This is a genomic window from Paralcaligenes ginsengisoli (genome assembly GCF_054781135.1).
Map to the genome: position 1 here is coordinate 1 of NZ_BAAGUZ010000023.1, position 45,821 is coordinate 45,821.

The 45,821-nt window shown below is 59.6% G+C and carries 40 protein-coding genes and 1 tRNA gene; 15 read left to right on the plus strand and 26 right to left on the minus strand.

Annotated features, from left to right (window positions below):
* Nucleotides 1–396 precede the first annotated feature (396 nt).
* The 4 genes from ACYVIS_RS11865 to ftsB all read left to right on the plus strand — a co-directional run bounded on the left by ACYVIS_RS11865 (nucleotide 397) and on the right by ftsB (nucleotide 4,467).
* Complete coding sequence (locus tag ACYVIS_RS11865; protein ID WP_232743843.1) at nucleotides 397–1,971, plus strand: MDR family MFS transporter; 1,575 nt, start codon at nucleotides 397–399, stop codon at nucleotides 1,969–1,971.
* A 1-nt stretch (nucleotide 1,972) separates the two neighbouring features.
* Nucleotides 1,973–2,428, plus strand: coding sequence for a MarR family winged helix-turn-helix transcriptional regulator (locus ACYVIS_RS11870; RefSeq protein WP_232743842.1), 456 nt, complete (start codon nucleotides 1,973–1,975; stop codon nucleotides 2,426–2,428).
* A 305-nt stretch (nucleotides 2,429–2,733) separates the two neighbouring features.
* Nucleotides 2,734–4,020, plus strand: coding sequence for a phosphopyruvate hydratase (gene eno / locus ACYVIS_RS11875; RefSeq protein WP_232743841.1), 1,287 nt, complete (start codon nucleotides 2,734–2,736; stop codon nucleotides 4,018–4,020).
* A gap of 111 nt (nucleotides 4,021–4,131) precedes the next feature.
* Complete coding sequence (gene ftsB, locus ACYVIS_RS11880; protein ID WP_232743840.1) at nucleotides 4,132–4,467, plus strand: cell division protein FtsB; 336 nt, start codon at nucleotides 4,132–4,134, stop codon at nucleotides 4,465–4,467.
* 57 nt (nucleotides 4,468–4,524) lie between these two features.
* Here ftsB and ACYVIS_RS11885 read toward each other — a convergent pair whose 3' ends face one another.
* From ACYVIS_RS11885 to ACYVIS_RS11895, 3 genes are read right to left on the minus strand one after another with little or no spacing between them, the layout of a single operon-like run.
* On the minus strand, nucleotides 4,525–6,219 hold the full coding sequence (locus ACYVIS_RS11885; protein WP_460874047.1) for a GMC oxidoreductase: 1,695 nt from the start codon (nucleotides 6,217–6,219) through the stop codon (nucleotides 4,525–4,527).
* Nucleotides 6,212–7,915, minus strand: coding sequence for a sugar porter family MFS transporter (locus ACYVIS_RS11890; RefSeq protein ID WP_460874048.1), 1,704 nt, complete (start codon nucleotides 7,913–7,915; stop codon nucleotides 6,212–6,214). Before ACYVIS_RS11890 ends, ACYVIS_RS11885 begins: the two co-directional genes overlap by 8 nt.
* A 34-nt stretch (nucleotides 7,916–7,949) precedes the next feature.
* Nucleotides 7,950–9,287 (minus strand): DegT/DnrJ/EryC1/StrS family aminotransferase, encoded by a 1,338-nt coding sequence (locus tag ACYVIS_RS11895; protein WP_460874049.1) that lies wholly within the window; start codon nucleotides 9,285–9,287, stop codon nucleotides 7,950–7,952.
* 205 nt (nucleotides 9,288–9,492) lie between these two features.
* On the opposite strand from ACYVIS_RS11895, the gene ACYVIS_RS11900 reads away from it, so the two are divergent.
* Nucleotides 9,493–10,974, plus strand: a complete 1,482-nt coding sequence (locus ACYVIS_RS11900) for a sugar porter family MFS transporter (protein ID WP_460874050.1) — start codon at nucleotides 9,493–9,495, stop codon at nucleotides 10,972–10,974.
* Nucleotides 10,975–11,079: 105 nt separating this feature from the next.
* The gene (locus tag ACYVIS_RS11905; protein WP_232743835.1) at nucleotides 11,080–12,270 is read left to right on the plus strand and encodes an AraC family transcriptional regulator; all 1,191 of its coding nucleotides are present in this window, start codon (nucleotides 11,080–11,082) and stop codon (nucleotides 12,268–12,270) included.
* Here the strand turns inward: ACYVIS_RS11905 and ACYVIS_RS11910 are convergent.
* From ACYVIS_RS11910 to ACYVIS_RS11980, 15 genes are all read right to left on the minus strand, one after another.
* The gene (locus ACYVIS_RS11910; protein WP_460874052.1) at nucleotides 12,175–13,233 is read right to left on the minus strand and encodes a TadE/TadG family type IV pilus assembly protein; all 1,059 of its coding nucleotides are present in this window, start codon (nucleotides 13,231–13,233) and stop codon (nucleotides 12,175–12,177) included. The genes ACYVIS_RS11905 and ACYVIS_RS11910 overlap by 96 nt on opposite strands.
* Nucleotides 13,234–14,117: 884 nt before the next feature.
* Nucleotides 14,118–15,041, minus strand: coding sequence for an Hsp33 family molecular chaperone HslO (gene hslO, locus ACYVIS_RS11915; RefSeq protein WP_460874053.1), 924 nt, complete (start codon nucleotides 15,039–15,041; stop codon nucleotides 14,118–14,120).
* Nucleotides 15,042–15,181: 140 nt separating this feature from the next.
* Entirely contained in the window at nucleotides 15,182–15,703 is a 522-nt protein-coding gene (locus ACYVIS_RS11920) for a gamma carbonic anhydrase family protein (RefSeq protein ID WP_460874055.1), read from the minus strand.
* Between the two features lie 83 nt (nucleotides 15,704–15,786).
* Nucleotides 15,787–17,463, minus strand: coding sequence for an acyl-CoA synthetase (locus ACYVIS_RS11925; RefSeq protein WP_232743831.1), 1,677 nt, complete (start codon nucleotides 17,461–17,463; stop codon nucleotides 15,787–15,789).
* A gap of 109 nt (nucleotides 17,464–17,572) precedes the next feature.
* Nucleotides 17,573–18,076, minus strand: a complete 504-nt coding sequence (locus ACYVIS_RS11930) for an RDD family protein (protein ID WP_460874057.1) — start codon at nucleotides 18,074–18,076, stop codon at nucleotides 17,573–17,575.
* Between the two features lie 175 nt (nucleotides 18,077–18,251).
* Nucleotides 18,252–18,431, minus strand: coding sequence for a hypothetical protein (locus ACYVIS_RS11935; protein ID WP_232743829.1), 180 nt, complete (start codon nucleotides 18,429–18,431; stop codon nucleotides 18,252–18,254).
* Between the two features lie 126 nt (nucleotides 18,432–18,557).
* Nucleotides 18,558–20,033, minus strand: coding sequence for a THUMP domain-containing class I SAM-dependent RNA methyltransferase (locus ACYVIS_RS11940; RefSeq protein ID WP_460874058.1), 1,476 nt, complete (start codon nucleotides 20,031–20,033; stop codon nucleotides 18,558–18,560).
* Nucleotides 20,034–20,045: 12 nt separating this feature from the next.
* Nucleotides 20,046–20,462, minus strand: coding sequence for a CopD family protein (locus ACYVIS_RS11945; protein WP_460874059.1), 417 nt, complete (start codon nucleotides 20,460–20,462; stop codon nucleotides 20,046–20,048).
* Between the two features lie 75 nt (nucleotides 20,463–20,537).
* Complete coding sequence (locus tag ACYVIS_RS11950) at nucleotides 20,538–21,830, minus strand: glutamate-5-semialdehyde dehydrogenase (protein WP_460874060.1); 1,293 nt, start codon at nucleotides 21,828–21,830, stop codon at nucleotides 20,538–20,540.
* Nucleotides 21,831–21,901: 71 nt separating this feature from the next.
* The gene (holA, locus tag ACYVIS_RS11955; protein ID WP_232743826.1) at nucleotides 21,902–22,963 is read right to left on the minus strand and encodes a DNA polymerase III subunit delta; all 1,062 of its coding nucleotides are present in this window, start codon (nucleotides 22,961–22,963) and stop codon (nucleotides 21,902–21,904) included.
* 7 nt (nucleotides 22,964–22,970) lie between these two features.
* On the minus strand, nucleotides 22,971–23,630 hold the full coding sequence (locus ACYVIS_RS11960) for an LPS-assembly lipoprotein LptE (protein ID WP_232743825.1): 660 nt from the start codon (nucleotides 23,628–23,630) through the stop codon (nucleotides 22,971–22,973).
* Nucleotides 23,631–23,638: 8 nt separating this feature from the next.
* The gene (gene leuS, locus ACYVIS_RS11965; RefSeq protein ID WP_232743824.1) at nucleotides 23,639–26,296 is read right to left on the minus strand and encodes a leucine--tRNA ligase; all 2,658 of its coding nucleotides are present in this window, start codon (nucleotides 26,294–26,296) and stop codon (nucleotides 23,639–23,641) included.
* A 161-nt stretch (nucleotides 26,297–26,457) separates the two neighbouring features.
* Entirely contained in the window at nucleotides 26,458–26,625 is a 168-nt protein-coding gene (gene rpmG, locus ACYVIS_RS11970) for a 50S ribosomal protein L33 (protein ID WP_232743823.1), read from the minus strand.
* A 34-nt stretch (nucleotides 26,626–26,659) separates the two neighbouring features.
* Entirely contained in the window at nucleotides 26,660–26,896 is a 237-nt protein-coding gene (gene rpmB, locus ACYVIS_RS11975; RefSeq protein ID WP_232743822.1) for a 50S ribosomal protein L28, read from the minus strand.
* 198 nt (nucleotides 26,897–27,094) lie between these two features.
* On the minus strand, nucleotides 27,095–28,288 hold the full coding sequence (locus ACYVIS_RS11980; protein ID WP_255696645.1) for a Bcr/CflA family multidrug efflux MFS transporter: 1,194 nt from the start codon (nucleotides 28,286–28,288) through the stop codon (nucleotides 27,095–27,097).
* A 327-nt stretch (nucleotides 28,289–28,615) separates the two neighbouring features.
* Between ACYVIS_RS11980 and ACYVIS_RS11985 the strand changes: the two genes are divergently transcribed.
* Nucleotides 28,616–29,803, plus strand: coding sequence for a class I SAM-dependent methyltransferase (locus ACYVIS_RS11985; protein WP_370635994.1), 1,188 nt, complete (start codon nucleotides 28,616–28,618; stop codon nucleotides 29,801–29,803).
* Nucleotides 29,804–29,854: 51 nt separating this feature from the next.
* Here ACYVIS_RS11985 and ACYVIS_RS11990 read toward each other — a convergent pair whose 3' ends face one another.
* From ACYVIS_RS11990 to radC, 5 genes are all read right to left on the minus strand, one after another.
* Entirely contained in the window at nucleotides 29,855–31,276 is a 1,422-nt protein-coding gene (locus ACYVIS_RS11990; RefSeq protein WP_460874061.1) for an MATE family efflux transporter, read from the minus strand.
* Nucleotides 31,273–33,042, minus strand: a complete 1,770-nt coding sequence (locus ACYVIS_RS11995) for an ArnT family glycosyltransferase (RefSeq protein ID WP_460874062.1) — start codon at nucleotides 33,040–33,042, stop codon at nucleotides 31,273–31,275. The genes ACYVIS_RS11990 and ACYVIS_RS11995 overlap by 4 nt, the downstream gene beginning before the upstream one ends.
* Nucleotides 33,043–33,139: 97 nt before the next feature.
* Nucleotides 33,140–33,406, minus strand: a complete 267-nt coding sequence (locus ACYVIS_RS12000; RefSeq protein ID WP_232743818.1) for a type B 50S ribosomal protein L31 — start codon at nucleotides 33,404–33,406, stop codon at nucleotides 33,140–33,142.
* A gap of 592 nt (nucleotides 33,407–33,998) precedes the next feature.
* Entirely contained in the window at nucleotides 33,999–34,628 is a 630-nt protein-coding gene (kynB, locus tag ACYVIS_RS12005; RefSeq protein ID WP_232743817.1) for an arylformamidase, read from the minus strand.
* A gap of 275 nt (nucleotides 34,629–34,903) precedes the next feature.
* Entirely contained in the window at nucleotides 34,904–35,581 is a 678-nt protein-coding gene (radC, locus tag ACYVIS_RS12010; RefSeq protein WP_232743816.1) for a RadC family protein, read from the minus strand.
* A gap of 49 nt (nucleotides 35,582–35,630) precedes the next feature.
* Here radC and ACYVIS_RS12015 point away from each other — a divergent pair, with 49 nt between their 5' ends.
* Genes ACYVIS_RS12015 through maiA form a run of 3 tightly spaced genes read left to right on the plus strand, consistent with a single transcriptional unit; the run spans nucleotide 35,631 to nucleotide 37,723 of the window.
* The gene (locus ACYVIS_RS12015) at nucleotides 35,631–36,107 is read left to right on the plus strand and encodes an FKBP-type peptidyl-prolyl cis-trans isomerase (protein ID WP_232743815.1); all 477 of its coding nucleotides are present in this window, start codon (nucleotides 35,631–35,633) and stop codon (nucleotides 36,105–36,107) included.
* Nucleotides 36,107–37,069: a 4-hydroxy-3-methylbut-2-enyl diphosphate reductase gene (gene ispH, locus ACYVIS_RS12020; protein ID WP_232743814.1), complete on the plus strand. Its 963-nt coding sequence runs from the start codon at nucleotides 36,107–36,109 to the stop codon at nucleotides 37,067–37,069. The genes ACYVIS_RS12015 and ispH overlap by 1 nt, the downstream gene beginning before the upstream one ends.
* 9 nt (nucleotides 37,070–37,078) lie before the next feature.
* The gene (gene maiA / locus ACYVIS_RS12025; protein WP_460874063.1) at nucleotides 37,079–37,723 is read left to right on the plus strand and encodes a maleylacetoacetate isomerase; all 645 of its coding nucleotides are present in this window, start codon (nucleotides 37,079–37,081) and stop codon (nucleotides 37,721–37,723) included.
* A 538-nt stretch (nucleotides 37,724–38,261) separates the two neighbouring features.
* On the opposite strand, the gene ACYVIS_RS12030 is transcribed toward maiA, so the two are convergent.
* Nucleotides 38,262–38,879, minus strand: a complete 618-nt coding sequence (locus tag ACYVIS_RS12030) for a 2-hydroxychromene-2-carboxylate isomerase (protein WP_232743812.1) — start codon at nucleotides 38,877–38,879, stop codon at nucleotides 38,262–38,264.
* A gap of 206 nt (nucleotides 38,880–39,085) precedes the next feature.
* On the opposite strand from ACYVIS_RS12030, the gene ACYVIS_RS12035 reads away from it, so the two are divergent.
* Nucleotides 39,086–40,534, plus strand: coding sequence for a YdgA family protein (locus ACYVIS_RS12035; RefSeq protein WP_232743811.1), 1,449 nt, complete (start codon nucleotides 39,086–39,088; stop codon nucleotides 40,532–40,534).
* 51 nt (nucleotides 40,535–40,585) lie between these two features.
* Nucleotides 40,586–40,661: transfer RNA gene (locus ACYVIS_RS12040), tRNA-Thr, on the plus strand.
* Between the two features lie 63 nt (nucleotides 40,662–40,724).
* On the opposite strand, the gene ACYVIS_RS12045 is transcribed toward ACYVIS_RS12040, so the two are convergent.
* Nucleotides 40,725–41,699: a quinone oxidoreductase family protein gene (locus tag ACYVIS_RS12045; protein WP_460874064.1), complete on the minus strand. Its 975-nt coding sequence runs from the start codon at nucleotides 41,697–41,699 to the stop codon at nucleotides 40,725–40,727.
* A gap of 94 nt (nucleotides 41,700–41,793) precedes the next feature.
* Between ACYVIS_RS12045 and ACYVIS_RS12050 the strand changes: the two genes are divergently transcribed.
* Nucleotides 41,794–42,645, plus strand: a complete 852-nt coding sequence (locus ACYVIS_RS12050; RefSeq protein ID WP_460874065.1) for a LysR family transcriptional regulator — start codon at nucleotides 41,794–41,796, stop codon at nucleotides 42,643–42,645.
* A 110-nt stretch (nucleotides 42,646–42,755) separates the two neighbouring features.
* Here the strand turns inward: ACYVIS_RS12050 and ACYVIS_RS12055 are convergent, their stop codons facing one another.
* On the minus strand, nucleotides 42,756–43,316 hold the full coding sequence (locus tag ACYVIS_RS12055; protein ID WP_232743808.1) for a transcriptional regulator: 561 nt from the start codon (nucleotides 43,314–43,316) through the stop codon (nucleotides 42,756–42,758).
* Here ACYVIS_RS12055 and ACYVIS_RS12060 point away from each other — a divergent pair.
* The gene (locus ACYVIS_RS12060; protein WP_460874066.1) at nucleotides 43,295–44,416 is read left to right on the plus strand and encodes an LPS O-antigen chain length determinant protein WzzB; all 1,122 of its coding nucleotides are present in this window, start codon (nucleotides 43,295–43,297) and stop codon (nucleotides 44,414–44,416) included. The genes ACYVIS_RS12055 and ACYVIS_RS12060 overlap by 22 nt on opposite strands.
* A 137-nt stretch (nucleotides 44,417–44,553) precedes the next feature.
* Nucleotides 44,554–45,387 carry an EcsC family protein gene (locus ACYVIS_RS12065; protein WP_460874067.1) on the plus strand — a complete coding sequence of 278 codons (834 nt, stop codon included), beginning with the start codon at nucleotides 44,554–44,556 and terminating at the stop codon, nucleotides 45,385–45,387.
* The last annotated feature ends 434 nt before the right edge of the window (nucleotides 45,388–45,821 follow it).

Here is a 45,821-nt window from a genome sequence, read left to right on the forward strand (position 1 = left end):
GCCGCTCCCTTGCCTCCCGATCCAGGCGCCGGCCGCGGCGGACTCAAGCTCGCTCACCCTGCCTGGGCCGCCACCCCCGCTCGCGTTGAAGTTTTTGTACCGTTGCAGGCCTGTTTTTACGTGCCTATGAGCCAGCGCAAGCCAATGCGACCATGAGATCGCGTGGGCACTTGGTGAGCTTGCCTGGGTTTGTGTGCAAGTGGCAGGTCTTGTTTGTATATGCCTGACATGAAAATATCGAAAACCGCCACGAGGCAACCTTCAGGGCGGGGGCGTTGCAAATTCATCGAATATTAGGGTAATCCCTTGTGTTTGGAGGGCAATCGGCCTAAAATTATTGACTTGTCAATGATTGTGGTATCAAGGTATTTAATGGCGCCGGTAGCTGCTCCTGGTATGACCGAAAGCGGTCGCGTATTGTCGGTGCGTCAGTCGTTCATGGCGATGCTGGGTTTGTGTTTCGTCACTATGATGGTGGCGGTCGATCAGACGGTGGTGGGCACGGCCTTGCCGACCATTGTTGCAGAGCTCAACGGCTTCGAGCTGTACGCCTGGGTTGCCACTTCGTATCTGCTGACCTCGGTGATTACCGTGCCGATATTCGGCCGGCTCGGCGATTACTACGGGCGCAAACGGTTTGTGGTTGCGTCGATCGTGGTGTTCACCGCTGCCTCGGCTTTGTGCGGCATGTCCAATTCCATGCTTCAGCTGGTACTGGCGCGCGCCCTGCAGGGCGTGGGCGGCGGCATGCTGGTGGGCACGGCTTTCGCCTGCATTCCCGATCTTTTTCCCGATTCGTATGTACGCTTGCGCTGGCAGGTGCTGATGAGCGCGGCATTCGGCATTGCCAACGCGGTTGGACCCTCGCTGGGCGGGTTTCTGACCCAGTACGCGGGCTGGCGTTCGGTATTTTATGTGAACCTGCCCATAGGCCTGCTCAGCCTGTGGTTCGTATGGCGTTATTTGCCCTTGATACGCCAGGTTCAGAAGGGCGTCATCCGGCTGGATTGGCCGGGTGCCCTGATGGTGGCTTTAGGGCTGGGCAGCCTGCAGCTGTTTGTTGAGTTGCTGCCCTCGCGTGGCCTGGGCCTGTCGATGATCTTGCTGTGCGTGTTCAGCCTGCTGGTGTTTGTGGCCCTGTTTTATTGGGAGAAGCGCTGTCCCGAACCCTTGCTGCCATTCGAGATGTTCCGCAACAAAAGCCTGGCGGCCCTGTTTTCCCTGTCGCTGCTTGCCGGCTTTTCCATGTTTGCGGTCTTGTTTTATGTTCCCCTGCTGTTGCAGGGCGGGTTTGGGCTGACCCCGCAAGAGGCCGGTGTGCTTATTACGCCACTGGTGGTGTGTATTACCATCGGCAGTATTATCAACGGTCGAATAATTACGCGCCTTCCCAATCCGAATGGCATGCTTTATGCCGGATTCTCGCTGCTCATCCTGTCCTGTCTGGGGATTATCAGCATGGGCCAGGGCACGCCGGGCTGGATCGTCATCATCTATATGATGCTGGGCGGCCTGGGCCTGGGATTTGTCATGCCGAATTTGACTGTCTTCGCTCAGGAAACGGCGGGGCGATCGCATCTGGGGATTGCCACAGCCTTGCTGCAGTCGGTGCGCATGATAGGCGGCATGCTCGGCACCGCCATAGTCGGGACCCTGGTCACTCACTATTATATCAGCGGGGTGCGGCAGGCGGCGCAGGGTCATCAGTCGGCCGTCTGGTTCAAAACCCTGGAAGATCCTCAGATATTGGTGAATATTTCAGTGCAGAACCGTTTTCTGACACAATTGCACCATCTGGGGCTGGACGGAGGCAGTTTCATTGAAGCGGCCCGGCTGTCGTTGGTCGGCGCGGTTCACTCCGGCGTTGCCCTGGCGTTGCTGGTGGCGATTATTGCCTTGGTGTGGGTGCGCCGAGTCCCGTTCATAAGCTTGTCGCGTCGCGCGACCGTCACTGTTCCGGCTGGAGAATAGTATGCCCGATGACGATTTTCCGCAGATCAGGGTGATGCAGAAGCTGGGGCGGACGTATCGCACCCTGCTGGCGGCCTTCAGCGCCAGTATCGGCCAGCCGATGCCCCGCTGGAGGGTAATGCTGATGCTTTATCAGCAGGGGGAAATGTCGCAGAAGCAGTTGTCTGAGTTGCTGCGCATGGACCCTGCCGCCCTGACCCGGCAAATCAAGGTCATCGAGCATCTGGGATGGGTGCGGCGCCATAACGATGCGCTTGACAACCGCCTGACCAATGTCGCGCTGAGTCCGGTGGGAATCCAGGTGGTGGAACAGGCCATGCCCGCACGGAAAGCCTTCATACAAAGGGCGCTTTCCGATTTGTCGGATGCCGATCTCACGGCCCTCAGCGGTACGCTTGATACGCTCGAGCGGCGTCTGCGCGACGAGCTGGCCGCAGGCAATGCGGACAAGCCCTGAGACTTTGAGGGCATTCCATAATTGTGGAAGTGTGCGTTTTGGTAACGCCCGATAACAGGAATTTGACCCTTGGCCTTGGATGTTTCTGGCGGCCATCCCTCGCGCAGTCACGGATTTTGGCCTATCCAGTGGCCTGAGTTGTGGTCAAATTTTAGTGTGGCGCATTAAAATTCATGGCCTGTGAATTCAAACCGGGCCCCATCGGGCCTGGCGCAGGTACAATCGAACCTTTATCCGATTTTTCGCCTGGGCATGGTGCCCGGGTGAATGCCAAACCCATTAATTCAGGCAGGACAGTCAATATCATGAGTGCAATCGTAGATATCATTGGGCGCGAAATTCTGGATTCGCGTGGTAACCCGACCGTTGAATGCGATGTGTTGCTGGAGTCCGGGGCGATGGGCCGCGCGGCTGTGCCTTCGGGGGCTTCCACCGGTTCCCGCGAAGCGATCGAGCTGCGCGACGGCGATGCCGCACGGTATTCGGGCAAGGGCGTTTTGCGCGCCGTTGAAAACCTCAACACCGAAATATCCGAAGCCCTGATGGGGCTCGACGCACAAGAGCAAACCTTTGTCGACCGTACCCTGATCGATCTGGACGGCACTGAATCCAAGGGGCGCCTGGGTGCCAATGCCATTCTGGCGGCCAGCATGGCCGTGGCGCGCGCGGCGGCTGACGAATCCGGCCTGTCCCTGTACCGTTATTTCGGCGGCAGCGGCCCCATGCAAATGCCGGTGCCCATGATGAATGTCATCAATGGCGGCGCTCACGCCAATAACACGCTCGATCTGCAGGAGTTCATGATCCTGCCTCTGGGGGCCGGCAGTTTCCGCGAGGCTCTGCGTATGGGCGCCGAGGTTTTCCACGCTCTCAAGACGCTTATCAATAAACAAGGGATGTCTACGGCGGTTGGCGACGAAGGTGGCTTTGCACCCAGCGTGGCCAATCATGAAGCGGCAATCCAACTGATACTGCAGGCTATTGCCGATGCGGGCTACGAGGCCGGCTCCCAGATTGCGCTGGGCCTGGATTGCGCCAGTTCCGAGTTCTACCGCGACGGCCGCTATCATCTGGCGGGCGAGGGCGGCGTAGTCCTGACTTCGCAAGACTTTGCCAATTTGCTCAGCACCTGGTGCGATAAATATCCCATCATCTCCATCGAAGACGGCATGGCTGAAAACGATTGGGAAGGCTGGAAAATCCTTACCGACCAGCTTGGCAAAAAAATACAATTGGTGGGCGACGATCTGTTCGTGACCAACACCAAGATCCTCAAGCAGGGTATCGATCAAGGTGTTGCCAATTCCATTCTGATCAAAATCAACCAGATCGGCACCCTGACCGAAACCTTTGCAGCCATCGAAATGGCCAAACGTGCCGGCTATACCGCCGTGATTTCCCATCGCTCGGGCGAAACCGAAGACTCCACCATTGCCGATATTGCCGTGGGCACCAACGCCATGCAGATCAAAACGGGCTCATTGTCGCGTTCCGACCGCATGGCTAAATACAATCAGTTGCTGCGTATCGAGGAAGAGCTTGCCGAAGTGGCTACCTATCCCGGACGCGACGCCTTTTATAATCTGCGCTAGGCTTGTGCGCCCGGCCTGGCCGCCGGGCGATCCCGGTTCCAGCAGGCCACGTTTGTTCCGGATTGATATTTCGAGAAACCCGTTATACCGAAGCTCCATTTTCTAAACACAATGCGATTGCTATTTCTCGTTTTGCTGCTGCTGGCGCTTGCCGTCCAATACCCGCTCTGGTGGGGCAAGGGAGGGTGGTTGCGTGTGCACGATCTGCAAAAACAGGTCGCCAGCCAACATGAAACCAACGATGCATTGCTGGCACGCAATAATGCGCTGCAGGCCGAAGTCCAGGATCTGAAATCGGGGACACAGGCCATCGAAGAACGCGCGCGCGGCGAGCTTGGCATGATTAAAGACGGCGAGATCTTTGTGCAGATCCTGGCTCCTCATGAAAAAGAGCCCACTGTCAATACCCCCGTACTCGCCTCTCCCGAGCAAAAGAAGGGCAACTGAGCCTGCATGCCTTCACGGCTTGTTCAAGGCATGCCGCCCGGCCGAACGCCGGAACAGTCAGGGGAAAATGTCGCGAGTTTCAGCCGCTTCCATTTGATCCGCGGCGGATGTGGCCTGGCTGGCCGTCGATACGGTTTGAGTGCTCAGGAAGTTATTGGCGATATGCTTGCCCAGGCGGTGCGATAAGGCCATGATCGTCAAGGTAAGATGTTTGTCGGGGAGCACGGGTATGACACCGCCGTCGCAGACGAACAGATTGTCCATGTCGTGCACTTTGAGATTCGCGTCGACGATGCCTTCGCCTTCGCGGGCAGAGATTGGGGTTGTGCCTGCATAATGTATACCGGTGCCGCTATTGTCGCGCGAGGTGTGCAAGGCGGTCGCCGAGGCTGAGCGCAGCACTTTGCGGCCCCAGGCCATCATGGCGTCCATTCTGGAAACCGCGCCGGGCGGTGTCGAGAAGTCGACATGCACCTGTGGTACGCCATAGCGATCCACGGTGTCGCCAGGGCGCACGCGGTTGCCTGATGTGGCTTCCCCTGCGCAGAACAGGCCAAGCGTCGCATAGCTGTGAAACATCATTCGCGCCAGCCGCTCTTTCAGGAACGGGGGAAATGGCTTCAGGCCTCCCAGATAATGGGGTACGTCGGGCAGCCCGTGGATGGCGTGGCCGATGAATGGAAACGATGAGCCGTCGGGAAGCTTTCCACGCGACAGGAGTATGAGGAGATCTCCGTAGCCGATATCGTAATTGCGCCGCTTGCCCCACAAACGCCACAAGGAAGTCGACAGCACCACTTTGGGATTATCCTGCAGGCCGCGGCCCAGCAGCCCATTGCGGTTGCCCAGGCCAGCCGGATTTTGCTCATCCGCGGAATTGAACAGAATGCGGGGTGTTTCGACGGCGCCTGCGGCCAGTACCACGATTTTGGCCCGCAGCACCCGCCGCTCGCCGGTGGCTGTATCCAGGTATTCCACGCCCGAGATGCGCTGCGTGTCGGGCTGGCGGATCAGCCGTGTCACTTTGGCGTGGGTGCGCAATTCATAATTTGGCAGGTCCGCAATTTCCGGCAGGAGCCTGGACGAGAATTTATAGACGGAACCCACCGGGCAACCTGAAGTGCATATTCCGGTCGATATGCACGATGTTGCCATGCCTGCCCGTGTATTGATTGCCTTGCGGTTCGGGATGGCATGGGAATCGGGGTCGTTCAGTCTGTCGACCGCGGCGACTATCATTTTGTCGACTGGCCGCAAGGGTTTGGGCGGTACAAAAATGCCGTCCGGCAATTCCGCAATGCCTTCAGCGGTCCCGCATACGGTGATGAGCCGCTCGACCGCCGAATAATTCGGGGCAAGCGTGGCGTAGCCTATCGGCCAGTTGCTGAAGTCGCTTTCTCCAAACCGGACGCTGACTCCGTTCCAGAGGTTCTGCAGGCCGTTGACGGCGAGGATCTGGAAGTGCTGGAAGCCGCCTTGCGGACGTTGGGTCGAACCGATTGAACCATCCGCGAACAGGGCGTGCGTGAACAGGCTGTCGTGAGGGTCGTTCGGCCATACCGTATGCGGGTCGATGCCGAAATTCTGCGCGCCGGTGAGCGGCGATATGGCCTTGAACTGGTCGGTGGGCAGCATGCCGCCTTGTTCCAGGGACACTACCCTGAACCCCGCCTGGGCCAGCTCATAGGCAAGAATGCCGCCGCCGGCCCCGGTCCCGACGATACAGACGTCGCAATCCTGGATTTTATCCACGCTTGCCTCCCGCGGGCAGTTCGCCGACCGACTCCAGAAATGCGGGAGAGGCAAAGCGTACGTGCTCCAGAAAAGCTTTGAGGGTGGCGGCTTCCGAACCCAGGTCTGTGGCGCTTAGCCGGCCTGTGTTTTCAAAGTTGGTGCGTATCGAAACCGATTGGAGCGCGCCTCGGACCTGATGGTTTTCGAGTGCGATCCGGGTGACCTGGTCGGCCAGGGGCATGAGCACGGATTGATAGGGGCCAAGAGATATCAGGGCGCGTATCAGCATCCCGGTGTCGTGGCGCGGCGCCAGGCCGCCCGGACTCGCGCCAGTCGTGCCGCCTTGGTCGCCGCGGTCGTGCGGAGCCTGGCCAAGCAGACGCAAGGGCCGGCCTGATTTCAGGTGGCGTTCGATTTCCTCGAGTGAGACGCCGTTGGTTTCAGGAACCAGCTTCAAGGTGAAGAGGATCCCAATAAGGCATGCCAGGGTGTATATCGCGAAGACACCGCCCAGGCCTAGCGAGGAGACCAGGACCGGGAAGGAAAACACCACGATGAAGTTGAAGCCCCAGTTGGCGAGCGAGGCAACGCTCATGCCCAGGCCGCGGGCGTGCAAAGGGAATATTTCCGACATCATGACCCATGGCAAGGGGCCGATACTGGCGGCAAAGGCGGCGATGTAAAGCACGAGGCCCCCCAGTGCCAGCATGTCCAGCGACTTCGCCTCGGTTACCGCTCCGACGGCAATCAGGCCCAGGCTGAGTGCCGTGCCGGCAAAGCCGATGAGAAGCAGGCGCCGGCGTCCGATGCGGTCGATCAGCATCATTCCCACGACCGTCATGGCGACGTTCACGACGCCCACGCCTATGGTTGCGAGGATTTGCGTGGCATGTGAGTCGAATCCGGTTTCCTTGAAAACGGTGGGCGCGTAATAAATGACAGCGTTGATGCCGCTGAGCTGTTGCAGCAGGAACAAGCCCACGCTGACGATCAAGGCGGGGCGGACCGAGGGTGTCAGCAAGTCGGCCCAGGAAGCGGCATGCCTGTCGCTCTGGGCGGTGCGGTTGATGTCGGCCAGCTCGGCGGTGATGGCTGGCGCATCGGGCGAGACGCCATGCAGGCGGGCCATGGCCGCTCTCGCCTCCGGCTGCCTGCCTTTGAGGGCAAGCCACCGTGGCGTATCGTGCAATACATACATGCCGAAAAACAGGGCGATCCCGGGCAGCGCGCCCATCATGAACATCAGGCTCCAGGAGTGATCGAAAGCGAAACTGACCAGATAGGCGCTCAGGATGCCCAGCGTGATTGCCAATTGATAAATGGAGACCAGCATGCCGCGCTTGGCGGGCGGCGCGCTTTCGGAGATATACAGCGGCGCCACCAGGGCGGCAACGCCTACCGCCACGCCCAGCATCAGCCGTGCCAGGCTTAGCATCCATATTGCGGTAATCAATGCGGAAAACACCGCTCCGAGTATGAACAGTATGGCCGCCCAGAGCAAAAGGGCGCGGCGGCCGAAGCGTTCCGATGCCCGTCCGGCAATGAGTGCGCCAAAAAGCGCGCCGAAGGGCACAGCGGCCGTCATCAGCCCCTCGTCCAAAGGGGTGATGCCAAATTCCCCCCGCAGCAGGCTGAGGGCGCCGGCTATGATGCCTTCGTCAAAACCAAACAGAATGCCGGCTATGCCGGCGACAGCCGCAACAAAATAAATCATCTGGAGCCTCCCTCGGGGATCAGGACAGAGCGTTTCATCGCAGAATGCTGTTGGCGACTTTGCGGGCGGCGGTGATGATATCGTCGACATCCTGATCGGTGAGTGTCGACGCAATGGCGAGCAGGGCGCCGCGGGCATGGAATTCATCGCATTTGGCCAGCGCCCCGTGCCGGTAGTCGTAGCCGGCCGCAAAGGCATTCTGCGGATGCGTCCAGGGATAGCCGTCCCGGCTATTGGAGCGGCGGTGAACCAGGCTTGGAATATTTGAATACCAGTGCATGCCCCATTCGCGCATGGTGATGCATGCCAGGCTGCCTTCAGGCCCTGCAATGCCCTCGGCTTTCAGCGCATCGATAAACCGCCGGGCGGTGGCTTCGTCGGGCAGCGTCATCAGCAAGGCGGGCCCGGTGTCGCCGGCGGGATCCGGGACGTGGCGCCAACCCAGGCCCGGGATGTCTTTGAGTGCATTGCGGATTTTCCATTTCGCGCTGCGCATTGCATGGGTGATTTTGGGCAATTTGCGCATCTGGGCAAGCACCATGGCGCCTGTAAGTTCCGACATCCGGGCTCCGATGCCCCAGAGCTGGCAGTCCTCGACAGTGGTATCCAGGCGGCCTGCCTCGTTTCGCGGGTAGCCGAGGTCATGCAGGGCGACGATACGGCGAAAGAGGGCGTCGTTTTCGCAGACGATGAGTCCGCCATCGCCCGACGTCATGTTTTTGTTGAGCTGGAAGCTGAAGATGCCGATATCGCCGAATCGGCCCACCGCACGCCCATTTTGGCTGGCCCCCGCAGCCTGTGCGCAGTCTTCGACGAGAAATAGCTTGTGCTCGCGGCAGATGGCGGCGATTTCGGCAATATTGCCGGGAGCGCCGCTCATGTGGACACACAAGACAGCACGGCTTTGCGGCCCGATCTTGCGTTTCAAGTCTTCCGGGTCGATGCAGAATGTATCATCAATGTCGATCAGTTTCGGTATGGCTCCTGTCCGTACGACGGCTGACACGCAACTCACCCAAAGATATCCGGGAACCAGGACTTCGTCTCCCGGTCCGATATTCAGCGCCGACATGGCGATAGTCAGGGCCGCGGTGCCCGACGACACCCCCAGCGCATGGCGATGGCCGTAAACCTGGCACCATTCGTTTTCGAACGTATCCACCATTTTTTGCGGATCCAGTCCGTAATAGCGAAATGGGCTGCGGGCGCTTATGACGCGATTGACCAGTTCACGCTCTTCTTCGCCGATCCAGTAGGCGCCGGGCAGTTCCCAGGGCAGGGGCGTGGTGCGCACCGGCTGACCGCCATCAATGGCGAGCCGAGTGTCGATTTCCGAATTTATCGGCTGATCGGCGGTCATTGAAATAGCCATGGCTTGTCTCCTGGACGGTTGTTGGTGTTGCTGCGACAGTCAGCGCGAACCCGCACCGGGATCGGCTTCCGGATGATAGTCACAAATTGTAAATTCAGCGTAGGCGCCGCGTTAGGTAAAGCGTCTCAAGGTTTAGTCTATTTGTTGCATCGTGCGCTCTTTTCCGCCCCCCTGCGCGAAGCTATCGTCATGATGCGTTTGTAATGTGGCAAGATGCCCAATTCGGCCGTTTCCCGACTGTGCGTGTTCAGCGAGGTATCCCGAGTTGTCATTTTCAGGCCCGATCTTACGCAGCCCAACCTTACGCATATCGCTTCTTGTGGTTTGCTTCGGGATGCATTTTGGATTCAGCATCACCTCCATTACCGGGGTTCTGGATGCCCTTGCCCGAAATTTCCAGCTCACGCTGCAGAGTGAGCAGATTCTAGTTGCGTCCCTTGTTATTTCGTGTTTTTTTGGAGCCGCCCTGGCCGGGCCGGTGTCGCTCAGGGCAGGGCGCCGATTTACGATATTCCTTACTGTGGCGCTTGCCCTGGCCGGCTACGCCATCAAGCTCGCCGTACCCGATTATGGCTGGCTTATAGTCTCGCGCATGCTGGTCGGACTGGCCACGGGGCTTTCGTCGATGGTCATTCCCATGTATGCCGCCGAGACGGCACCCGCTCGCCATCGCGGTGCGATCGTTGCGCTGTTCCAGCTTGCGATCACCGCCGGAATACTGGCCGCTTACGGTATCGCGCTGGCCTTTGCGTCAACCGTCCCCTGGTCCCGGATTCTTGCCGCCGGAGCCGTACCCATGCTGCTGGGCCTGGTGGCCATTCTGCTGTTGCCGGAGAGCCCGCGCTGGCTGGCCGCGCGGGGCGATTTCAAGCGGGCGCGGAGCGCGGCGGCTAATCTGGACTTGTTGGGCGACTGGGCCGAAATTTCCGCCACGGCCACGCATGGCCGCAAAGAAACAGCATGGGCGTGTTTGAGGCACGGCAGCACGGCAGCCGTGCTCGCGCTGTGCAGCCTGTTGTTCATATTGCAGAATTTGAGCGGCATCGACGGCATTCTCTACTATGCGCCCCGTATATTTCATACGCTGGGTTTTTCTCCCGGCACGGCGGCGCTTTCCGCGACCTTTGGTCTCGGGTTCGCCAATTTCGTGGCGACGCTGGTGGCGCTTGCCGTTGTTGACCGAGCCGGACGGCGGCCACTGCTGATTTGGGGATCGGCCGTAATGATCCTCGGGCTGGCAGCCGTCGTGGCGGCGGCGACTTTCGATTGGCCGTGGGTGGGGCTTGGCGGCCTGTGTCTGTACATTACGGCTTTTGCCGTCAGCCTCGGGCCTTTACCTTATGTCTTGATGTCGGAACTCTTCCCCACGCCTATCCGTGAGCAGGGGATCGCCGTGGCTTCCGCCGTCAGCTGGCTTTTTAACGCACTGATCGCTTTTACATTCCTGTCCATTGTCGAGAGTATCGGGCTTGCCGCGGCCATTGCGCTGTTTCTGGCGGTATGCGTGTTGTCCCTGGTGGTCTGCGTCCTGTTCGTGCCCGAGACACGGGCGAAACCCCTGGAACTGATCGAAGCCGATGTATTGGCCGGCCTGCCCTTGCGTCAGTTGGGTTCTACCCAGCAAGAAACCGGTTTCGACACGATTCCCGGCATGGCTCGCGAGTGCAGAACAGGCCCCGCACAATAATTTGATTCGGTATTTTTTTGGGGTAATCGGTGTCGAAAAAGAATAGAATGGGCCACTGCCAGTAATTTCGGCAGGCGGGCTGGCTGTTTGCCAAGGATCGACACAATGTCTATACACGACCATTCTTCTCCGGACAGCCATAGTCCGGACGGGTTTGAAGAAGGGCATATGCCGGCTTTTGTTGCGTGCCCGAAACCCGCAAACGAGAATTACCGGTACTACAGTGCCGACATATCCGATTTCAGTCCTCGAGATCGTTTTGAAGCATGGCGCCAGACCGCCTTTCAAACCGTCGACCTCCTGCGGCCCGTAGAAAAAGGCAAGGAGTTTCAGGGAAAAACAAGCTGGGTAAATGGCGTGTCGGGAAGTTTTCGCAGTTATGCCGGATCGGCGCATCAAACACATGCCAAGCGTCATTACGACTGGCATGACGGGGTGATGGTATTAATGCTGCTTGAAGAAGGGGCGGTGGATTTTCAAAGCCGGACGGGCGGCTGGCTGCACATGGAGGCGGGCTCGCTGGGTTTGTTCGATTGCATGCGGCTCGAGCGTTTCCGCTGGAGCGATTCGCGGGAAATTCATCTTATGCTGCCGCGGGCGCTCGTTGCCACGGCATTTGGCCGGGATCCAGGGCATTTCAGCGATGCCATTTCCTTGAACTCGGCGGCGCTGTCGCCTTTTCTGCAGGCGCAAATGATCGCCCTGCATCAATGCGCGGGCACTCTGGACAAGGAAAGCCTGGCCAGCATGCTGAACCTTACCATCGACATGGCCTTGATGCTGCTCGGCACCATGTCGGCGCACGGCCATCTGGATCGGGATAAATCGCCTTCCATTTGCTATGCCAGTGCAATCCGTTTCATCGAGGCAAATTACCATCAGCCCGGTCTGGATGCGGATGTCATTGCTCAGGCTTTGGGGGTTTCGCGCGCCAAGCTGTACCGTTTGTTTGCCGGCCAGCAGGCAACGGTCGGCGCCGTGTTGCGCGATATCAGGCTTGATCGGGCACGGCGGCTCATCGAAAATTCGGGGCCAGGCGCGAATATCGGCGCGCTGGCATATGCCTGCGGTTTTGCCGATCACTCAGCCTTCGGAAAATTGTTCAGGAGCCGTTATGGCGTGTCTCCGAGCGAGTGGCGCTCGTCCTGGCTTGCGTCCCGGATGCGGGGAGAACCCTCGTTGACCGCGGCCGGCCGGATATCAACTGCCGACACAGCACAGCGCCACGCCGCAGGCGGGATCGTCTGGCGCAACGGCGGGGCCGTCGGCGAGTCCCTCCGCGGAGGGCGGAGCTGAAGGTGCCGGTGCTACGTCCGAAACGGGCGAGGAAGAATCGAGGCGTGTACCGTCGGGCGGCATTTGGCCCGGCTCGGGCGCCACTGCGCCAGGCAGCGTGAATAGCGGCAGATTCAGGCACCATAGGCCATGGCAAGGGTCGGCCGCAGACATCGATTGGGCCTTTGCGGGGACGTGTTGCCAGACGATTTTCCGATTCGCCGATACCGGCCAGTCCACCGGGTGCGACTGCATGGTAAGTTCGAGTTCCTGGCTGATGGGCAGATAGCCGCCATGCGCCATGGCCTGGCCGGCATAAGACGACTGCGTGCCTAGCTGTTTTATCAATGCCTTCATGCCGGGCAGAATTGGTTCGTGCAGATACGTGACGCGCAAGGCAAGTACATTGGCCTGATAGATCGAAAGGCCGGACCGAGGGCCCTGGCCTTGAGGCCAGCCGAGCGCGCGGTAGCGCTGGTCCTGCTCCGCCTGATAATTGTTGTTGATGGCCGCCAAACCGGTTTTGCGCGCGATGTCCAGGCGCGAATCCGCAAAGTCCTGGAATGACGCTCTGCTGGGAGAGAGGAGTTCGATTTGCCAGGGTGGATTGCCGGTCGTTTGCATCCGCCTGGCGAATGCGATTTTCATCCGGTCGCCGGCAGTTTGATTGGAACCCGATATATACAGCGGCAGCAGGGCTTGCTCGAATGCCGCTTCGATTGCCTGCGGGCTGGCGTGCTGGGTAATGCCGGCGCGGGCCGCCTGCAACAGCGCCACGCTGACGACTTGTTTGACGTAAAACCATTGGGCAAGTTCTATGCTGCCCATGCCGATCAGCAGGATCGGAATGGCACTGACCGAGAATTCAATCAGGCTGGTACCGCGTTGTGCTGTTTTTTCCTTGCATGGCGTACGAGCCGGCAGGCGGGGCCCGCGACGGCTGTCTGGACCGGGAGCACGGCGATAGGGATAGGTGGGCCACATGCCCTCAAGTGTGCCTTGAGCGCGATGCCGCGTCGATTGTGGATTATGCGCAGCGGGATGTGGCTTAGTGTGTTTTTTGAAGTGTTTACGGGATTTGGTGGATTGGTCGCTTTGGTATTTGAAGACGCCGTCTATCGGGGCTTGGGGTCAGGCCCGGCACGGCGTGCTTCATCCGGATTTAGCTCGTCAAGGCGGGCGTCGGTCGAACTCACTACGCCTCGCACACTGCGCGAGGCTCCGTTCAGACAGCGCCCGACGACTTCCCCCGCCTTGCCGAGCTAAATCCGGCGCACGCCTTACGCCGGTCCTGACCCCAAGCCCCGATAGACGGCTCGCGTTAGGGCATGCCTGGAATTCACTTACTCGTATTCGCAGTTATAGGCCTGCACTCATGTCTTTATCGCGTGGCCACTACATCACGATGTGCCAAACCCTGGATTTATTAAGCGCCCGACGCCTCAACGTAGCCTGTGATTGGCTCAACGCGGCTTTCCCAATGTATACCCCGATGCATTACCTCAACGCGAGCCGCAGGGTGGGCGGTGCTGTGCAGTCCGGCGGTAGTCCAGCGCCGGGTGCTGACGAAGGGAAGGCGGGGGCTTTCGGCGGGCGCTGTCTGAGCCCGGCCTCGCGAGGCCGGGCGAGTTCGCCCGACGCCCGCCTGGACGAGGCAGACCCGGGCAGTCGGCTAGCGCAGCTAGCCGACCGCTGGACGTGCCGGACTGCACAGCACCGCCCACCCTGCGGCGTCTTTATAGAAATACTTCCGCCCAGACAGACAACACAGCAACACAGCCCAAAGCCACAGACCAAGCCTAAAAACGGCTCAAAACAAAAGTCACTGAAACGCGCCCACCCCCGCGAACACTTAAACCAAAAATACTCTAGTGCACCGATTTGCGGTCGGGCTGCGCAATGTTCGCGCTTTCCACGAATAGGCCCGCGCAGTCGACCGCGTCGAATTGGTATGGCTTGCCGCAAAAATTGCAGGCAATATCGATATGATCTTGTTCGCTGAGCATGCTTTCGATTTCGCCTCGGCCCAGCATGCGCAGCATATCGGCGACGCGTTCGCGGGTGCATGGGCAATGCCAATGTACCGCCTGCGGTTCGAAGGCGATCAGCGACTCTTCCCAGAACAGGCGGTGTATGAGTGTATCGGTATCCAGGGCCAGCAGTTCGTCGGTTTTCAGTGTGCCGGCCAGATGACCGGCGCGCTCCCACGTGCTTTCATGTGCTTCGGCGCTGGTCGCCGTCGTGCCTCCATGATTGGGCAGGCGCTGCATCAGCAGCCCGGCGCAGTGCTCCGCGTTCGATGCCAGCCACAGGCGCGTGTCCAGTTGCTCGGAATTGCGCATGTAAAGCTCCAGCACTTCGGCGACAGTAGCGCCTTCAAGAGGCACTATGCCTTGATACGGCTGCATATGGGGCGCTTTCTTGCCCGGATCGAGCACGACGATAAAGCGTCCCTGACCGTGGGCGTTGAGCAGGCTTTGCAGCGTTCCGTCCACGGGAATGTCGTGGCCTTCGCGCAGCGTGGCTGTGGCGCGTATTGACAGGTCGGCATTGCATTCGACCACGATGAGCGCAACCGGCCCGTCACCCTGCAACTGCAGAACCAGGGAGCCTTCAAACTTGATATTGGCGGTGAGCAATACCGAAGCTGCAACGAGCTCGCCCAGCAGCTGCCGGACGCATTCGGGGTAGTGCTGATGAGCCAGCCCGGTTTGCCAGGCATGGGTGAGCTTGACGGCCTGGGCCCGTGTACTGTGGTCTTCGAAAAGATATTTTTTCAGTTGATCGGTCATGGAGCCATTTTAGCGTATGGGCATGATATTGCGGTTCAGGGGGCGCTCAACCGGGCGGCCAGCCAGCCCCTATCATGCCTCATCTGTAGAGGGCCTTTTGTCTGGGCCCCGCCGTTGCCATGCCGGCATACGGCGGTATGTCAGGGCAGGCGCTTGAGGCTTTTGCGGTATTGACGGCCCCGCTCTACATAATGGCTGGTATTCTCGTGCATGTTGCGAATTTCGTCGGCCGATAATTCGCGCACGACCTTGCCGATGCCTACAACCAGGGAGTTGTCCGGAATCTGGCGGCCCTCGGGCACGATGGCGCCAGCGCCGATCAGGCAGTTGCGGCCTACATGGGCATTGTTCAGCACGATGGCCTGCATGCCGACCAGAGAGCCTTCGCTGATGGTGCAGCCGTGAAGCATGGCCTGATGCCCGACGGTTACGTTGTCGTGGATCGTCAGCGGGCAGCCGCCATCGACATGCAGCACGCTGCCTTCCTGCACATTGCTGTTGCGTCCTATCCTGATCGGGGCATTATCGCCGCGAATGTTCACATTGGACCAGATGCTGACCCCGGCCGCTATCGTTACATCGCCGATAATGTCGGCGCTTTCGAAAATAAAGGTGTCTTCATCGATGCTGGGGCTTAATGCTTCGAATTGGTAAATCGCCATCGGATATCCAAATAAGTCGGGTTGCTGCGCGTAAAGTCGCCGGCCTGCGCCAGCTGCCTTCTGGATTGTACCGTTTGCACAGCCTATTTTTTGTGCGGCTGGCCGTGCCCGGAACTGAGTTGCTGTTCGCGCGCCCGCAATACATGGCGGCGGATTTTCCCGGTTGTGGTCATGGGCAGCGCGTCGACGAACTCGATTTCCCTGGGACTCTGGTAGGGAGCGAGACGGGACTTGACGTGTTCCTGCAGCGTCTTGACCAGGCCCGCCTTGTCTGTATCGTGAAAGCCGGATCGTAAAACGACGTATGCCTTGACCAGGGCGCCTCGTGTGGCGTCGGGCTTGGGTACGACGGCGGCGTTGGCCACGGCCGGGTGGGTGATGAGGCAGTTTTCGACTTCGCCAGGCCCGATGCGGTATCCTGAGCTCTTGAAAACATCGTCGCTGCGGCCGGCATACCAGAAATAGCCGTCTTTATCGACCTGGGCCAGGTCGCCGGTTAAACACCAGTCGCCGATGAATTTTGCCTGAGTGGCCAGGTCGTTGCGCCAATATCCAAGGAATAATACGGGATCGGGATACCCGTGCATATCGTAGCGGTTAAGCGCGATTTCGCCGATCTGCCCAACGGCGCAGGGCTTGCCTTGCGCATTGAGGACGGCAAGCCGGTGGCCCGGATACGGGCGGCCGATGCTGCCTGGTTTGGCGGGCCATTTATGGCGGCTGTTGCCGATCAGGTAGTTCATTTCGGTTTGGCCGAACATTTCGTTGGGGGTAATGCCCAGTTCGCGCTCGCACCAGTCGAAAACGGCGGTTCCCACGCTTTCCCCGGCGCTCATGATGCAACGCAAGGCAAGTTTGTAGTGCTCGCGCGGCGCCCGGATTTCGTCCATCATGATTTTGATGGCTGTGGGAAACAGGAATGTATTGGTGACCTGATAGCGCTCCATGATTTCGAAGGCGCGCGTGGCGGAGAATCGACCCAGGGTGCCCACGATGGAGTGCCCGAAATACAGAGTGGGCAACAGCGAGTCGACGAGCCCGCCTGTCCAGGTCCAGTCGGCCGGACTCCAGAAAATGTCGGACTTTTGAGGAAACCAGTCTTGCGAGGCGACAAAGCCGGGCAGATTGCCGATCAGGGCGCTGTGGGGCAACAAGGCGCCCTTGGGGGCACCCGTGGTTCCCGACGTGTATAGCAGCAGGGCGGGGTCGGACGATTTGGTGACGACGCTTTTAAAACTGGTGGCTTGCCGAGCCAGAAGCGAACGCCACGGAATGATGCTGTCGTGCAGAAAGCCCAGCCCTATGACTTGCGTGAGCGCGGGACATTGCGTTTGGGCCTGGAGCAAATCGGGCCCGGTGGTGTGGTCGACAATGGCGACACGGGCCTCGGAGTCGCGCAGGCGCACGCTCAGGCCGTCGGCGCCGAATAGCGCCGACAGAGGCATGGCGATGGCGCCGACGCTGAAAATGGCCATGTAGGCCGCGGCGGTTTCGGGGCGTTGCGCCATGACGACAGCCACGCGGTCGCCGGGTACGACCCCCATTCTGCTAAGGCCATTGGCCAACTGATTGGCGGTTTCAGACAGGCGGGCGTAGGTCCAGACTTCGCGGTGGCCGAGTTCGTCTTCGAAGTAGATCGCGATGCGCCGGCCTTCATGCGGATTTTCCGCCCAGCGATGCACGCACGCCTGGGCGATATTGAATTGAGAAGGGACAAACCATTGGTAAGACGGGTACAGATCCGAGTATTGGTCGTTCATTGTCTTCTGTATCGAATGGCGCGGGGGGAGGTGCGACCTACCCTAAAGCATGACGGACAAGCAGGTTCTGTGCAATCCCCCTCGATAAGAAAGCCGAATACCCTAGGGTTTATACGGGGTGTTTGGGTGTGTCCGGCACTGCGATCAGACGTGTCCCCAGCAGGCGGTCGTGGAGAAACTGCTGATCGGCATCGATCCAGGTCCAGAGAAACAAGGTGAATGGGGCCGCGACGATGAGCAGGTCGGTAGAGCTGTAACCGCTGGCATGCGAGGCGGCGCGCACCAGCATTGCCGCAACCAGGGGAATCGGCCAGATCAGGATATAGCGCAGAATCAGACGAGAGAGCGGCGGAGAGGCGCCGTTGCGATCGACCAGCCGGATGTTCCAGGTTTTCATGGGCAGGGTTTGCCCCTGCTTGCGCCAGCAAAGCACAAAATACAGGCCGATTGCAACAAATAGCAAGGCTTGCCGGGTATGGCGCAGCATGAGTCCGCTGCGGCTTTGCGTAAGCGTGTCGAACAGGTAGCCCGCGAGGAAAATCACCCCGAACAACAGTACTGCTTCATACATCATGCAGGCGAACCGGCGCCAGCGCGAGGGGGAGGCGGACATGGGGGGCGACATTGGTTGCCGGACGGCGTCAGCGGATAAGGATTTGCTTGAATTCATAGGCGCTATTATCCCGCAATTCGTGGTCCCACAGAATAAAAGCCGCTGAGCGCGGCTTTTATGTGCTTAGGGCATTGGATGCCCTGCAAGGCTGTCATGGCAGCCTTGCCGTCAGCTTTTAGCTGGCGGATTTGACCTGAGCGTGGCTCGGTGCCGACTGAAATAGGCCGGCAATCCTGCCTGCCAGGTTTTTGAGCGCGACGGCCGGCTTGAAGCGGAACTGCTCTTCAATCGCTTGCAGCATCAACTGGCGTTCGAGTTCGTCGGTAAGGCGGATGTTTTGGTTCAGGTCTTTCATGGCTATTTACTCTACTTAAATTGAGCGTTTCGCTCAGGGTTAACCCTATTATAGGGGTTAACCCTAGATTTAAGCAAGAATTATGTTGCACTGCCATAAAAATGTTGCGCTACAGCACAGTATGTGTCAGGAGCCTGGGCGGCGATAGCCGGCCGCGACCATCTCGAAGCTGAACAAGCGGCAATCCAGGGCCCCGTTGTACAAGGGGTAGCGGCGCTTGGGCTTGAGGCGCAGCAATTGCGGCAAGTCCATGTCGCTGGAAATAATGCTGATTTCCCAGCCACTGTAGTTCTTTTTGAGATTTTCCGACCAGGCGCGCCACAGGCCGGCCTCGTCGTTGACCAGGCGTTCACCGTAGGGGGGATTGGTAATAAGCCAGCCCGATTCGGCCGGTGGCCGGACCTGTCGGGCATCGCCTGATTCGAAGCGGATTGAATCGGTGGTCAACCACGCGCGTTCCATATTGAGCTTGGCGGCGTCGATGGCGGCGGGGTCGATATCGTAGCCGACCAGCGGGCTTTCAAGCTGCGGCGCGATATGTGTGCGGGCCTCGTCCTTGATGTCGCGCCAATGCCTCGCGTCGTGGTTGCGCAGGCGCTCAAAGCCGAACGGGCGCCAGATGCCGGCCGGCACGCCCAGCGCGATCCAGGCCGCCTCGATAAGTATTGTGCCGCTGCCGCAGAAAGGGTCCAGCAGAGGCTGGGACGGGTCCCAGCCGGAAAGCGCCAGCAGGCCCGCCGCCAGATTCTCGCGTAGCGGGGCGCTGCCCTTGTCGAGTCGCCAGCCGCGTTTGAACAGCGATTCACCCGAAGTATCGAGATAGAGTGTGCCGGTATCCTCGGTGAGGAACAGGTGTACTCGGGCATCGGGCCTGACCGTATCGATATCGGGGCGGCTGCCTTCGCGGTCCCGCAGGCGGTCGCAGATGCCGTCTTTGGCGCGCAGATTGCAGTATTGCAGGCTTTTCATGGGGCTGCGTATGGCCGAGGTATCGACACGCAGGGTTTGTTCGGCGCCAAACCAGCGTTCCCAGGGAGTGCGATAGGCGAGATCGAGGATGTCGTCTTCATGATGAACCGGGCCGTGGGCCACTTGCACCAGAATGCGCGTGGCCAGCCTGGAATACAGATTGGCACGTTGTATGCCGGTCCAGTCGGCGTAAAAGCTGCATCCCGCGCGGGCGGGCTGGACCTGGTCGAAACCCAGGGCTTGCAGTTCGGCGGCCAGTGCTTCTTCGATACCTTGGGGGCAGGGGGCAAAGACAGGAAATATTTCGGCGCGCGACTGCGATCGGGAGCCCCGATGCTCGGTGTGCCGGGCATGAAATTCGTCGGTTTCGGGTGTGGCGGCCGCTGGCGCGGCGTGTTCCTGGCTGGATGCGTTGCGGGAGCGCTGTTTGCGGGGGGCGGACGCCACGGCGATGGGAGGAAGAGGAGCAGGCTCGCGTGTGTTGCGCTGCTGATCGCGTGCGCGCTCGAGCTGGGCAACCTGGCGGGCCCGTCCTCCGGCTCGTTTGCGGCGTTCAGCCGGCGCTTCGGAGGGGCGGGTGGCCGCTGTTTTTTTGAGCGTAAGCGTTTTTTTGGGCTTGGGACTATCGGTCATGGTCGCCTGGACTTAAAAGGGTCGGACTACGACCAGAATAATGATGATCAGCAGCAGAATAACGGGTATTTCGTTAAACCATCGGTAAAACCGGTGGCTGCGGGTATTTTGCCCTGCCGAGAATTTTTTGAGTATTCGTCCGCAGGCATGATGATAGCCGACGAGCAGGACGACGAAAAAAAGCTTGGCGTGCATCCAGCCGCTGCCCTGGCCTATTTTGTAGCCCAGGAAAAGCCATAGTCCGAAGATCACCGCCAGAACCGCCAGGGGAGTCATGAACCGGTATAACCGACGGGCCATGCCCAGCAGGCAGTCGAAGGTTGCGCCGTCTTGCGTTTGCGCCAGATTGACGTAGATGCGCGGCAAATAGAACAGGCCCGCAAACCACGAAACGACAAATAGAATATGGAAGGTTTTAATCCAGAGCATGACGCCGTTCAATAAAAAATGACCTGCGCGCAAACCGCGAAAGCCGCGCGGCTTGCCGGTGGGAAGCCGGCGTTTTCAGCCGCGCAGTTGGCCTTCGCCGGTAAGTACCCATTTGAGCGTGGTCAGGCCTTCGAGGCCGACCGGACCGCGGGCGTGCAAACGATTGGTCGAGATGCCGATTTCGGCGCCCAGGCCGTATTCGAAGCCATCGGCGAAGCAGGTGGGCAGATTGATGTAGACCGAGCTTGAGTCGACTTCGCGCTGGAACTGCGTGGCGGCGGGCAGGCTTTCAGTGACGATCGATTCGGTATGGCCGGAGCTCCATCGCGCAATGTGCTCGATGGCCTGATCCAGGCTGTCGACGACTCGGATCGCCAGTATGGGCGCGAGGTATTCGGTGGCCCAGTCTTCCTCGGTGGCCGGTATGGCGCTTGCAACCAGGGCCCGGGTTCGTTCGCAGCCGCGCAACTCAACCCCTTTGTCGCCCAGTGTTTTAGCCAGGCGCGGCAGAATGCGGGCGGCGATGTCCTGGTGCACCAGCAGGGTTTCCATGGCGCCGCAGACGCCATAGCGGTAGGTTTTCGCATTGACGGCGACATTGTGCGCCTTGTCGAGATCGGCGGCGGCATCGATATATACATGGCAATTGCCGTCCAGATGCTTGATGAGCGGCACCTTGGCCTCGGCCGAAAGCCGTGCGATCAGGCCCTTGCCGCCGCGCGGAACGATGACGTCGATATAGTCGGTCATGGTAATCAATTGACCCACCGCCGCGCGGTCGGTGGTGCCCACGACCTGCACGGCATGGGCGGGCAGCGCCGCATCGGCCAGGCCTTCCTGGATAATGGAGCCCAGCGCCAGGTTGGAATGCAGGGCTTCGCTGCCGCCGCGCAAAATGACGGCATTGCCGGATTTCAGGCAGAGCGCGGCGGCGTCGATGGTAACGTTGGGGCGCGATTCGTAAATAATGCCGATCACCCCAAGAGGTACGCGCATCTGCGCCACACGCATGCCGTTGGGCCGCGTGGTGGATGCCGTCTGGCTGCCGATGGGGTCGGGCATGTCGGCAATTTGCAGCAGGCCCGTGGCCATGGTGTTCAGTGCCTTGTCGGACAGCGTCAGGCGATCGATCATGGCCGGGGCCAGTTGATTCTTCCTGGCATGGTCCAGGTCTTTGGCATTTTCTTCCCGCAGATATTCTTTATTGGCTTGCAGGCGTGCGGCCATGGCGCGCAGGGCGTGAGCCTTGGCGTGGCCCGCGGCTTTCATCATGAGGCGCGAGGCCTGGCGGGCCTGCATGCCCAGAACGGTCATGTCGTGGATGACTGCGTCGGTTGACACTGCGTCGAGAACGGTGGAGTCGGTCATGATTCAAATAAAACAGGGGATACCGGGATTATCCCAGCTTTCCGGGCTTTCACAAAAACGGGCGGCGACGGTCAATGTGCGGCCCTGGGTTTGCCGGCGGCGATACGCAGGGCAAGCCGCCCCATTTCTTCCCATGGGTCGTCGAGCCGGCCGGGCACCTTCAGCCCTTTGATAAGGCGATCGACATCGTGGGCGTGCTGGACGGCGGCCGGCCACGCCTTGTGCGGCACGCGCGCCAGCGTCTGGCGCACCAGCTGTTCGCGTGCCCCGAAAATCCGTTGATTGCGCATCTCGCTTCCCAAGTCGCGACCCAGCGACTGGGCCAGCGCCAGCCGGGCCATGATGCGGATTTCGTCGCCGACCGCCCAGAGTACCAGGGGCAGCGCTTCTCCTTCGGCGCGCAGTCCGGCCAGTATGGTCAGGGCCTTGGCTGCCTGGCCGGCCAGCATGGCATCGCGCAGGCCGAATACATCGTAGCGCGCCACGTTCAGGACGGCGCGCTCGACGTCGGCGGCGTCGATCTTGCCTTCGGGGTACAACAGGGCCAGTTTCTGTATTTCCTGAAAAGCCGCCAGCAAGTTGCCTTCGACCTTGTCGGCCATCCATTCGAGCGTTGCCGGATCGAGCTGCTGATTCTGCCTGGCCAGCCGTTGCTGTATCCAGCGGGGCAGATCGGTGCGCTCGACGTTGGCCAGTTCAATGGCTGTGCCGCACTGCATCAGGCCCTGTGCCCATTTGCTGGTGCGGGTTGTCTTATCCAGCCGCGGCAGGCTGACCAGCACAAGCGTATCGGCAAGCTCGCCGCTTTGCGCCATGCCGGCCAGTTTGAGGAGGACTTCGCCGCCTGTCTTGCCAGGCTTGCCGGTGGGGATTTTCAATTCGATCAGGCGTCGATCTCCGAACAGCGAGATGTTCTGCGTTGCCGCGGTAACGGTGCTCCAATCGCTGCGCGCGTCGAGCATGAGGCTGGTGCGCTCGGCATAGCCCGCCCTGGTGGCCGCGGCACGCAAGCCATCCATGGCTTCGGTGATCAGCAGGGGTTCGTCGCCCGACACAATGTAAAGCGGATCGAGCGCGGCTTGAGCCTGCTGAAGGCTTTTCAACAGGCTGTCGATGTCGAGTCGGCGTCCCATGGCAGCCTTACTGCAGCCCGGTTCCCGGCGAGATGCGCGGCGTGATCCAGGGCGTGGGTTTGGGCGTATTCTGGTACCGTGAAGAGCCTTTGGGGTTTTCTTCGATCGGCTGCTGGTCCAGGTTCTTGACGGCTTCGGTCACATCGGGCGAGCTCAGGCGCCGAACGACGCGGTCCACCAGGCTCTTCTGCATTTGCTTGAACATGGTGCCGATTTCTCCCTGCTTGGCCTGGATCGCATTTGGATCGTAAGGCATGTCCTGGCTGGAAGTGAGAGTGGTGGGCGGCAGCAGTATGTGGCCCTTGGCATCGATCAGTTCGAAGACGAAGGTCAGGTTGAGCTCGTATTCTTCGACCAGGCCCTGGGCATTGATGGAAACTTCGCGCAGGGACTGGTTGTTGGCCAATTGAATCAGCTTGGCCTGGGCATCGCCCGGTTTGTCGACAAACCGGGTATTGGGCGAGCTGGCCTGGATGGCGCGCCGCATTTGCGCGCCGAATTCCGAGTTTTCGGGAATATTGGTATACAGCGTGTCGAACGGCAAAGGCGCAGTGCCCCGCAGCTTGAAGCCGCATGCCACCAGCAACGCGCATAACACAACGCAGACAAGCCCCCGCAAGCCGCGTTGCGTCGATGGGGAAGGGTGCCTGAGCTGGAAATTGTGCATAGCTGATTTTATCCGACAATATTGACGAGTTTGCCAGGAACCACGATGGCTCGCTTGACGGGCCGACCCTCGAGAAAGCGGGCTACGGCATCGTGGGCCACCGCCAGTTGCTCGATGTCGGCCTTGTTGGCGCCGTTGGCGACGGTGAGAGAGCCGCGCAGCTTGCCGTTGACCTGCAGCATGAGTTCGATTTCATCGGCAATCAGCGCCGCTGCGTCGACGTCGGGCCAGGGTGCATCGAGCAGGTCGCCGTAGGCGCGATCGAAACCAAGATCCTGCCAGAGCTGCCAGGTGATGTGGGGCACGACCGGATACAGCACGCGCAGCAGGATGCTCAGCGTTTCGGCCACGGCCTGCGATGCGGCCTGGCTGTCGCCCAGTTTGGCCGACTCGATGGCGTTGAGCATTTTCATGCAGGTCGAGACCACCGTGTTGTACTGAATGCGCTGATAGTCGTAATCGGCCTGCTTGAGCAAGCCATGGATTTCGCGCCGCAGGGCCTTGATGGCTTCACTGGCCTGGGACCAGTCGGCGGCGGCAGCCGGCGCGCCCAGTACGGTTGACTGCCTGTCGAGGCAGAGCATCCAGAGTTTGCGCAGGAAACGGTTGGCGCCTTCCACGCCCGAATCGGACCATTCCAGAGTTTGTTCCGGCGGGCTGGCGAACATGACGAACAGACGGGCGGTATCGGCACCCATGGAGTCGATGAGCGACTGGGGATCCACGCCATTGTTTTTGGATTTGGACATGGTGCCTATGCCGCCATACTGGACGGCCGATCCGTCCGATCGCAGGTGCGATCCGCTGATCGCACCCTTGGCGTCGTAGGTGTTTTCGATCTCTTCGGGCCAGAAGTATTCGATGCCGCCCTGCGCGTTCTTGCGCGAGTAGATGTGATTGAGCACCATGCCCTGGCATAGCAGCCGGGTGAAGGGCTCGCTGAATTTCACCAGGCCCAGGTCGCGCATGACCCGCGTCCAGAAACGGGCGTACAGCAGATGCAATACGGCGTGCTCAATCCCGCCTATGTATTGATCCATGGGCATCCAGTAGTCGTTGCGGGCATCGACCATGGCCTTGTCGTTGTTGGGCGAGGTGTAGCGCATGAAGTACCAGGATGAATCGACAAAGGTATCCATGGTGTCGGTTTCACGCCGCGCCGCTGTTCCGCATTTCGGGCATTTGCAGGACAGGAATGCCTCGTGCTTGGCCAGGGGGTTGCCGCTGCCGTCGGGGATCAGGTCGTCGGGCAGCACCACCGGCAGGTCTTGCTCGGGCACCGGCACCGGACCGCAATCGGGGCAATGGATAATGGGGATTGGCGTGCCCCAGTACCGCTGGCGCGAAATCCCCCAGTCGCGCAAGCGCCAGGTGGTTTGTTTTTCACCCAGGCCCTGAGCAGCCAGATCGGCGGCCACGGCATCGACGGCCGCGGCGGTGCTCAGGCCGTCATATTTGCCCGAGTGGACGGTGTGCCCCTGCTGCTTGTCGCCATACCATTCCTGCCAGGCGTCGGTGGAATAGGTTTTGCCGTCGATGGCAATGACGTCGCGGATGGGCAGGCGGTATTTTTTGGCAAAGGCAAAATCGCGCTCATCGTGGCCGGGCACGCCCATGACCGCGCCGTCGCCGTAGCTGATCAGCACATAATTGCCGACCCATACATCGACCTGGGCCCCGGTCAACGGGTGCGTGACGGTCAACCCTGTGAGCATCCCTTCTTTTTCGCGCGTGGCCAGTTCGGCCTCGGTCGTGCCTCCTTGCTTGCAGGCTTCGATAAAAGCCGCGAGCTCGGGGTTGCCGCGTGCCGCGTGCATGGCCAGCGGGTGCTCGGGAGCGACGGCGCAGAATGTAACGCCCATGATGGTGTCGGCGCGGGTCGTAAAGACATACATGCGTCCGTCTTGTATGAGTTCGCCGGTATCGTTCTTGATGTCGTGCGTAAAGGCAAAGCGCACGCCCGCGCTTTTGCCTATCCAGTTTTCCTGCATCAGGCGTACGCGCTCGGGCCAGCCGGGCAGGCCGCTTTTCACGTGATCGAGCAGTTCATCGGCGTAGTCGGTGATGCGCAGGTAGTAACCCGGAATTTCGCGCTTTTCGACCAGGGCGCCCGAGCGCCAGCCGCGTCCGTCTATGACCTGCTCGTTGGCCAGTACGGTTTGATCGACCGGATCCCAGTTGACAACCTGGGTTTTGCGATAGGCGATGCCCTTGTCGAGCATCTGCAGAAACAGCCACTGGTTCCATTTGTAGTATTGGGGGTCGCAGGCGCACATTTCGCGCGACCAGTCTATGGCCAGACCCATCGCCTGCATCTGCTTTTTCATGTACGCGATATTGTCGTACGTCCATTTGGCGGGCGGCACCTTGGATTTGATGGCGGCGTTTTCGGCCGGCATGCCGAACGCGTCCCAGCCCATGGGCATCAGCACGTTATAGCCGCGCATGCGCAACTGGCGCGCCATCATGTCGTTGATGGTGTAGTTGCGTACGTGCCCCATGTGCAGTTTGCCGCTCGGGTAGGGCAGCATGGAGCAGGCATAGAACTTGGGCTTGGCCGTGCCGTCCGGGAACGTGGCGTTTTCCACGACGCGATACGCGTCGCGTGCTTGCCAGTTTTGGTGGGAGGCCGCTTCGACGGCAGTGGGGTTATAGCGTTCCTGCATGGGATCCGGGGGTTCAGTGAAGTTCAGTAAGGTAAACCCCGCATTATAGGGCGGCGCGGCCGCCGAGGTCGAATGCGGGGTTGGCCCAAGGGGCGGCGTGTTTGGGGCGGGCATGAAAAAACCCCGCCGCGGCGGGGTCTTCGATAAAAAAACCGCTTTTTTTATTTAAGCTTGGTTTCTTTGTAATCGACATGCTTGCGAGCAACGGGATCAAATTTTTTGATCAGCATTTTTTCGGGCATGCTGCGTTTGTTTTTGGTGGTCGTGTAAAAATGACCAGTACCGGCGGTCGATTCGAGTTTGATTTTCTCGCGTATACCTTTTGCCATGATCAGCTCCTGATGGTTAGAACGCTAGCGTGGCTTAAGCCAGTTCGCCGCGGGCGCGCAAGTCGGCCAAAACGACATCGATGCCGTTTTTATCGATTGTGCGGATCGCTTTGGTGGAAACGCGCAAGCGTATCCAGCGGTTTTCGCTCTCGACCCAGAAGCGGCGCGATTGCAGGTTAGGTAAAAAGCGACGCTTGGTTTTATTGTTTGCGTGCGAAACATTGTTGCCCGTCATTGGGCCTTTGCCGGTAACTTGGCATACGCGTGCCATGGTCATACCCCTTGATAATTTAGATTGGCCTATCACCGTCACTTGCCCCACCGGCGACTCGGGCCATACATACATTGCATGCGGTTTGGCATGCAGCTTGGTATTCGGGCCTGTGCCTTGGTGGATAATCGTGTAGGCTAATTAAAAGACCGGTACATTCGTAAAGCCTAGTATTCTAATACGAAATGCCCAGTCTAATCAAGCGGTACGTAAGGCCACGCGCCCAAATAGCCACGACAGGCAGGCACAAAGCGCCAGCATGCCTGTCAAAGGCAGGGGTGTACTGGATTGCCATTCACTGACGGCCAGGCCCGACAGGGCTCCGCACAGCATTTGCAATGTACCCATGAGGGCGGATGCCACTCCCAGGCGATTGCCCTGCTCGGACAGGGCCAACGCGGCGGCATTGGGGCTTACGAACCCCTGGCTTCCCATGAAGCCGATCAGGCAAAGCATGAGCAGAGGCAGCGTCATTGCGCCCGCGAGGGTGACCATCAACGCCGCCAGGGTTATGCCGGCCAGGCAGATTTGCGCGATTTTAAGCAGGGTTTCGGGGGAGTAGCGGTTCAGCAGCCTTGCGCTGATCTGCGAGGTAATGATGAGCGCCGCTGCGTTAAGTCCGAATAAAAATCCGAAATATTTCGGATCGACATGAAAAATCTCGATGAATACGCGTGGCGATCCGGAAATGTAAGCAAACATGCCTGCCGATCCGAACCCTCCGGCAAGCGTGTAGCACATGAATCCCCTGTGGCGCAGCAATCCCGTGTAGTTGCGGGCAATCGTGGAGACTCTCAGCGGAATGGCCTTTTCGGGTGGGAGCGTTTCGCGCATGTAGCGGATTACGCCCACCAGCAAGAGCACGCCGCAGATTGTCATGATCGCGAACAGGCCGCGCCAGCTTCCGAAAATCAGGACTTGTCCACCTAGAAGCGGGGCCAGTATGGGAGTAACTCCCATGACCAGTATCAGTACGGACAGGGCCTTGGCCGCTTCGCGGGTGTCGAAGTTGTCGCGTATGACGGCCCGTGGGATGACCATGCCCGATGCTCCGCCAAATGCCTGCACGATACGCCACAAGGTCAGGTGTTCGATACTGCTGGTCAGGCCGCAGGCGATCGAGGCGATAATGAACAGGGCCAGCCCCATGACGAGAGGCAGCTTGCGGCCGTAGCGATCGGCAAAGGGCCCGTAGAAAATCTGCGCGATGGCCAGGCCGAACAAATAACTGGCCAGTGTCCGCTCTACTTGCCCCTGTGTCGTGTTCAGGCCTTGCACTATCGCGGGGAATGCGGGCAGATACATATCGATGGCCAGCGGGCCGAGGGCCGTAAGCAGGCCCATCAAGATCAGCCACCGGGGGAAAGCGTGTTTTTTTTGCACAGAAGACATGTCTGGAAAGGGTAAGGCGCCGGGGCGCCGGTGGCGTGGTCGCTGGTGTGTCAGGGGTGGCGCGCAGCCGGCAATCCTGCTGAATTAATGATACGGGAAATGGGGGACAGGGTGGTGGCCGGGTATTCGCGATCGGCCATTTGATGATAAATTGGACACAAATTGAGGGTGGCTGGCATCGTAGCACGTCTCAATTCGTCTTATTTTTGTGAAAACTTGGCTTTATTCAGAATTTCATCGCTTAAAAATAGGAGATTGCTTGTGAGTTCGGTTGTGTCTGCTGTCGAAAGTAAGCTTGCGCTGTTACCGTTGCCCGTAGAACTCGTCATGCCCGATGGAGCGCGTTTGGGAGCGCCCAATCCGCAGGTTCGCATGACTATCAAAGATAGAGCAACTCTGGCGCATTTGGCCACTGGTGAAGTGGGAGTACTGGGAGAAGATTATGTCGAGGGGAAGCTTGATATCGACGGCTCCATGCGCGATCTTATGCGGGTTGCCGCGGCTATTTTGCCCGGCTCGCCTGTTGATGCGGCTCGCGGCGGTTGGCTGACGGGACTGGTGCAGCGCCTGGTGTCGGTGTGGCGCCATTCCATCGAACGCGACGAACGCCAGATTCAGTTTCATTACGACTTGTCCGACGAGTTTTATGCCTTGTGGCTGGATCCGCGCAGGGTTTATTCCTGCGCTTATTTTCGCGAACCCGGCATGTCTGTCGCCCAGGCGCAGGAAGCCAAGCTCGATCATATCTGCCGCAAGCTCATGTTGAAAAAAGGCGAACGTTTCCTGGATGTCGGCGCCGGCTGGGGAGGGCTGCTGATGTGGGCCGCCGAGAATTACGGGGTTGATGCAACAGGCATAACCTTGTCCAAAAACCAGCATACCCATGTCAATCGCCTGATCGAGGCCAAAGGCCTGGGTGGGCAGGTACGCATGCATCTGCTCGACTACCGCAAGCTCGACGAATCGACGCCCTACGACAAGATTGCCTCGGTTGGCATGTTCGAACACGTGGGCAGGGCTCAGCTCAACGGCTATTTTTCCAAATTGCGCCGTCTGGTGCGCCCGGGCGGCCTGGTGCTCAACCATGGAATTACGGCCGGCGGTGTAAAGAACGCCGAACTTGGCGCCGGCATGGGCGAGTTCATCGAGAAATACATTTTTCCGGGTGGAGAACTGACCCACATCAGCAATGTGCTCGCCAATCTGACCGACGGCGGCCTTGAAGATGTCGATATCGAGAACCTGCGGCCGCACTATGCGCGTACCCTGTGGGCATGGAGCGATGCGCTCGAGGCATGTTTGCCGCAAGCCCGGGCGATTCTCGGAGGCGAGCAGGGTGAACGCTCGCTGCGTGCCTATCGAATGTACCTGGCCGGTTGCGCGATGGGTTTCGAGCACGGCTGGATAGCGCTGCATCAAATATTGGCCCAGCCCATTTCGATAGGGCGCACCGATGAACTCGACAGCCCGCCGGACTTGAGCTACCCATGGCGCCGCGACTACATTTATTCGTAGAAGCGTCGCCCGCAAGGGCCGGCTCTTGTGGCCGTCCCTTGCGGGCCTGCATCAAGCGGCTTGGCGGGAGTGGCGCTGACCGTGAATCCGCACCACGTGCCAGTACCAGCTATGCAGCAATAAGGCCGACAGGCCCAGTCCGGTCAGCGCCATGAGCCACATGGTTGCGGCACCGGTCGGTGCGCCGGGCATGAGGGCGTTGATGAGGGGGCGCAGGGCGCCGGCTCCAGCGCCGAAGCCCAGCCACCAGCCTCCGACCAGTCCGATGCCGGTCAGGGCCACGATCTGCAACAGCAATGGGACGACCGCGACTTTATAGGCCCGCAGCAAATAAGACCCTATGCATTGCATGGCGTCGCATAGATGGAAAAAAGGAATGATCTGCAATAACGTTGCCGCGACGGCGGCGACCTGCAGATCGTCGGTATAAGCCTCCAGGATGAGCGGGCGGCCAACGATCAGCAGGGTTGCGGTGATCAGCGCACCGCCGAGCACCACAAGCAGCCCCGCCAGCCCGGTTTTTTTTGCGCGCTTGAAGTCATTGGCTCCTATCGCTTGCGCAGTGAGCGATGCCGAGGCGACCCCCACCGCCATGGGCATCATGTAGCACAGCGCGGCCAGATTGGCGGCAATTTGATGCCCGCCTGAAACAAACATGCCTTCCCGCGCAATCAGCAATGCCATGAAGCTGAAGGCGCAGACCTCAACCAGGTAAGAGCCGCCCATGGGCAGCCCCAGCCGCAGCAATTCCTTCAGAACGGGCCAGTGCAGGCGGCCGAGGGTGGGCTTGAATCTTGTGTAGTAGGGGTCGCGTCGCAGCACCCAGAGGCCCGTGCCCAGGCAAAGCCAGCTGACTACCGCAGTCGACAGGCCGGCGCCGGCGGCCCCCATTGCCGGCAGGCCGAGCTTGCCGAACATGAACAGCCAGTTGAAAAGGAATTTGAAGACGATGCTGATCAGGTTGATCGTCATTACGGTTTTGGGCCGCGACACCGCCGCCCCCAGTGCGTAAATCGTGCGAAAAACCAGTGTGGCCGGCAAAGCCAGAATCAGGGCGCGCAAGTACCAGGTGATTCCGTTGCGCACGGCAGGCTCGACATCGCCCGACAGCATCAACCAGAAATCGGGGAACAGCATGGTCACGGCACCCACCAGCGACAGCCCCAGGGCCAGCCAGACACCCTGGCCCCAGGTTCGGCCTACTTCCAGATAGCGCCCGCCTCCGTAATGTTGGGCAAGAATGGGGATCAGGGCGTGCACGACGCCCATCAGGCCGACAAAAATGGTGATGTAGATGGACACGGAAAGCGCCATGGCCTGGAGGTCTGCGGCGCTTGCGTGGCCGGCCATGGCGGTATCGATCACGCCGAATGCGATACCCGCCCAGGAACTGACCAGCACCGGCCAGGCCTGCCTGAGTGTTTCCTTGATGTAAAACCCCAACGTTACCGGTGAAGGTATGGTGGATCTCATTTCTTGATTACGCGCAGCAATCGGAAGATTTCATGGCGGTCCGGCCCGCGCTTGCCCTGCCACAACACTTCGGCTGTGCCGGACTCGGCCGCTCCCGAATAGGCCGCCGTACCATTTTCGAGGCTCTGCGGCGAGGTTTGCTGCAGAATCAGCGTGCAATGGGAATCGTAGCTGAAGTTAATTTGGTTGAAGACCAGGAACGAGGCGCGCTGGCCCGATCCGACTCCTTGTGCGCGCACGCATTCGTGCGGCTTTTTATAGGTTTGCAATGCTGTTTTCAGTTGGGCCGACACATCGCGATAACTGCGCACGTAGTCCAGCGCCGGCATCCAGAGCGTGGCCAGCAGCACCCAGGTGACAATCAGGCCTCCGGCCGACAGGACTGTTCCACGCCACAGGGCAAGGGGTTTTGAATGGAGCCGCCAGCGCACCAGCCCCACCCAGGTCAGGGTAGCCGCCAGGGCGATCAATACGGCTGCGGGCGCCACATGGGCCTCGTAGCCGGTCGTTTGTCGCGCGATGTTGTGGGCAATTTGCCGCGGCCAGCCTGTTTGCAGGGCAACCCATCCGAGCCATACCGTGGCGGCGGTGAGCGAAAAGCACATGACGGCAAACCAGTCCAGCGAATTGACGACTCCGCGCCTGAGGGTGGGCAGCGAGAAGGCGGCAAGCACGGCCACCGGTACAGCCATCAGGCTGTATTCAGGCTCGAATACGTCGGCCAGGAAAAACATGGTCAGCAGCGGCCAGGCGGCGAACATCAGCGGGATCCAGATATGCGGTGCCGCCAACCATGAGCGCCAGCGCCAGATCGCCAGCAGCGCAAAGGGCCAGGTGGGCCACAAGAACCAGGGCAGATCGCGCAAAATGCTCAAGCTTGTTTCGTAGCTGGGCCAGGAGAAGGAGCCGAGATTCCATCTCCACCAGTTTTGCATCCAGTAGTCGCCGACCCGGTTGGCCGGGATCCACCACAGGGCAATCAGCGATACGGTCACTACTATTGTGATGACGAGCCAGTGCTTGGCATGCCACAACACGCTGCGCGGCTGAAATATAAAGGGCACCGCCAGCATGATGGGCAGTGATCCGATCCAACCCCGTGTCAGGAAGGCCCCGGCCAGTGCGACGCCCAGGGTAATCGCGCCGGACAATGGCCGGTCCAGCATGCGGGCCACGGCGTAAAAAGCCAGGGCCTGGAATGCGATAAGGGCGGGCACCTCGGAGGTTTCGTGCATGCGCCACAGGATGCCCACCGTAGCGACAATGAGCAGGAGTGCGGCATCGGCAATCATGCGCCCGTAGTCGCGCACGGTGGGTTCCCCGCCAAACGGCAGGGCCAGCGGTTGCGGTTCCGGACGGCGGCCCAGCAGATAGGTGCCGTACCATATCGAGCTTGTAACCAGCCCGAACCACAGCAGATTGGGCAGGCGCGAGGCAATCAGGGCGGCGTTCAGGGAGGAGGTGAAGTACTCGAAAAACGGCCCGAAAAGCCAGATGCTGAAAGCCCCGACCCAGGTAATGAGGGGGCCGTCCTGCGCGTGGGCAAGCACCCCGACCTGCGGCAGCAGCCAGGCCTGCGCCGGGCCGTGCAAGGCGGTGAGCATCGTGGCCAGCCCCACCACATCGTCGGTTTTCCAGGGGTCTCGAAAAAACAGCCCCGCAAAAATGTAAACGACTCCAAGAACCAGGAGCAGGATTCTAGGCAGCTTGATCGTAGCCGGCGCAGTCAGGCGAGCGGGGGTGGATCGGGAGTCGTTGGGTGACACGGAAATGGGCGCCCCGAGAGGTAAAAAGACAATGCTATCTTAAAGTAAAAAGGCAGCCGCTAGGCTGCCTTCAAGGAACGACGCAGGATCGTTCGATTTACGATGCTTTCTTGGTTGTGCCAGCGGTGCGGGCAAAACGGGCGCGGAATTTTTCAACGCGGCCGGTTTCGACGATGCGTGTTTGAGCGCCCGTGTAGAACGGATGCGATTCAGAAGTTACGTCGCACTTGAAAAGAGGGTATGTTTTACCGTCGAGTTCGACTGTTTCGCGGCTGTTGAGCGTAGAGCGCGAAATAAATTTAGTGCCTGTTTGCTGATCCAGAAACACCACGTCGCGGTATTCGGGGTGGATGCCTTCTTTCATGTCGGTTTCCTGTTATTCCTGGGATGCTATCCCAAATAGTCCGGGTCGCCAGCCAGGCTTGAAGGCATTTTGCGCAAAACCCCAAAGGGCGCCGCAGCTGTTTTTGCCAAACCTAACCACGTATCCAATAATTAGCCAGAAATTCTAGCATGGAAAGCCGAGGTTTGTAAATCGGTTGGCAAACTGTTTTTGGCGGCCGGGCCATTGCCTGGGGTATTTTGGGTTTAAGTGTTTTATGGCGGCTGGGCGCGATTCAGTCGATTTTTTTTGGGGCCGTTTGGGTTTGATATTATTACTTTGGACGGGTAATTCTATAAAGACGCCGCAGGGTGGGCGGTGCTGTGTAGTCCGGCACGTCCAGCGGTCGTGGTGCTGCGCACCCCGACTGCCCGGGTCTGCCTCGTCCAGGCGGGCGTCGGGCCAACTCGCCCGGCCTCGCGAGGCCGGGCTCAAACAGGGCCCGCCGACATCCCCCGCCTTCCCTTCGTCAGCACCCGGCGCTGGACTACCGCCGGACTGCACGGCACCGCCCACCCTGCGGCTGCGTTACGGGAATGCATTGAGTGCCGTAAACGCTTGAATCCAAAATGTTCTAGTTCAGCGACCGCAGCACGGCGCGCACCGGGCTGGCGTCGGCCTCTATAAAAGCCAGGGGTAGCGCAATAAGTTCGTAATCGCCTGCCGGAACCGCGTCAAGCACCAGGTTTTCGAGTACTCGCATATTGTGGCGCAAAATGGTCTGGTGGCTGTCCAGGGTTTTACTCGATGCTGGGTCGATGCTGGGGGTATCGATGCCGATGAGCAGGACGCCTTTATCGGCCAGGTACGCGACGGTTTCCGGGGCGAAGGCTGAAAACTCGTCGCTCCAGAGCTCGGTCGCGGCCCGCATGCTGGTTCGCACGAGTATCCGGGGTGGGGCACCGGCCAGGGACGGCAGCAGATCGTCGATGGTTATCAGGGGGCGGCTGTGGATGGCGTGGATGACCCGGCAGGGCCCCAGAAATGGTTCAAGCCCCAGCGTGCCGACGGGTGCTCCTTCGGCGTCGTAGTGCAGGGGGGCGTCGGCGTGGGCTCCCACATGCGGCGACATGGTTATTTCGCTGACATTGACTGGGCAATTGGCGCCGATGGACCAGCGCCAGTGTTGTTTATAAGGCGTGTCGCCCGGAAATACCGGCGAGCGCGACGATACGGCGGGTGATATGTCCCACAGATGTTTCATGGTCTTGTGCGGGAACCTCCGAGGCGTGGCTCGGAGAGGGATAGCGTGCCATGTGCGGCCCGGCCCCCGCTTCCTTTATGCGAGTGCTATCAACAGTTTGCAGGTGTTTGAAGCTTATACCATTCCGGCGGTTTTTGTTTGGAATGGCGGAGTGTTTGCACAGGGCCGCCACTACGTGTCCTCTGCGGATTGCCCCAATTCCTGATCGTGGGGCAACTCTTGCGGGCCCGCTGTCGCGTAAACCCGCTTGTGCAAGCGCGGGCGGCGAGCTGCGTTTAAATCTGCCCCCGTTCGGCCAGTGAAATGGCTTGGCCGCCCGTTACGATAAGGTGATCCAGCAATCTGATGTCGACCAGCGCCAATGCATGTTTCAGGTGCCGGGTGAGGGTCAGGTCGGCTTCGCTGGGTTCGGCCACGCCCGAGGGGTGGTTGTGGGCCAGGATCAGGGCGGCGGCGTGGTGCCTGAGCCCGGCCTTGATGACCTCGCGCGGGTATATCGACGCCTGGGTGAGGGTGCCTCGTGATATTTCCTCGCTGACGATCAGGCGGTACTGGCTGTCGAGGTACAGGGCCATGCAGTGCTCGACCCGCAAATGTCCCAGAGTGGCGGTACAGTAATGCTTGACACGCTGCGGCTGATCCAGGGCGTGGCCGGCCTTGAGGTCTTCGGCGAGGGCGCGCCGATTCAGTTCGTTGATGGCCAGGAGTTCGCAGGTTTTGGCCATGCCTAATCCGTCGATGGACAGGAGCGTTTGCGCGTCGGCCGCCAGCAGGCCGCGCAGGCCTCCGAATTGCGTCATCAGGCGATGTCCCAGGCTGACGGCGTCGCAGCCTTTTATTCCGGTACGCAGGATGATGGCCAGGAGCTCCGGCGAGGTCAGAACCGCTGCGCCGTGAGCGATCAGGCGTTCGCGCGGACGCTCGGGATTCGTCGGGGACGTGTGAAGTGTCATAAGAGGCTCTAAAATAGATCAATAGCAATGACCTCCACGGTGACAGATTTTGACTTCCATTTCCGATTCAGTGAACGCTTTTGTCCGCCCCGACTCCTACTTGACCCTGCATTATCGTATCGTACTGGCGTCCGGCCCCGGGGCGGGATCGGTGTTTGCCGACACCTTCGATGGCCGCCCCGCCACGCTGCAGATGGGCAACGGACAGTGGGCGCCCGGCATGGAAGAGGCCTTGCTGGGCCATGAAGACGGCACGCGTTTCAGCGTCGAGCTGCCGGCGGCCCAGGCTTATGGCGAGCGCAATCCCGATCTCCTGCAGCGTGTAACGCTGGCCATGCTGGCCGAGCACACCGAGCCCGGATCCCGGTTCCAGCCTGGCGATATGGTCGAGTTTTCGGCGCCCAACGGCGGTCGCTATTCGGGGGTATTCAAAGAGCAGGGCGATACCTGGGCGCTTTTCGATTTTAATCATCCGCTGGCGGGCGTCGATCTGCGCATCGATGTGTCTTTGTTGGGAGTATTGTAATGTCTGCGACACGCAACGAGACGCAGTCCGATGTCGAAGTCGTTCTGGCCCAGCCCCGGGGTTTTTGCGCCGGCGTGGATCGCGCCATCGATATCGTCGAGCGGGCGCTTGAGCTTCATGGCGCCCCTATCTATGTGCGTCACGAGATTGTTCACAATCGTTATGTGGTGCAGGATCTAAAAGCCAAAGGCGCCATTTTCATCGACGAGCTTCACGAGGCCCCCAAAGGCGCCATTGTCGTGTTTTCAGCGCATGGGGTGGCCAAGACCGTGCGTGCCGAGGCCGAGCTCATGGGTTTGCAGGTCTTCGATGCCACGTGCCCGCTGGTTACCAAGGTGCATGTCGAGGTTGCCAAAATGCGCGCAGCCGGGCGTGAAATCATCATGATCGGCCATCGCGGCCATCCCGAGGTCGAAGGAACTCTGGGGCAGGCGGACGGCGGCATGTATTTGGTCGAAACTGCCCAGGATGTGGCCCAGTTGCAGGTGCGCGATCCCGACAATCTGGCGTTCGTCACGCAAACCACTTTGTCGGTCGACGATGCCGCCGCGGTGGCGCACGCTTTGCGCACGCGTTTCCCGACTATTACCGAGCCCAAGAAAAGCGATATCTGCTACGCCACGCAGAATCGCCAGGACGCGGTCAAGATCATGGCGCCGGGGTGCGACCTGGTCTTGGTCGTCGGCAGCCCCAATAGCTCGAACTCCAATCGTTTGCGCGAGGTGGCCGAACGCAAAGGAGCGGTCGCGCACCTTATCGACGACCCAGGGATGATCGATCCGGCCTGGCTGAACCAGGCCCGGCGGGTTGGCGTAACGGCAGGTGCGTCGGCGCCCGAGGTGCTGGTGCAGCAGGTGATAGGCCGTCTTAAGGAGCTGGGAGCGGTTTCGGTGCGCACCTTGCCTGGAGCCCAGGAAAACGTGGCTTTTCCTCTGCCTAAAGAATTGTCGCGCAAACGTTAGGACGATGTCATGAAGCTATACAGCTACTTTCGCAGTTCCGCCGCGTATCGCGTGCGTATAGCCCTGAATCTGAAAGGCCTGAGGTATGAAACGATGCCGGTGCATTTGCTCAGGCACGGGGGGGAGCAGTTGTCGGACGCGTATCGCGCCTTGAATCCGACGGCGCTGGTGCCTACGCTGGTCGATGGCGATCTGACGGTGGGCCAGTCCATGGCCATACTCGAGTATCTTGAAGAAACTCATCCCGAGCCGGCGCTGCTGCCGGCCGATGCGCCGGGCCGCGCGCGGGTGCGCGCGATTGCCCAGATTATCGCCTGCGATATACACCCGCTGGATAATCTGCGCGTGCTCAGGTATCTGAAGCACGAGATGAATGTTTCTGAAGAAGCCAAGAATGCGTGGTACAGGCATTGGGTGGTCGAGGGTTTGACGGCGGTTGAAAAGCTGCTGGCCGGCAAGCCGCAGACCGGCCGCTATTGCCACGGTGATCGGCCCGGTTTCGCCGATTTGTGCCTGGTGCCGCAAGTGGCCAATGCGCGCCGTTTCGAGTGCGATCTGGGCGCCATGCCGACTATTGTGCGGATCGACGCCGCTTGTGCCGAGCTTGCTGCGTTTCAACAGGCCGCGCCCGCCAATCAGCCGGATGCCGAGTAATCGCTGGCGTAGGTGTTGTCTTGGAAGTCAGGAGATCGTGACGCGGGGGGCTATCCTCGTGAAGTGCTTGTGGATGGCGTAGGTGGCTTTTGCGGCCAGTCGCCCTCTGTGTTCTTGAGACGCGGGGGTGGCGGCCCAGGCGGGGTGGAGCTCGCATCGTCCGGTCCTGGCGTTGCCAGGACTGCCCGCGGCCGCAGCCTGGATCGGGCGGTCGCGGAACTCGCGTCGTCCACAGCCCCCCGGGCTGTGGACACCCTTGACGCTCAAACAACCGCTCCCTTGCATCCCGATCCAGGCTGCGGCCGCGGCGGACTCAAGCTCGCCCACCCCGCCTGGGCCGCCACCCCCGCTTGCATTTGAGTTTTTTGTACGATCCAGGCCTGCGTTTTTCGGATGATCACAGGCTTGCGTTTTTTGCACGCTTATGGGGCTGCGTTTTTTGCATATCCCCTATGCCAGCGTTTTTTGTAAGCGCACGGTGCTTCAGGACAATGCGGCAATAGGGGCTCGTACAGGTCCCTTGTGGCCGCCTGTCAGGTCAATCCGCCCGTACCCTTGCTGGGCGCCGCAGCCATTTGCGGATGTAATCGAAGCGGTCGTAGCCCCAGAACGGTTCGTTGTCCACGAAGACGAACGGAGAGCCGAATACGCCGCGCGCGATGGCCGCATCGATACTGGTTTTGAGTGAGGCTTTGATGTCGTCCTGCTGGATTCCCTCGGCCAGCCGAGCCGGTTCTACCTGCGCTTTCTCGGCCAGTTGCAGCACTGTATCCAGCTTGTCGATGTCTTGTTGCTGCGCGAAGTAGGCGCGGTATGCCGCGTGTGCGAACTGCCTGCTTTGGGCGGCGCCCAGGTTTTGTTGGATCCAGAGCATGGCGCGGGCGGCCAGCAGAGTGGAAATCGGAAATCGGGCCGGATGGTTGTACGGAATGTCGAAAAGGGCGGCGGTGCGGTCGAAATCGTGCCGCGAGTAATCCCCTTTGATAGGCACTTCGATCAAGGGCGGAACGCCCATTATCTTGAACATCGGGCCAAGCAGAATGGGGTGCCAGTTCACGGTACGGCCAAATTCCGCCGCCAATTGGTCGATGCGGGTACTGGCAAAATAGCCGTACGGCGATGAAAAATCAAAATAAAAATCGATGGGAGTGCTCATGGGTGTGGCTGCTCGCAACAAATGTTATTGGGATGGACGGCAACGGCCCTGGCCTTGAAGCGCCTGTTCGCAAAAACATGTAATTCTGGCTCGGTGCCGACAGGTCTGTTTGAGTGTATAGCGATTTTTGCTTTCTATTGGTTATGATTGTGGATTGCATGGCTTTTGCGCCATGCGTCGAACCATCATAAATCGGCAGGCTATCAATGAAAAAAAGCGCGAAGGTACTGGGTGTAGTGCTTGTTCTGGGAGTCGCCTACCTGGGCGCCTCCTGGTATGTGGGCAAGCGCGCCCAAGCCGTAATAGAGCAGTCCGTCCAGCAGGCCAATGTGCGCCTGGCCAAAATGTTGGGGCCGGATCTGGGCGGTAGCGGCCTTAAGGTTTCCATCGGCGATTACAGCCGCCATGTATTTTCATCCGATGTGACGTATGTGCTTGAAATGAAGGGCGCTGACGGCAAGCCGATCGATTTCAAGCTGGCCGATCATTTGCAGCATGGCCCCTTTCCGTTCGATGCGCTCCGTTCGGGCGATTTTTCTCCCATGCTGGCGTTCAGCCGCGCCCGATTGGCGCCCACGGCAGCCTCGCAAAAATGGTTTGATAGCCTGAAGGGGCAAACCCCGGTTGCGGCCGTGACCAAAGTCGATTTTTCAGGGGCAGGTCATTCGCAGTGGACGCTGCAGCCTTTGGATTACGCCAATGGCGGCGACAGCGTCAAGTTCAGCGGCGGCAAAATCGATATGGTGTTTTCCCGGAATTTCGACAACAGCACGATTACCGGGCAATTCGATTCGTTTGGCCTGGCGCAGGCCGACGATCATGAGAATCTGCAGTTCAAGAATATCGAGCTGAAAAGCAAAACGATCACGGCTGGTGAAAACGATACCCAGGTGCAGAGTTCCGCGAGCGCCGACAATATGGTTTTTTCATCCGATGTGAATGAGCCGCTGCAGGTTGAAAAGTTGACGGTCAACCTGGAAAGCCAGCAGAAAAACCAATTGCTCGACGGCGCCTTGCGATACGATTTCGGGCGCATCGTTGCCGGCAAGGCCGATCTGGGCAGCATTTCGGCCGGAGCCAAGGCCAGCCATTTCGATGTGGCCACGCTGAGCGCGCTGGCCAATCAGTACGATGCCATTAAAGCCAAGCACGGCAATGCTACCGATGAAGACTTGACACTGACCGATGCTGAGTCGGCCCTGCTGCGCCAGAAGTTCCTGGACGTGCTGGCCAGCAATCCTTCTGTGTCGATCGACCCTCTGGTCTGGAAAAACGACAAAGGTCAAAGCACAATTGCGCTGAATGTGAATCTGGTCAGCCCCGCCGACAAAGAGGCGGCTCTCAACGCGGGCGCCGATACGCTGTTGCCGCAAATCCTGAAACTGGTGACGCTGGATATCTCGATATCCAAACCCATGTTCATCAAGACAATGAGCCAGTTGCAGGGCGGCGGACCGGCCGGCGGGCAGGCCGATATGCTGGGCGCCATGCTTTTCGATCAGTATCTGGGCAAGCTGCAGACCACCGGCCTGGTCAAGCTCGACAGCGACAAGGCCGTGTCGGCGATTCGGTACGAAAACAACAGTATCGATGCCAATGGCAAGAAAATGTCGGTGCAGGAATTTGTGCAAAGAGCCATGGCCGCGGTCATGTAATTTCGACAAATGTGTATAATGGCGGGCTTGGTCGGAACGGTCATCCGCCACGCCGATGTAGCTCAGTTGGTAGAGCAGCTCATTCGTAATGAGAAGGTCGAGGGTTCGACTCCTTTCATCGGCACCAATAGAATCAAGCACTTGCGCCAATCTTCACAGATTGGCGTTTTGTTTTGCGGCTTGCCCGCCCTCAGGGGATCAGCAGCACGCTGCCGGTGGTGCGGCCTCCTTCGAGGTCGGCTTGTGCCCTGCCGGCTTCGGCCAGGGGATATTCGTTGCCGATCTCGGCCACTACACCTGCTTGCATTACGGCGATGAGTTCCTCGGATGCGGCCAAATAAGTATTTGGGTCTCCCGAATAGGCCATGATGCTGGGGCGGGCGAGGGACAACGAGCGGCGCGGGCCCAATTGGTCGACGCTGATCGGCGGTATCGGGCCGGCCGCCTGGCCCATGCTGGCGACTGTACCGAAGGGGCGAACACAGGCAAGCGTCTTCAGGAGCATGTCGCCGCCTATGCCGTCGATGGCGAAGTCGACGCCGCGGCCATCCGTCAAGGCTGCGATCCCAGAGACGATATCGGCGTCGCGCCCAACGATGACATGATCGGCGCCGTGCATTTTGGCGGTCTGCGCCTTCCTGGCCGATCCGGCGGTGCCGATTACCCTTGCGCCAAGATGCTTGGACCAGCGCACCAGCATGGCGCCCAGGCCGCCTGCCGCGGCATGAATAAGAACTGTGCTTTCGGCATTGACCGGATACGTGCGCGTGAACAGCATATGCGCCGTTAGCCCTTTTAGCATCGAAGCCGCCGCAATGCGCGGGCTGATGTGGTCGGGCACCAGGATTGCCCGCACCCGTGGCAATAGCCGTGTCGTTGCATAGGCTCCGACCGGGGCGCCTGCGTAGACGATGCGATCCCCAACAGCGAGATCCGCGACGTCGTCTCCCACGGCTTCGACCACTCCGGCGCCTTCGACACCGAGGACCGCCGGCAGCGGCGCAAGCGGATACAGGCCGATGCGGTGGTAGATGTCGATGAAGTTGACGCCAATTGCCTGGTGCCGAATGCGCACTTCGCCCGGCCCGGGTGCCTGCGGCTCGCACGAGACAACTTCCAGTTGATCCACGCCGCCCGTGCCCCTCATTCTGATCATTTGATCCATTGCTTCCTCCATTAGGTTGGAGGTATTTTCATTGATTGCAGTTTGTTTGAAAATTCCCTAATATTTGTCATGTTATGTGAAAAATTTAACAATAATGGATTGGGAAAACCTTCGTCATTTCGCCGCGCTGGCGCAAGCGGGCACCTTGTCCGGGGCGGCTCGCGAGCTTCACGTCGAGCACGCGACCATAGCGCGCCGCATTGCCGCGCTTGAAACCGAGTTGAGTCTCAAACTTGTGGATCGGCGCGGCCGCAGGCTGTCGCTTACGGTGGATGGCGAGCGCGTCGCAGCCCTGGTCGAGCGCATGGAGACGGGCGCCCGGGCGATCGACCGGGCAGCCGGAAGCGCCCGTTCCGCTCTGGCGGGAAACGTTACCATCAGCGCGCCGCCGGCCTTGGCCGCGGCAATGCTGGCACGCCCGCTGGTAGCCCTGCGCACGCAACATCCCGCGCTTACGATTCGCCTATTGGGCGAAACCCGCCAGGCTTCGCTGGACCGCCGGGAAGCCGATATAGCCATCCGGCTCAGTCGGCCCGCCGAAGGCGAGCTCATCATCGTGAAGCTCGCGGAACTTGCCTTTCGCCTGTATGGCAATCCTGCTTACTTGGGCCAGACGCAATCGCAGGATTGGGCCTTTGTTGCTTATGATGAAGGCCTGGATCTTGCTGCGCAGCAAGCTGCCCTTATCCGGCAGGTGGCGGGCCGACCCATCCGGTTTCGGGCGAGTACGCTGGAGATCCAGCGTGCCCTGGTGCGAGAGGGGGGAGGCGTGGGAATGCTGCCGGATTTCATGGCAGAGGACGATTCGGCACTCGTTGCCGCGGTACCCGGCCAGCCGCCGGTGATGCGGGATGCGTGGCTGGTATTCCACGCCGACATGAAAGGCTCGGCCGCCATCCGCGCCGTCGTCAAGTCTATTCGTGAAGGTTTCGGAACAGTTTCCTGAAGTACCTTGAGCTTGAAGCGACTCCCTGAATCAGCATGCTGAAAAAGAAAAATCGCCGCAAGCCGTCGATGGATTGAAATCTTGTTCCGGTTGCGTACTGCGGCCAAGCTTCAGCTAAGCCACATTTCCTGCTCCAGGGCCAGCTCCCTGATGATCTGGATAATCAGGTAACGGCGATGTTCCGTCAACAAGCGCATTTTTTCAATCAGCTCGCGCTCCTCGTCGCTGTATCCGACGCTGCTCGCCGCGGGCTCTTTGGACACCAGCCGAGTTGGCTGCGCACGTATCTTTTCACCGACGCCGTAGCGCAGCCACTGAGCGGACACGCCCAGCCAGTCAGCGAGCGTTTCAATCTTGTCCGGCATGGGGCGGGACTTGCCCGACAGCCACTTTTGAGCCGCCTGCGGCGTGACAGGTTCGTTGGAATGCCGAAGATTGAATTGCAAGGCGAGATCCGCCGCCGTTTCGACTTTCTTCCGGCTGCGTTTCAAGGCTTGTTTGAGCCGTTCCGCGAAGGCAATTTTTTCATCATGAGATGGCATGCCGAAAGTGTGGCCCAAGAGAATCCGCAATTGAGAACCATTCGGTTGTTTAATAAAACCAAATGGTTTATATTGGCAACCGTTATCTTCTGAATCAAAATGTAAATATGCCTGTGCAACACCCCGCATCGCCAGATAGCGATGAAATAGATTTGTTCGAGTTGTGCCGCATATTATGGGAAAAAAAATGGGTGATTCTGGCGTTTACCATGTTGGTAACCGCCGTGGCGACGTTCTATGCATTCACCGCCGCGCAGCGGTGGACGTCCGTGGCCTATGTCAGTCCTCCCAGGGTCGAGCAGATAAAAGCCTATCTGGAGCAGCGGCGGGCGCTGGCCCGCGCGGATGGCACCAAGACGGTGGATACCGATCTTCTTATCAAGAACCTGTTTGCCAGTTTTGTTGATTTGAGTTCCGCGCAGCGCACCAAGCTGGAGTTCCTGGCCACCGCGCAATACTATAAAAATTTGAGTGCCAATGCCGATCCCGAGAATGCCAGGCGGATATTGACTCGCCTGGCCGACCATAGCCTATTGGTAAAATCTCCCGGCAAGGATCAGATCGCTCCGTATTACACCGTTTCCTTCACAGCGCTCACCGCCAGGGCGGCGCAAGAGGTTCTGGGCGCGTATATCGCGATGGTCAATAAAAAAGCTTTTGATTTGATCGATGGCGAGTTTGAAGATTCCCTCAATGCGAGCGTCCAATTCAGGAAAGCCGAACTGGGGAGTATTGAATTCAAGCTCAAAAGCGCTCGCGAGAATCAAATCGCCACGTTACAGACGGCACTGGCCACCGCGGGCAAGGCAGGCTTGAGGGATTACGCAGTAGGGCGAAACAATGCCGGCAACACGGTGATTGAATTGAGGGACGCCAATCATCTGTTCATGCTGGGCGAGAAATACCTGTCCGCCGAGCTTGACACAGCCAAAACATACCCTTTGATTTTTCCGGCCCGTTATTACGAGATCAAGCGCGAACTGAGCTTGCTGGAGCCTTTGCTGAAATACAGTATTGCGACATCCAACAGTTACAGTTTCCAGCTTTCCCCGACCTTGCCTGCATCACGCGATGCGCCAAAAAGGTCTTTGATCATCGCATTGGGCATCTTGTTGGGCGGAATGCTCGGTTGTGGGTGGGTTCTTGTGAATGAGGCCGTGCGAAAATACAAAATTGCAAGCCTGGAACGGACGGTGGCCGGCATGGAAAACAACCAGGGCCGTTCATAAAACGGACAGAATGACGCGGGTATCCGGTCGAGCGCGTCTCTTGATACTATTACCGGCAGAGCAGGGGCGAACAAGCCCGGTGTCGATGGCATGTCTGCCAGACACGAAAGATCTGCACGCGTACAGGAATCGTCTCGATGGATACACTCACGGCTCAGGAAACGGATGACTTGCGCAAGGCGGTGCGCCTGCTGGAAGAGCCTGGCCTGGGGATAAAGATTGCCAATTATGTCGGCAAGCCGCTGGCCCTGGGGGTCGACAGGCTGCCCCGCAATTGGCAACGAAAAATAGGCGAATATACAAAAAAATCCCTGCTCAGGGTTACGGACGCCGCCATTTTCACGATGGATGCGCGGAAAATACAAAAGGCATCGTGGGATTCGTCGCACAAAATAGCGGCGACGCTGGCTGGTGCGGCGGGGGGCGTGCTGGGCCTGGCGGGCCTGGCTGTGGAACTGCCTCTTTCGACGACCGTTATGTTGCGTTCGATTGCCGATATTGCCCGCAGCGAAGGGGAGGATCTGTCCCGCCCTGAAAGCCGGCTGGCTTGCATCGAGGTTTTCGCGCTGGGCGGCAGGTCCAAAGACGATGACGCGGCGGAATCCGCCTATTTTATAGTCAGGACCGGCTTGAGCCAGGCCCTGGCGGCGGCCGCCGATTATGTGGCCGCGGCCAAAGCCGGCGAACTCGCGGGCAAGGCCGCCGCGGCGCCGCTGGTAGGTCAATTCATTGAAAAAGTCGCCAGCCGTTTTTCCGGGCAAGTGGCGGACAAGGTATTGGCGCAGGCCATTCCTGTGCTGGGGGCTTTGATGGGAGGTGGCGTAAATTATATTTTCATCGACCACTTCCAGGATATGGCCCGAGGCCATTTCATTGTCCGGCGACTTGAGCAGCGCTACGGGAAAGCGTTTGTCCAGGCGCAATATCAAGAGATATTCGCCGAGATTCTGGCTCGGCAACGTGGGCGTTAGTGTATTTTTGGTTTGAGTGTTTATGGCATTCGATGTTTTGGTCGGTTTGGTATTTACGGTTTGGTATATAAAGACGCCGTCTATCGGGGCTTGGGGTCAGGCCCGGCACGGCGTGCTTCATCCGGATTTAGTTCGGCAAGGCGGGCGTCGGGCGAACTCACTGCGCCTCGCACACTGCGCGAGGCTCCGTTCAGACAGCGCCCGACGACTTCCCCCGCCTTGCCGAGCTAAATCCGGCGCACGCCTTACGCCGGTCCTGACCCCAAGCCCCGATAGACGGCTCGCGTAATGGCATGCCTGGAATGAACGTGCTGGCCCCAGCGTATACCTCGATGCATGACCTCACCGTTTCTCTCAGTGCATGACCCCAATGCTTCTCTCTATGCATTGCCTCAACGCAAGCCGCAGGGTGGGCGGTGCTGTGTAGTCCGGCG

Excerpts from the sequence above, each read along its gene's own strand:
- ACYVIS_RS11865 (WP_232743843.1), top strand. The coding sequence starts at position 397 with ATGACCGAAAGCGGTCGCGTATTGTCGGTGCGTCAGTCGTTCATGGCG.
- ACYVIS_RS11870 (WP_232743842.1), top strand. The coding sequence starts at position 1,973 with ATGCCCGATGACGATTTTCCGCAGATCAGGGTGATGCAGAAGCTGGGG.
- eno (WP_232743841.1), top strand. The coding sequence starts at position 2,734 with ATGAGTGCAATCGTAGATATCATTGGGCGCGAAATTCTGGATTCGCGT.
- ftsB (WP_232743840.1), top strand. The coding sequence starts at position 4,132 with ATGCGATTGCTATTTCTCGTTTTGCTGCTGCTGGCGCTTGCCGTCCAA.
- ACYVIS_RS11890 (WP_460874048.1), bottom strand. The coding sequence starts at position 7,915 with ATGATTTATTTTGTTGCGGCTGTCGCCGGCATAGCCGGCATTCTGTTT.
- ACYVIS_RS11895 (WP_460874049.1), bottom strand. The coding sequence starts at position 9,287 with ATGGCTATTTCAATGACCGCCGATCAGCCGATAAATTCGGAAATCGAC.
- ACYVIS_RS11905 (WP_232743835.1), top strand. The coding sequence starts at position 11,080 with ATGTCTATACACGACCATTCTTCTCCGGACAGCCATAGTCCGGACGGG.
- ACYVIS_RS11910 (WP_460874052.1), bottom strand. The coding sequence starts at position 13,233 with ATGTGGCCCACCTATCCCTATCGCCGTGCTCCCGGTCCAGACAGCCGT.
- hslO (WP_460874053.1), bottom strand. The coding sequence starts at position 15,041 with ATGACCGATCAACTGAAAAAATATCTTTTCGAAGACCACAGTACACGG.
- ACYVIS_RS11920 (WP_460874055.1), bottom strand. The coding sequence starts at position 15,703 with ATGGCGATTTACCAATTCGAAGCATTAAGCCCCAGCATCGATGAAGAC.
- ACYVIS_RS11925 (WP_232743831.1), bottom strand. The coding sequence starts at position 17,463 with ATGAACGACCAATACTCGGATCTGTACCCGTCTTACCAATGGTTTGTC.
- ACYVIS_RS11930 (WP_460874057.1), bottom strand. The coding sequence starts at position 18,076 with ATGTCCGCCTCCCCCTCGCGCTGGCGCCGGTTCGCCTGCATGATGTAT.
- ACYVIS_RS11935 (WP_232743829.1), bottom strand. The coding sequence starts at position 18,431 with ATGAAAGACCTGAACCAAAACATCCGCCTTACCGACGAACTCGAACGC.
- ACYVIS_RS11940 (WP_460874058.1), bottom strand. The coding sequence starts at position 20,033 with ATGACCGATAGTCCCAAGCCCAAAAAAACGCTTACGCTCAAAAAAACA.
- ACYVIS_RS11945 (WP_460874059.1), bottom strand. The coding sequence starts at position 20,462 with ATGCTCTGGATTAAAACCTTCCATATTCTATTTGTCGTTTCGTGGTTT.
- ACYVIS_RS11950 (WP_460874060.1), bottom strand. The coding sequence starts at position 21,830 with ATGACCGACTCCACCGTTCTCGACGCAGTGTCAACCGACGCAGTCATC.
- holA (WP_232743826.1), bottom strand. The coding sequence starts at position 22,963 with ATGGGACGCCGACTCGACATCGACAGCCTGTTGAAAAGCCTTCAGCAG.
- ACYVIS_RS11960 (WP_232743825.1), bottom strand. The coding sequence starts at position 23,630 with ATGCACAATTTCCAGCTCAGGCACCCTTCCCCATCGACGCAACGCGGC.
- leuS (WP_232743824.1), bottom strand. The coding sequence starts at position 26,296 with ATGCAGGAACGCTATAACCCCACTGCCGTCGAAGCGGCCTCCCACCAA.
- rpmG (WP_232743823.1), bottom strand. The coding sequence starts at position 26,625 with ATGGCAAAAGGTATACGCGAGAAAATCAAACTCGAATCGACCGCCGGT.
- rpmB (WP_232743822.1), bottom strand. The coding sequence starts at position 26,896 with ATGGCACGCGTATGCCAAGTTACCGGCAAAGGCCCAATGACGGGCAAC.
- ACYVIS_RS11980 (WP_255696645.1), bottom strand. The coding sequence starts at position 28,288 with ATGTCTTCTGTGCAAAAAAAACACGCTTTCCCCCGGTGGCTGATCTTG.
- ACYVIS_RS11985 (WP_370635994.1), top strand. The coding sequence starts at position 28,616 with ATGCCCGATGGAGCGCGTTTGGGAGCGCCCAATCCGCAGGTTCGCATG.
- ACYVIS_RS11990 (WP_460874061.1), bottom strand. The coding sequence starts at position 31,276 with ATGAGATCCACCATACCTTCACCGGTAACGTTGGGGTTTTACATCAAG.
- ACYVIS_RS12000 (WP_232743818.1), bottom strand. The coding sequence starts at position 33,406 with ATGAAAGAAGGCATCCACCCCGAATACCGCGACGTGGTGTTTCTGGAT.
- kynB (WP_232743817.1), bottom strand. The coding sequence starts at position 34,628 with ATGAAACATCTGTGGGACATATCACCCGCCGTATCGTCGCGCTCGCCG.
- radC (WP_232743816.1), bottom strand. The coding sequence starts at position 35,581 with ATGACACTTCACACGTCCCCGACGAATCCCGAGCGTCCGCGCGAACGC.
- ispH (WP_232743814.1), top strand. The coding sequence starts at position 36,107 with ATGTCTGCGACACGCAACGAGACGCAGTCCGATGTCGAAGTCGTTCTG.
- maiA (WP_460874063.1), top strand. The coding sequence starts at position 37,079 with ATGAAGCTATACAGCTACTTTCGCAGTTCCGCCGCGTATCGCGTGCGT.
- ACYVIS_RS12030 (WP_232743812.1), bottom strand. The coding sequence starts at position 38,879 with ATGAGCACTCCCATCGATTTTTATTTTGATTTTTCATCGCCGTACGGC.
- ACYVIS_RS12035 (WP_232743811.1), top strand. The coding sequence starts at position 39,086 with ATGAAAAAAAGCGCGAAGGTACTGGGTGTAGTGCTTGTTCTGGGAGTC.
- ACYVIS_RS12045 (WP_460874064.1), bottom strand. The coding sequence starts at position 41,699 with ATGGATCAAATGATCAGAATGAGGGGCACGGGCGGCGTGGATCAACTG.
- ACYVIS_RS12050 (WP_460874065.1), top strand. The coding sequence starts at position 41,794 with ATGGATTGGGAAAACCTTCGTCATTTCGCCGCGCTGGCGCAAGCGGGC.
- ACYVIS_RS12060 (WP_460874066.1), top strand. The coding sequence starts at position 43,295 with ATGCCTGTGCAACACCCCGCATCGCCAGATAGCGATGAAATAGATTTG.
- ACYVIS_RS12055 (WP_232743808.1), bottom strand. The coding sequence starts at position 43,316 with ATGCGGGGTGTTGCACAGGCATATTTACATTTTGATTCAGAAGATAAC.
- ACYVIS_RS12065 (WP_460874067.1), top strand. The coding sequence starts at position 44,554 with ATGGATACACTCACGGCTCAGGAAACGGATGACTTGCGCAAGGCGGTG.